The organism is Clostridia bacterium, from assembly GCA_024653205.1.
Classification (GTDB): domain Bacteria; phylum Bacillota; class DSM-521; order Neomoorellales; family SLTJ01; genus JANLFO01.
Genome location: JANLFO010000016.1, coordinates 1 through 56,868, shown reverse-complemented (window position 1 = coordinate 56,868; position 56,868 = coordinate 1). Strand labels below are relative to the sequence as shown.

At 62.9% G+C, this 56,868-nt stretch carries 54 protein-coding genes, 2 rRNA genes, 1 other RNA gene and 1 pseudogene; 7 read left to right on the top strand and 51 right to left on the bottom strand.

Annotated elements, in window-relative coordinates:
- Positions 1–191 precede the first annotated feature (191 nt).
- On the top strand, positions 192–977 hold the full coding sequence (locus NUV99_08820; GenBank protein ID MCR4420206.1) for a response regulator transcription factor: 786 nt from the start codon (positions 192–194) through the stop codon (positions 975–977).
- 38 nt (positions 978–1,015) lie between these two features.
- Positions 1,016–1,849, top strand: a complete 834-nt coding sequence (locus NUV99_08815) for a DUF72 domain-containing protein (GenBank protein MCR4420205.1) — start codon at positions 1,016–1,018, stop codon at positions 1,847–1,849.
- A gap of 93 nt (positions 1,850–1,942) precedes the next feature.
- Here NUV99_08815 and NUV99_08810 read toward each other — a convergent pair whose 3' ends face one another.
- Positions 1,943–2,518 (bottom strand): rubrerythrin family protein, encoded by a 576-nt coding sequence (locus NUV99_08810; GenBank protein MCR4420204.1) that lies wholly within the window; start codon positions 2,516–2,518, stop codon positions 1,943–1,945.
- Positions 2,518–2,921: pseudogene (locus tag NUV99_08805) on the bottom strand (desulfoferrodoxin). Before NUV99_08805 ends, NUV99_08810 begins: the two are co-directional and overlap by 1 nt.
- Before the next feature lie 417 nt (positions 2,922–3,338).
- Between NUV99_08805 and NUV99_08800 the strand changes: the two are divergent.
- Complete coding sequence (locus NUV99_08800) at positions 3,339–4,337, top strand: hypothetical protein (GenBank protein MCR4420203.1); 999 nt, start codon at positions 3,339–3,341, stop codon at positions 4,335–4,337.
- An 80-nt stretch (positions 4,338–4,417) separates the two neighbouring features.
- Entirely contained in the window at positions 4,418–4,603 is a 186-nt protein-coding gene (locus NUV99_08795; protein ID MCR4420202.1) for a hypothetical protein, read from the top strand.
- Between the two features lie 52 nt (positions 4,604–4,655).
- Here NUV99_08795 and NUV99_08790 read toward each other — a convergent pair whose 3' ends face one another.
- The 21 genes from NUV99_08790 to NUV99_08690 all read right to left on the bottom strand — a co-directional run bounded on the left by NUV99_08790 (position 4,656) and on the right by NUV99_08690 (position 28,379).
- The gene (locus NUV99_08790) at positions 4,656–5,246 is read right to left on the bottom strand and encodes a 2Fe-2S iron-sulfur cluster-binding protein (GenBank protein MCR4420201.1); all 591 of its coding nucleotides are present in this window, start codon (positions 5,244–5,246) and stop codon (positions 4,656–4,658) included.
- A gap of 12 nt (positions 5,247–5,258) precedes the next feature.
- Entirely contained in the window at positions 5,259–7,169 is a 1,911-nt protein-coding gene (locus tag NUV99_08785; protein MCR4420200.1) for an NADH-quinone oxidoreductase subunit NuoF, read from the bottom strand.
- A gap of 16 nt (positions 7,170–7,185) precedes the next feature.
- A complete protein-coding gene (locus NUV99_08780; GenBank protein MCR4420199.1) occupies positions 7,186–7,656 on the bottom strand; it encodes an NAD(P)H-dependent oxidoreductase subunit E in 471 nt (156 codons plus the stop codon).
- 94 nt (positions 7,657–7,750) lie between these two features.
- A complete protein-coding gene (locus tag NUV99_08775) occupies positions 7,751–8,518 on the bottom strand; it encodes a hydrogenase iron-sulfur subunit (GenBank protein MCR4420198.1) in 768 nt (255 codons plus the stop codon).
- Entirely contained in the window at positions 8,496–11,627 is a 3,132-nt protein-coding gene (locus tag NUV99_08770) for a CoB--CoM heterodisulfide reductase iron-sulfur subunit A family protein (GenBank protein ID MCR4420197.1), read from the bottom strand. The genes NUV99_08775 and NUV99_08770 overlap by 23 nt, the downstream gene beginning before the upstream one ends.
- Positions 11,628–11,783: 156 nt before the next feature.
- Positions 11,784–12,935, bottom strand: coding sequence for a (Fe-S)-binding protein (locus tag NUV99_08765; GenBank protein MCR4420196.1), 1,152 nt, complete (start codon positions 12,933–12,935; stop codon positions 11,784–11,786).
- 26 nt (positions 12,936–12,961) lie between these two features.
- Complete coding sequence (locus NUV99_08760; protein MCR4420195.1) at positions 12,962–13,510, bottom strand: (4Fe-4S)-binding protein; 549 nt, start codon at positions 13,508–13,510, stop codon at positions 12,962–12,964.
- Between the two features lie 35 nt (positions 13,511–13,545).
- The gene (locus tag NUV99_08755) at positions 13,546–15,528 is read right to left on the bottom strand and encodes an aldehyde dehydrogenase (protein ID MCR4420194.1); all 1,983 of its coding nucleotides are present in this window, start codon (positions 15,526–15,528) and stop codon (positions 13,546–13,548) included.
- Between the two features lie 480 nt (positions 15,529–16,008).
- Complete coding sequence (locus NUV99_08750; GenBank protein ID MCR4420193.1) at positions 16,009–16,422, bottom strand: Hsp20/alpha crystallin family protein; 414 nt, start codon at positions 16,420–16,422, stop codon at positions 16,009–16,011.
- A 73-nt stretch (positions 16,423–16,495) separates the two neighbouring features.
- The gene (locus NUV99_08745) at positions 16,496–17,101 is read right to left on the bottom strand and encodes an Hsp20/alpha crystallin family protein (protein MCR4420192.1); all 606 of its coding nucleotides are present in this window, start codon (positions 17,099–17,101) and stop codon (positions 16,496–16,498) included.
- Between the two features lie 93 nt (positions 17,102–17,194).
- On the bottom strand, positions 17,195–18,277 hold the full coding sequence (mltG, locus tag NUV99_08740) for an endolytic transglycosylase MltG (GenBank protein MCR4420191.1): 1,083 nt from the start codon (positions 18,275–18,277) through the stop codon (positions 17,195–17,197).
- Between the two features lie 234 nt (positions 18,278–18,511).
- Entirely contained in the window at positions 18,512–19,144 is a 633-nt protein-coding gene (locus NUV99_08735) for a VanW family protein (protein ID MCR4420190.1), read from the bottom strand.
- 202 nt (positions 19,145–19,346) lie between these two features.
- Positions 19,347–19,610, bottom strand: a complete 264-nt coding sequence (locus NUV99_08730) for a DUF1292 domain-containing protein (GenBank protein ID MCR4420189.1) — start codon at positions 19,608–19,610, stop codon at positions 19,347–19,349.
- Positions 19,611–19,644: 34 nt separating this feature from the next.
- The gene (ruvX, locus tag NUV99_08725) at positions 19,645–20,148 is read right to left on the bottom strand and encodes a Holliday junction resolvase RuvX (GenBank protein ID MCR4420188.1); all 504 of its coding nucleotides are present in this window, start codon (positions 20,146–20,148) and stop codon (positions 19,645–19,647) included.
- Positions 20,149–20,153: 5 nt separating this feature from the next.
- Positions 20,154–21,101 carry an aldo/keto reductase gene (locus NUV99_08720; protein MCR4420187.1) on the bottom strand — a complete coding sequence of 316 codons (948 nt, stop codon included), beginning with the start codon at positions 21,099–21,101 and terminating at the stop codon, positions 20,154–20,156.
- Positions 21,102–21,107: 6 nt separating this feature from the next.
- Positions 21,108–21,374, bottom strand: a complete 267-nt coding sequence (locus NUV99_08715; protein ID MCR4420186.1) for an IreB family regulatory phosphoprotein — start codon at positions 21,372–21,374, stop codon at positions 21,108–21,110.
- A 4-nt stretch (positions 21,375–21,378) separates the two neighbouring features.
- Positions 21,379–24,069, bottom strand: a complete 2,691-nt coding sequence (gene alaS, locus NUV99_08710; protein ID MCR4420185.1) for an alanine--tRNA ligase — start codon at positions 24,067–24,069, stop codon at positions 21,379–21,381.
- A gap of 405 nt (positions 24,070–24,474) precedes the next feature.
- The gene (locus tag NUV99_08705) at positions 24,475–25,506 is read right to left on the bottom strand and encodes an AI-2E family transporter (GenBank protein ID MCR4420184.1); all 1,032 of its coding nucleotides are present in this window, start codon (positions 25,504–25,506) and stop codon (positions 24,475–24,477) included.
- 12 nt (positions 25,507–25,518) lie between these two features.
- Positions 25,519–25,668, bottom strand: coding sequence for a hypothetical protein (locus NUV99_08700; GenBank protein ID MCR4420183.1), 150 nt, complete (start codon positions 25,666–25,668; stop codon positions 25,519–25,521).
- The gene (locus tag NUV99_08695; protein MCR4420182.1) at positions 25,658–25,855 is read right to left on the bottom strand and encodes a hypothetical protein; all 198 of its coding nucleotides are present in this window, start codon (positions 25,853–25,855) and stop codon (positions 25,658–25,660) included. The genes NUV99_08700 and NUV99_08695 overlap by 11 nt, the downstream gene beginning before the upstream one ends.
- An 88-nt stretch (positions 25,856–25,943) precedes the next feature.
- On the bottom strand, positions 25,944–28,379 hold the full coding sequence (locus NUV99_08690) for an AAA family ATPase (GenBank protein MCR4420181.1): 2,436 nt from the start codon (positions 28,377–28,379) through the stop codon (positions 25,944–25,946).
- Positions 28,380–28,691: 312 nt separating this feature from the next.
- Between NUV99_08690 and NUV99_08685 the strand changes: the two genes are divergently transcribed.
- Positions 28,692–29,645, top strand: coding sequence for a magnesium transporter CorA family protein (locus NUV99_08685; protein ID MCR4420180.1), 954 nt, complete (start codon positions 28,692–28,694; stop codon positions 29,643–29,645).
- Between the two features lie 21 nt (positions 29,646–29,666).
- On the opposite strand, the gene NUV99_08680 is transcribed toward NUV99_08685, so the two are convergent.
- The 3 genes from NUV99_08680 to ssrS form a co-directional block, all read right to left on the bottom strand.
- Positions 29,667–30,845 carry a cysteine desulfurase gene (locus tag NUV99_08680; GenBank protein ID MCR4420179.1) on the bottom strand — a complete coding sequence of 393 codons (1,179 nt, stop codon included), beginning with the start codon at positions 30,843–30,845 and terminating at the stop codon, positions 29,667–29,669.
- A gap of 79 nt (positions 30,846–30,924) precedes the next feature.
- Positions 30,925–32,292: a replication-associated recombination protein A gene (locus tag NUV99_08675; GenBank protein MCR4420178.1), complete on the bottom strand. Its 1,368-nt coding sequence runs from the start codon at positions 32,290–32,292 to the stop codon at positions 30,925–30,927.
- 54 nt (positions 32,293–32,346) lie between these two features.
- A non-coding RNA gene (gene ssrS, locus NUV99_08670) (6S RNA) lies at positions 32,347–32,528 on the bottom strand.
- Positions 32,529–32,881: 353 nt separating this feature from the next.
- On the opposite strand from ssrS, the gene NUV99_08665 reads away from it, so the two are divergent.
- A complete protein-coding gene (locus tag NUV99_08665; protein ID MCR4420177.1) occupies positions 32,882–33,286 on the top strand; it encodes a hypothetical protein in 405 nt (134 codons plus the stop codon).
- A gap of 19 nt (positions 33,287–33,305) precedes the next feature.
- On the opposite strand, the gene aspS is transcribed toward NUV99_08665, so the two are convergent.
- The 23 genes from aspS to NUV99_08550 form a co-directional block, all read right to left on the bottom strand.
- Positions 33,306–35,093 carry an aspartate--tRNA ligase gene (gene aspS / locus NUV99_08660; protein MCR4420176.1) on the bottom strand — a complete coding sequence of 596 codons (1,788 nt, stop codon included), beginning with the start codon at positions 35,091–35,093 and terminating at the stop codon, positions 33,306–33,308.
- An 18-nt stretch (positions 35,094–35,111) separates the two neighbouring features.
- Positions 35,112–36,386: a histidine--tRNA ligase gene (hisS, locus tag NUV99_08655; GenBank protein MCR4420175.1), complete on the bottom strand. Its 1,275-nt coding sequence runs from the start codon at positions 36,384–36,386 to the stop codon at positions 35,112–35,114.
- A 19-nt stretch (positions 36,387–36,405) separates the two neighbouring features.
- Positions 36,406–36,855 (bottom strand): D-aminoacyl-tRNA deacylase, encoded by a 450-nt coding sequence (gene dtd, locus NUV99_08650; GenBank protein MCR4420174.1) that lies wholly within the window; start codon positions 36,853–36,855, stop codon positions 36,406–36,408.
- A gap of 14 nt (positions 36,856–36,869) precedes the next feature.
- Entirely contained in the window at positions 36,870–39,023 is a 2,154-nt protein-coding gene (locus NUV99_08645) for a bifunctional (p)ppGpp synthetase/guanosine-3',5'-bis(diphosphate) 3'-pyrophosphohydrolase (GenBank protein MCR4420173.1), read from the bottom strand.
- A 35-nt stretch (positions 39,024–39,058) separates the two neighbouring features.
- A complete protein-coding gene (recJ, locus tag NUV99_08640) occupies positions 39,059–41,773 on the bottom strand; it encodes a single-stranded-DNA-specific exonuclease RecJ (GenBank protein ID MCR4420172.1) in 2,715 nt (904 codons plus the stop codon).
- Between the two features lie 212 nt (positions 41,774–41,985).
- Positions 41,986–42,339, bottom strand: coding sequence for a LapA family protein (locus NUV99_08635; protein MCR4420171.1), 354 nt, complete (start codon positions 42,337–42,339; stop codon positions 41,986–41,988).
- A gap of 6 nt (positions 42,340–42,345) precedes the next feature.
- Positions 42,346–43,734 carry a CCA tRNA nucleotidyltransferase gene (locus tag NUV99_08630; GenBank protein ID MCR4420170.1) on the bottom strand — a complete coding sequence of 463 codons (1,389 nt, stop codon included), beginning with the start codon at positions 43,732–43,734 and terminating at the stop codon, positions 42,346–42,348.
- Between the two features lie 6 nt (positions 43,735–43,740).
- On the bottom strand, positions 43,741–44,163 hold the full coding sequence (locus NUV99_08625) for a hypothetical protein (GenBank protein MCR4420169.1): 423 nt from the start codon (positions 44,161–44,163) through the stop codon (positions 43,741–43,743).
- A 15-nt stretch (positions 44,164–44,178) separates the two neighbouring features.
- On the bottom strand, positions 44,179–45,087 hold the full coding sequence (gene secF / locus NUV99_08620; protein ID MCR4420168.1) for a protein translocase subunit SecF: 909 nt from the start codon (positions 45,085–45,087) through the stop codon (positions 44,179–44,181).
- Complete coding sequence (gene secD, locus NUV99_08615) at positions 45,084–46,355, bottom strand: protein translocase subunit SecD (protein MCR4420167.1); 1,272 nt, start codon at positions 46,353–46,355, stop codon at positions 45,084–45,086. The genes secF and secD overlap by 4 nt, the downstream gene beginning before the upstream one ends.
- 59 nt (positions 46,356–46,414) lie before the next feature.
- Positions 46,415–47,095 (bottom strand): HD domain-containing protein, encoded by a 681-nt coding sequence (locus tag NUV99_08610; protein MCR4420166.1) that lies wholly within the window; start codon positions 47,093–47,095, stop codon positions 46,415–46,417.
- Entirely contained in the window at positions 47,092–47,364 is a 273-nt protein-coding gene (gene yajC / locus NUV99_08605; protein ID MCR4420165.1) for a preprotein translocase subunit YajC, read from the bottom strand. The genes NUV99_08610 and yajC overlap by 4 nt, the downstream gene beginning before the upstream one ends.
- 53 nt (positions 47,365–47,417) lie before the next feature.
- Positions 47,418–48,551 carry a tRNA guanosine(34) transglycosylase Tgt gene (gene tgt, locus NUV99_08600; GenBank protein MCR4420164.1) on the bottom strand — a complete coding sequence of 378 codons (1,134 nt, stop codon included), beginning with the start codon at positions 48,549–48,551 and terminating at the stop codon, positions 47,418–47,420.
- 12 nt (positions 48,552–48,563) lie between these two features.
- On the bottom strand, positions 48,564–49,580 hold the full coding sequence (gene queA / locus NUV99_08595) for a tRNA preQ1(34) S-adenosylmethionine ribosyltransferase-isomerase QueA (protein MCR4420163.1): 1,017 nt from the start codon (positions 49,578–49,580) through the stop codon (positions 48,564–48,566).
- Positions 49,581–49,619: 39 nt separating this feature from the next.
- Positions 49,620–51,059, bottom strand: coding sequence for a SpoIID/LytB domain-containing protein (locus NUV99_08590; GenBank protein MCR4420162.1), 1,440 nt, complete (start codon positions 51,057–51,059; stop codon positions 49,620–49,622).
- Positions 51,060–51,096: 37 nt separating this feature from the next.
- Positions 51,097–51,321, bottom strand: coding sequence for a DUF2905 domain-containing protein (locus NUV99_08585; protein ID MCR4420161.1), 225 nt, complete (start codon positions 51,319–51,321; stop codon positions 51,097–51,099).
- Positions 51,322–51,482: 161 nt separating this feature from the next.
- On the bottom strand, positions 51,483–52,508 hold the full coding sequence (ruvB, locus tag NUV99_08580) for a Holliday junction branch migration DNA helicase RuvB (protein MCR4420160.1): 1,026 nt from the start codon (positions 52,506–52,508) through the stop codon (positions 51,483–51,485).
- A gap of 40 nt (positions 52,509–52,548) precedes the next feature.
- Complete coding sequence (gene ruvA, locus NUV99_08575) at positions 52,549–53,142, bottom strand: Holliday junction branch migration protein RuvA (protein MCR4420159.1); 594 nt, start codon at positions 53,140–53,142, stop codon at positions 52,549–52,551.
- Complete coding sequence (ruvC, locus tag NUV99_08570; GenBank protein ID MCR4420158.1) at positions 53,139–53,636, bottom strand: crossover junction endodeoxyribonuclease RuvC; 498 nt, start codon at positions 53,634–53,636, stop codon at positions 53,139–53,141. The genes ruvA and ruvC overlap by 4 nt, the downstream gene beginning before the upstream one ends.
- A gap of 18 nt (positions 53,637–53,654) precedes the next feature.
- On the bottom strand, positions 53,655–54,434 hold the full coding sequence (locus NUV99_08565) for a YebC/PmpR family DNA-binding transcriptional regulator (protein ID MCR4420157.1): 780 nt from the start codon (positions 54,432–54,434) through the stop codon (positions 53,655–53,657).
- Positions 54,435–54,465: 31 nt separating this feature from the next.
- Complete coding sequence (locus tag NUV99_08560; protein MCR4420156.1) at positions 54,466–54,660, bottom strand: CooT family nickel-binding protein; 195 nt, start codon at positions 54,658–54,660, stop codon at positions 54,466–54,468.
- 4 nt (positions 54,661–54,664) lie between these two features.
- The gene (locus NUV99_08555; GenBank protein ID MCR4420155.1) at positions 54,665–55,087 is read right to left on the bottom strand and encodes a DUF3842 family protein; all 423 of its coding nucleotides are present in this window, start codon (positions 55,085–55,087) and stop codon (positions 54,665–54,667) included.
- A gap of 53 nt (positions 55,088–55,140) precedes the next feature.
- Positions 55,141–55,659: a cysteine hydrolase gene (locus tag NUV99_08550; protein MCR4420154.1), complete on the bottom strand. Its 519-nt coding sequence runs from the start codon at positions 55,657–55,659 to the stop codon at positions 55,141–55,143.
- A 254-nt stretch (positions 55,660–55,913) separates the two neighbouring features.
- On the opposite strand from NUV99_08550, the gene NUV99_08545 reads away from it, so the two are divergent.
- Complete coding sequence (locus NUV99_08545; protein MCR4420153.1) at positions 55,914–56,519, top strand: DedA family protein; 606 nt, start codon at positions 55,914–55,916, stop codon at positions 56,517–56,519.
- A 42-nt stretch (positions 56,520–56,561) separates the two neighbouring features.
- On the opposite strand, the gene rrf is transcribed toward NUV99_08545, so the two are convergent.
- Together rrf and NUV99_08535 are read right to left on the bottom strand one after the other, a co-directional pair.
- Positions 56,562–56,677 (bottom strand): 5S ribosomal RNA (gene rrf / locus NUV99_08540).
- 30 nt (positions 56,678–56,707) lie between these two features.
- Positions 56,708–56,868: ribosomal RNA gene (locus NUV99_08535) — 23S ribosomal RNA — on the bottom strand; the annotation flags it as partial.

The window sequence follows — 56,868 nt, the reverse complement described above, 5'->3', positions numbered from 1 at the left end:
ACAGTACGAACGGGGAGCACCCGGTACCGCCCGTGGGAAAGTGGGGATAACTCAGGCCCCGGCCCTGACGCATCCCCACCTGCGGTCCTCCCGGGCCAGTGATCCTTCGGCCTTTGGGGCCAGGAGGGCGGGCGGCAGGAGAAGCGAGTGGGGACGGAGAACAGAAGGTTAGGCCGCGGGAGGTGGTCCTTTTGACCGGGGGCTCAAAGCGTATTTTGGTAGTGCAGGATACTGCCGTGACCCGTTCGTGGGTGCGCCAATCTCTTGGGGCGCACGGCTATGAGGCCGAAGAGGCGACCAGCGGCGAGGAGGCTCTGGCCAGGGTCGCCGCCCAGCCGCGGCCCTTCGACCTCATCCTGCTGGATACCCTGCTTCCTGGCATAGACGGGCTGACAGTGCTACGGGAGCTGAAAGCCAGGCCGAGGTCAAAGTACACCCCGGTCATGGTATTTACTCCCTGTGGTTGCTCTACCGTGGTAAGGCAGGCGCTAGACCTCGGTGCTGCGGAGTATCTGATCAAGCCCTTTGCCCCCCGGCAGTTGGTGCGGCGGGTGGAAAAGCTGATCGGCCCCGGTCAAGGGAGAACCGGTCCCGAAGAGAGCCTCCTGGGAATCCTGCGCCTGGAAATCAACCGTGCCTCCCGCTCCGGCGGAGAAGTCTCCCTGCTGGTGGGTCGGCGCTCCGGTCCGGGAGCCCGCGCCCTTTCCGATCTGGAAGGCTACCTGGGGCGCCGCCTGCGCGACATAGACAGCGTGATCTCCCTGGAGTGCGGCCGCCTGGCGGTGGTCCTCCCGGTGACCGGGGCACAGGGGGCCCAAACGGTCATGGCCAAACTGAAGGACTGGCTGGCGATCCTGGACCCGGAGATCACCTGGCAATTCGGATCGGCCGTGTATCCTGAACACGGTGTCGACCCCGTTTCCCTCTTGAACCGGGCCCAATGCGTCCTCGACCGCCAAGGAGACCTTGGCTCCTGAGCCTTTCGCCCGGCAATCACTCCGAGGGGGGTAAGCGCGTGTCTGACGGCTCGGGCACCCGGTACCGCAAGACCCGCGGTGAGGGCGAAATCCGTGTGGGCACCTCCGGATACAGCTACCGGGATTGGGTCGGCCCTTTCTACCCGGCTTCCCTGCGCCCGGCAGACATGCTGGCCCATTACGCCCGTGAGTTCAATTTTGTGGAGGTCAATTTTTCTTACTACCGGTTGCCCTCGGCCCGCACCCTGGCCGGCATGTTGCGCAAGGTGCCCGAGGGATTCCTGTTTACGGTTAAGGCCTACCGGGGTCTGACCCATGAACGCGGTCCCGCGGTGGCCGAGGAGGCACGGGAGTTCCGGACCGGTCTCGTCCCGCTCCTGGAATCCGGGAGACTCGGAGCGGTGCTCTTGCAGTTCCCCTACTCCTTTCATTTTCAATCCGAGAACCTATCCTACCTGGACCGGGTGCGGGAACTGCTGGCCGGCCTGCCTTTGGTGGTAGAGTTCAGAAGCCGGGAGTGGTCCCGGAACGAAGTCTGGCAGTGGTTGGCACAACATAACCTCGGTTACGTCTGCGTGGACGGGCCGCGGCTGCGCGGCCTGCCGGGTGGGGTAGTGCAATGCACGGCTCCGACAGCCTACGTGCGCTTCCACGGTCGCAATGCCGGCAAGTGGTGGGACCACGAGCAGGCTTACGAGCGCTACGACTACCTCTACTCGAAAGAAGAACTCAAGGAGTGGATCCCCGGCATCGCCTCCCTGGCGCGCGAGGCGAGGGCAGTCTTCGTAGCCTTCAACAACCACTACCAGGGCCAGGCCGTGACCAATGCTCGCATGCTGCGCCGGCTGCTGGAAGAAGCCGGCCTACTCTAGTCGGGTCCTGTTATCGCCCCCCTCCCGGTAGCCCCCGTCGCTGCGCCGGAACGGGCCCCGCCTGCCGGGCAGGCCACAGACGGGGCCTTCTGATTAGTAGTTCTCCGCTTTCAGCTCGAAATAGGCCTGGGGATGGGCGCAGGCCGGGCACACCTCAGGTGCGGTAGGGCCTTCGTGCAGGTAGCCGCAATTGCGGCAGCGCCACACCGCCCTGCCCTCCCGCGAGAAAACGCGTTCGCCTTGCAGATTGGCCAAAAGGGCCCGGAATCTCTGTTCGTGTCCCTGCTCGGACACAGCCACCGCCCGGAAGACTGCGGCTATTCCCGGAAAACCTTCGGTTTCGGCCACCCGGGCGAACTCCGGATAAAGCTCGGAGTGTTCGTGGCGCTCGCCGTCTGCCGACGCGGCCAGGTTCTCGGCGGTACTGCCGATCACGCCGGCGGGAAAGCTCCCGGTTATCTCCACTTCTCCTCCCTCGAGAAAGCGGAAGAACCGCTTGGCGTGCTCTCTCTCGTTGTCCGCAGTGTCCGAGAATACGGCCGCTATTTGCTCGTACCCTTCCTTCTTGGCCTGGCTGGCAAAGAAGGTGTAGCGATTCCGGGCCTGCGATTCGCCGGCAAATGCCAACAGAAGGTTTCTCTCGGTTTGTGTTCCCCTTAGACTGGGCATTATGATCCCCCTTTCCCGAACGACCCGGCTGGAGAAACCCAAAGCCCGTGCAGATTGCAGTAGGCGCGGGCGATCGCAGACCTCGGCTCCAAGGCAAACTCGGCCTGCGGGGCGTCCCCGGGTCGCAGATATGCGCGGCACAGACGTTCCCCGCTGAAGAGCTCAATCCACTCTATGTAGTGCGCCTGTTCCATAGGATGGGGTGCACTACCAACGGTTACCCTGGTTCGGCCGCGCTCTTCCTCAACAACCGGCACGTGCTTCTCCTGCTGGCGTCCACCGAATTCTCCGCCAGCAGCTCCATCGGGTTTTCGCAACAGACCAAGGCTCCCTTTCCCGAATGCACCACCTCCACCACGTTGCCGCAGACCAGGCACCGGTAAACCTCGCGTGCGGCGGTCACATGAATACCCCCCCTCGAAGCAGAATGCCTTACTATCACTATACCCTGCCATTTGCCGTTAGTCGATACCGCGCATCCAGTCCCAGGCTTCCGGCGCATTCTCTTCCGACGACCCGGGAGGCAACCTGCCCAGACGCGGAACCCTTTGCTCCTGCCCCACATAAACTAGCTCCAGAAAAAGTCAATCTGGTAAGAAGGAGGAACCAGAATGACCGGCTACCTGCGCGACCGTAAAGCGTTCATTGTGTTCCTAATTCTAATCCTGCTCCTGCTGGGCGACGAATAGTCGTCCCCAGGGCCCCTTCCCTTTGGGGAGGCACCTGGTTTGAATTCGGCCCCGCTTCCTCGGCGGGGCCGCAGCTTTCTCCGGAGTTAGGAACCCGGCGCCGGGGAATGCTAAGAAGGGTGAATACGAGCTTGCGGGAGAAACGGGCGGAAATCATCAGCCGCATCGAGAAGAGACGGGAATCCAGGCTCATCGCCTACTTTACCGGCGACCGGGAAAACGTCAGCACCCGGGTGGCGCCGGACGTTCTCCGCGTGTTCTACCGCCACCTGGAGGCCATAGGTCCAACCTCCCGGCTGGACCTCTTCCTTTATACCCGCGGCGGCGACGTCCTAACGCCCTGGCGGCTCGTCAACCTGCTTCGCGAATACGCCAACCGGCTGGCCGTACTGGTGCCATTCCGCGCCTACAGTGCCGGGACCCTACTCTGCCTGGGGGCAGACGAAGTAGTAATGGGCAGGATGGGGGAGCTGGGCCCCATCGATCCCAGCGTGGCCAACGCCTTCAACCCTCAGGACCCGGCCAATCCCGCAGCCCGCATCCCGGTGAGCGTAGAAGACGTTTCCTCCTACATTTCCCTGGCTCAGGAGATGGCCGGTTTGCGAAGCGAGGAACAATTGGGCCTGGTATTCCGCTTCCTCTCGGAGAAGGTGCACCCGCTGGCCCTGGGTAACGTGCACCGGAACTACGCCCTGATCCGCTCCCTGGCCAAGAAACTCTTGCGCCTGCACCTGGGCTCGGAGGAGGAGCCGCGTATAGAGAGCATAGTGGCCAATCTAACCGCGCGGCTCTATTCCCACAATCACATGATCTCGCGCCGCGAGGCCCGCGAGGAAATAGGGCTGCCGGTGGTATATGCCGACCCGGAGTTAGACAGCCTGATGTGGGAGCTTTACGAGTGCTACGAGACCGACCTTCGGCTCAACGAACCGTTTAACCCGGCGGATCTGCTGACCGACCAGGAGCGGGGACCGGTAAGCTTCGAGGCCGTGGGGGGGCTGGTAGAGAGCCTAGCCTGCCTGGACGCCTTCGTTTTTCAGGGCACCGTTACCCGCCTGGGTACCACCCCCGAAGGCAGTCCCCGCCTGCATGTGAGCATGACCGGGCAACGCTGGACGCGGGTCATCTGAGAAAGACAATCGGCGAAAGGCAATCGGCCGCCTGACGGCGGCCGAGGGATCTGTTAGCCGTTACCGAGGAGGGAAGGAGCGTGCTTCGTCGCCGGTTAGGACGCGGAATCGTCATCGCCTACCCTCATCTGGGTCCCAAATACCGGCTGTTAACGCCAAGCTCCGCCTACGCCAGGGCGGAGCTAACCGAGCCGCGCAGCCCCCGAGATCTGGTGCTGCTCGACACGGACGACGTTAACAGCGGTTCGCCCTGGCCCGGAACCTAACCTGCGCAGAGCAGAGTGCGACTGCCGAGCCGGCAGCAGGCCTACAGGCCCCCTATCTGCCCGCACCCGCCAGAGCCTCGGTCAGAACGTACACCGCCTGGAGGTAGGAGGTCGGGCAGAGGGAGAAGCACTCCTTGCAGTTCCAGCACTCCCTGGCGGCGACCTCGGGGACAAAGCTGATTTCTCGCCTTATGCCCCTATCCACGAAGCCGATGGCGTACTTCTTCTTGACCTCGGCGCAGTACCTCACGCACAGGCCGCAGAGCAGGCAGAAGGAGGATTGTTTCGCAAAGCGGTCCCGTTCCGCACCGTATTCGGCGGCCAACTCCTGCAATACCGGCGAATCCGGTGCGTGGGCCATCAGCAGCTCTATGATCGTCTTACGAATCTTGCTCAGCCTCTCCGACTTGGTCCTTACAATGAGGCCGTCCTCTACGGGGTAGACACAGGACACCACCAGTCTGGTCCTGCCGCCCGATTCTACTTCCACCATGCAGAGCCGGCAGGCGCCGTAGGGCTCCAATTTCTCGTGGTAGCAAAGGGTGGGAATCGATATTCCCGCGTTCTTGGCTGCCTCCAGGACGGTCATATCCTCGGTGGCCCTGACCTGGATTCCGTCAATCTGCAGAGTGACTTCACTCATCACGTTCACTCCTTACGCTCTGGCTAGAGTTGCGGCCGCTTCCGCGGAGGGTACGGGCTCACCCGAGAGTTTGCTAACCGCTCCGTACTCGGGCGGACATACTTCCAGGCAAGCCCCGCACTTCCTGCACTTCGCCTGGTCTACCGCATGCGGCTGCTTCTCACTACCCACGATGGCGCCCGTGGGGCAGACCGCAAGGCACTTGCCGCAACCCGAACATTTCTGCGGGTCGATGCAGTAGGCCACCAGATCCTTGCAGAAAAGTGCCGGGCACCTCTTGTCTCTTATGTGCGCCACGTACTCGTCTCGGAAGTAGCGCAAAGTGGAGAGCAGCGAGGTAGGCGCCGCCCGCCCGAGGGCGCAGAGCGCGGCATCCATCATAACCTCCGATAATTCCTCCAGGGTCTCGATGTCGCCCTCTTTCCCCCGACCCTTGGTGATGTCCGTCAGTATTCCCAGCATCTGCCGCAGTCCCTCGCGGCAGGGCACGCACTTTCCGCAGGACTCGTCGCTGAGGAACTCGATGAAATACCTGGCCAGATCCACCATGCAGGTCTCATCGTCCATCACAATCATTCCGCCGGAGCCCATGATGGAACCGGCCTTGGTCAATTCGTCGAAGTCCACCCGGAGGTCCAGGAGATCCTCAGGAATGCACCCGCCGGAGGGCCCGCCGGTCTGAACGGCCTTGCACCGGCCGCCGCCGCGCATCCCCCCGCCGATCTTGTAGATTATGTCCCTCAGGGTCATTCCCATGGGAACCTCAACCAGGCCGGGGTTGTTGACCTTCCCTACCAGAGAGAACACTTTGGTGCCCTTGCTTCTCTCCGTGCCGTACCCGGCAAGCCAGTCCCCGCCTTTGTTGACTATCTGCGGTACGTTCGCCCAGGTCTCCACGTTGTTCAGCACGCTCGGCCGACCCCAGACCCCTTTGACGACGGTGTGAATGTATTTCGGCCGGGGTTCGCCTACCCGCCCTTCTATGGCCGTCATCAGGGCACTGGACTCGCCCACCACGTAGGCGCCCGCTCCCTGGTGCACCGTGACGGTGAAGTCAAAGCCCGATCCCAGGATGTTCTTTCCCAGGAAGCCGTATTCTTCGGCCTGCTTAATGGCCAGTCTCACGTGTTCCAGGGCGAGGGGGTACTCTTCGCGAACGTAGAAGAACCCTTCCCGGGCGCCCACGGCATATCCGCCGATAATCAGCCCCTCCAGCACCGAATGCGGGTTCCCCTCCAGCACGCTGCGGTCCATGAAGGCCCCGGGGTCTCCCTCGTCGGCGTTCACGATCACGTACTTGAGGTCGCCGGGTGCGTGCCTGGCCTCCTCCCACTTGCGGCCGGTGGGAAAGCCCGCACCCCCCCGACCCCTCAGCCCCGATTTCTTGACCTCCGTAATCACCTGCTCCGGGGTCATCTCAAAGAGCGCCTTGGCCAGGGCCGAATAGCCGCCTACCGCCAGATAGTCCTCGATGCTGGCGGGATCTACCTCAGGTGTAACCCCGAGTAGGAGCCGTACCTGGTGTTTATAGAAGGGAATGTCGTTGATGCAGGCTATCCTCTCGTTGCTTGCCGGGTCCACGTAGAGCAGGCGCTCAACGAGCTTCCCTCCCTTTATGGTTTGGCCCACGATCTCGGGTACGTCTTCAGGTCGTACGTCGAGGTAGCAGATCCCCTCCGGGTAGATGACCAGCATGGGCTCCCGCTCGCAAAGCCCGAGGCAGCCGGTCCGCTTGACCGCGATTTCCCGGTCCAGTCCCTGCTTGCGCAGTTCTTCCTCCAGCCTTGCCGCTACCTCCCCGCTGCCCGCCGCGCGACAGTCCGATCCAAAGGGAACGCAAACGTAGCGCCGGTCCGCGCCCCGCCTCGCCAGGATATCATTCCGCAGTTTCTCTAACTCCGCCGGAGAACTAACTCGGGGCATGACCCATTTCCTCCTCCTACTCCCGCTCGTACTTCCTCAGGAGCTCTACCAACTCCGATGCGCTTATCTTACCGAAGGTCTTCCCGTCGATTTCCACCACGGGACCCGAGGCGCAACACCCGGGGCAGTTCACGGCCCTCACGGTGAACCTGGAGTCGACGTCGGTTTCTCCGGGCTTCACGCCGGTCACAGCCTCTACCGTTTCCAGGATGCGAGAGGCTCCAAGCGCGTGGCAGGCCGTACCGGTACAGACCCGAACCTCGTGGCGTCCCTTCGGGGCGGTTTGAAAGGCCTTGTAAAAAGTTACCACGTTCCTTACCCGACCGAGGGGTACCCCGAGCTTCTCACTAACCCTTTCCAGTACCTCCTGCGGCAGCCACTCGATCTCGCTCTGTATGTCCAGCAGAACCTGGATCAGCGCGCTGGGCTCGCCCCGGTGCTTCTCGACTACCCTATCGACGACTTCGTTTACCTTATCCTTGTTCATACCCATCTGCCGCCTCTCCCTTTCTCGTTTCGTGGGCCCGACCACTATCTTGCGCCTGCCGGCACGGCTCCGCAGTCTGCCTCCCGGCCCGTACCTAGGCAAGCGCGAATCGGTTGTGCTCCACGTCGTACCTGACCAGCCCGTCTCTCACCAACGGGTTCACGTAACCCAGGGCTTCCGATATGGTTAGACCCAGGGCGCCGCAGATGTCTCCCGCCGACCGCGGACCCTTGCGCAGGAGCAGCATTACCTCGTTTTCCACCAGCCTGCTGACGACCAACTCCTTAAAGATCCGATCTGCCTCTTCGCCGGTGAAGAACTCGTTGTAAGCTTCTTCGGTGCGCACGGGGGGTCTCAGTCTTTCTCTTTCCACCAGCCTTATATAGGGAACGAGCTTGGCTGCGGCTTCCAGCCTGACCGCCAGGGTCTGCGGGTCCAGACCTTCGCCTTTGCCGAGCGGGCCCAGTTCCCTCACCTTGGCGCTGAACTCGTTCATGATCTCGGCAAAGCGCACGCCCTCCGAGGCCGACACCCAGGCCAGCCTCATTCTCTCGGGATTGATGCCGATCTCGCGCAGCAGTTTCTTGGTCAGGTGCATCATGGCCAGAGCATCGTAGTTACCCTCGGTAATGTAGTGACACTCACCGGGCCAGCACCCGCCCACGAATACTCCGTCCATGCCGTTCTGGAAAGCCCGCAGGACGAACCCCATGTCGACCCGTCCGGAACACATTACCCGAACCACTCTCAGGTAGGGAGGGTACTGGTAGCGCGAGACTCCGCAGAGGTCGGCGCCGCCGTAAGCACACCAGTTGCAGAGGAAACCCAATATCTTCGGTCTAAACTGCGACCCTCTTTCCATAGTCGCCCACGCCTCCTTGCTCGGTAAGCATCCACGCTTCCGATCCAGCCGCCGCGTCGATCTGGCTCAGGATTTGCTCGTTGGTGAAGTGCTTTAGCGAGATGGCCCCGGTCGGGCACTTGGTGTTGCAGAGACCGTCGCCCTTGCACAGCACCGGATTAACCGTGGCCTTCTTCCCTTGCGGCGTTTGCCGGAACTCGATGGCCCCGTAAGCGCAGACCGAGATGCACGCTCCGCAGGCCACGCACCTGTCCTCATCTACCTCGCACACCGAACCCGAGGCCACCACCGTGTCGTGCGACAGCAGGGTGAGGACCCGGCCGGCCGCTCCGTAAGCCTGCCCCACCGCTTCCTGAAGGTGCTTGGGATAGTGGGCCGTGCCGCAGAGGTATACGCCTTCGGCCCCGAAGTCCACGGGCCGCAACTTCACGTGCGCCTCCTGGAAAAAGCCGTCCGGGTTTACCGGCACCTTGAAGAGCTGCGATAGTTCCTTGGTTTGCGGGGAGGGAACCACGGCTGCGGACAGGATCAGGAGGTCCGCGTCGATGGCGATCCTCTTGCCCAGAACCTGGTCGGTTACCGTCACCCTGAGTACCTCCCGGCCCTCTTCCACCGCCGGCTCCACCTGCGGCTTGTCGGTCTCTTCGTAACGGAGGAACCGCACGCCCTTATCCGCCGCCTCGCGGTAGTAATCCTCTTTCAGGCCGTAGGTTCTCATGTCCCGGAAGAGGACGTACACGTCCAGGTTAGGATTGATCTCTTTCAGCTTCAGGGCGTTCTTGACCGCCTGGCTGCAGCATACGCGGGAGCAGTAGTTGCGGTCTTCCTGCCGGCTTCCCACGCACTGGATCATGACCACGGTTTCGCACCCGGCCAGGCTTTCCGGGGCACGCACGATCTTTTCCTCCAGATCCAGCTGGGTGAGTACCCGCTCGTCCTGGCCGTACAGGTATTCCGTGGGCCGGTACTCCTCCGCTCCGGTTGCCACTACCGTCGCTCCGTGCCTTATTTCGATAACCTTCTCTCCCGAGGCCACCCTGGTCACGAAGCTTCCTACGTACCCGGTGCTGTCGAGCAGGTAAGCATTGGTGTAGACGTGGATCCGGGGATGCTGGTACACCCTCTGGATGAGTTCCCGGAGATAGGCCTGAACGTCCTGACCCTCAAGGGTGTAGAAGATCCGCCTGGCCGTACCGCCGAGTTCTTTTTCCTTCTCTATCAGGTAAACGTCGTGTCCCTGGCTGGCGATACTGAGGGCGCAGTTCATGCCGGCCACGCCGCCGCCCACCACCAGGGCGTTCTTGTTGACGGGGAGGTTGAACTCCTGCAACGGCTGCAGGCGCAGCGCCTTGGCCACCGCGACCCGGACCGCGTCCTTAGCCTTGCGCGTAGCCTCTTCCTTTTCCCGGGAGTGAACCCAGGAGCAGTGCTCCCGGATGTTCGCCATCTCGAAGTAGTAGGGGTTGATGCCCGCCTCGCGGAGGGTATCCCGGAACAGCGGCTCGTGGGTTCTGGGAGTGCAGGCCGCCACTACCACGCGGTTTATCCCCTTCTCCCGGATGGTGTTGGCTATCTGCTGCGCGGAGTCCGCCGAACAGGAGAAGAGCTGATCCTGGGCGTGGACCACATAGGGCAGCGTCCGGGCGTATTCCACCACCGAGGGAACATTGACCACTCCGCCGATGTTCGCACCGCAATGACAGATGAAAACGCCGACTCGGGGCTCTTCCCCGGCCACATCCCTTTCCGGCGGGTATACCCTTTCTCTGGCCAGCTTGCCCCGACGGTAAGACAGAAGCTCTCCGCACATCGAGGCCGCTCCGCTGGCCGTCATTACCGACTCGGGAATATCCACCGGTCCCATGAAGGCTCCACTTACGAAGATGCCCGGCCGATTGGTCTCGATCGGGTTGAATGGATTGTTTTGACAGAAGCCGTGCGGGCTGAGTTCGATCCCCAATTTCCGGGCCAGCTCCCTGGCGTCGGCAGGCGGGGCCAGTCCGACGGAGAGCACCACCAGGTCGAACTCTTCTTCCTTCACTCCGTCCGCGGGCGTGGAGTAGCGGATAACGATGTTCTTGGTTTCCGGCACTTCCCCCACCACGGTTACGTAGCTTCGGATGAAGCGCACCCCCGGCAGATTGGCCGCCCGCTGGTAGAAGCGCTCGAAATCCTTGCCGTAGGACCGGATGTCGTTATGGAATACCGTGCACTCTATATCGGCCACGTGGTCCTTGGTCAGGATTACCTGCTTCTGGGTGTAGGTGCAGCATACCGCCGAGCAGTAGCTGTTGGCGCCCTCGATGACCTGCCGGGAACCCACGCATTGGATCCAGGCGATCCGGTGCGGCTCTTTGAGGTCCGACGGCCGCCTGATTATCCCTTCATAAGGCCCGGTGGCGCACAGGATCCGCTCGTAGTCGAGGCTGGTTACCATGTTGGCCAGCTTGCCGTAATTGAACTCGTCAAGCACGGCCGGATCAAAGGGTTCGTAACCGGGCGCCAGAACGATCGCGCCCACCCTTATTTCCGTCTTCTCCGGGGTCTGCGCAAAGTTGATGGCGTCGTTCTTGCAGACCCCCTCGCATATCCGGCACTTCCCCTCGCGCAGGAAGAGGCAGTTCTCGTTCACGTAGGAAACCAGGGGAATGGCCTGGGCGAAGTGGATGTGGATGGCCTTGTTATTGGATAGCTTCTGGTTGAAGGGATCGGGAACCAGCAGCGGGCAGTATTCCCGGCAGGTGGTACACCCGGTACACTTGCTCTCGGCAACGTATCTCGGCTTCTTGGTTACCGTGACCTTGAAGTTCCCCGGCTCGCCCTCCACCGCATCCACTTCGGCGTAGGTAATGATCTCGATGTTCGGGTGGCGGTGGCACTCGATAAACTTGGGCGACTCGATGCACATGGAGCAATCGTTGGTAGGAAAGGTTTTGTCCAGCTGAGCCATGTGGCCGCCAATGGAGGGCGACTTTTCTACCAGATACACCCTGAACCCCGCCGAGGCGAGATCGAGGGCGGCCTGGATACCGCTTATTCCCCCTCCGACCACCATTACGTCCCCAAAGTTGCGGTATTTAAGGAGATCCACAATTGCTGCCCTCTCCATTTGCTCTCCACCTCGATCGTACTTTCGTACTTTATTGGCCCGGAGCCTTCGTCCGGTATCTCCCCGGGGCGGCGAGGGCCGTCAGGCCGCCCGGGGGAGCGCCGCCCGGACGGTACCGAACCCGGTGGGCGAGGGGCGCCCGCCCCGTCGGCCCCCCTAGATAACCTCCGCCAGCACCTCGGTGAGGTCCTTGACTTCCAGCACGTCGGTGTACTCAAGGATGAGCCGGCTGTCCTCAAAGCTGGTGATGCAGTAGGGACAACAGGTGATCAGCACCTCTGCCCCTACCTCCCGGGCCTGCTCCAGTCGCAGGTTGGAAAACCGCTCGTTCTTGGGAGTCTCCATCCATATCCGGCCCCCGCCCATACCGCAGCAGAGGCTGTTCTTCCCGGACTCGGGCATCTCTACCAGTTCCAGACCCGGTATGCGTTTGAGAACCTCTCGAGGCTCGTCGAATACGCCGTTGTGCCGGCCCAGATAGCAGGGGTCATGATACGTTACCCGCTTCGGATACCCCTTGGTGATCTGGAGCTTTCCGTCCCTGATTAGCTCCCAAAGGAGCTGGGAAACGTGCATTACCTCGAAGTTCACGCTGAACTGCGGGTATTCGTTCTTGAAAGTGTGGAAGCAATGCGGCGAGGAAACGACGATCTTCTTCACCCCGTTGTCGATGAAGGTCTTGATGTTCTCCTTGGCCAGGCGTTTGAAGAGTTCTTCGTTACCCGTCCGCCGGATGCTCTCCCCGCAGCAGTTTTCCTTGGTGCCCAGGATGCCGTAGTCCACCCCGGCCTTGCTGAGAATGGTGGCCGTGGCCCGAGCCACCTTCTTCAGCCGGGGATCGTAACTGGGATAACACCCGGGGAAGTACAGGACCTCGGTTCCCTCGCTGAAGGCTTTGACCGGAAGCCCGTCGGTCCACTGCGTCCTCTTTGCCCGTTCCTCGCCGAAGGGGTTCCCTTCCGCCGTGAGGCCGGCCATGGCCGTCCGGACGGGGTACACCGGAGCAGGGTAAACGCCGTACTTGGTTGCGATCCGCCGCAGGGCCACCATGGCGTCCGGCTGCTTTACCCCTCGCGGACACCGCAACGTACAGCGCGCGCAGGTGGTGCAGCGCCAAATCTCTTCCCGCTCGATTTCCGCCAGGCCAAAGTTGGATTCTCGCATTAGCCGCCGCACGCTGAAATTCGTGACCTTGTTCCACGGACAAATGGTGTCGCACTTACCGCACTCGTAGCAGTACTTGACAACGTCGCCGCCGCTTTCCTTTATCTCCTGTATTGCCTCTTTGAAAGGGGCTACGGTTTCCATAGGACTTCTCCTCTTTCGGTTAAGGTTTAGCCCTTAGAGGCCATGCGGGCAATGCCTTCCACTATCTTCTCCAGACCGTACCTGTCTACCAGCGACTCCAGAGCAACCTCCATCTGGTCCAGCTTCACTTCCTCGGTTACCTCTTCTTCCCTCTCTTCGTAGGTCAAGGCCTCGTGATAGCACCACTGGACGCACAGGGGCTTTTCCAGAGTGGGGTCGCTCTCGCACAGGTCACACTTCAGAGGTAAGCCGGAATCGGGTTCTTTGAAGAGGTCCCTCGAAGGACAGGAAGCCCGACAGAACGCGCACTCGCCGTACTCCTGGCCGTCAATGATGATAGAATAGCGGCCCGGGCACTCGGCCGGGGTGTACTCGCCGGCCATAACCGGAAGATATATGTTTTCAAGCGGCTTGAACATCACGCGAATGCGCGCCTTGGCCGGGTTGGTGCTCCCGTACTTGGGCGTAGCGTGGGAGGCGCTGCAAATCAACTCGCAGGAGCGACAGCCCGTGCACTTGCTCGGGTCGATCTTTATGACCTTGACTTTTTTCTTCTTGATTTGCTCTCCACTCATGGCTCAATCCTCCATAGCCGGTTATTCCCGAGTGTCTACTTGGCCTCCGCAGCGGCTTCGGTAAGGATGCCCCTGCGGATGAACTCTTCGGCAACGAAGCCCATTTGCAGCCGCTCCAGAGTCTCCTTGGTGGGAATACCGTCCTGATTCCAGCCTCGGTGCTGGTAGAAGGCGTCGATGAGCTTGGCCTCGTACTCGGGGAAGCGGTGCTTCCAGTGGTCCTCGGGCGGCTTGTCGTCTTTCCTTCTCAGCCCGCGGCTGTTGTTAATGGCCCGTACCAGGGTCCTTACTCTCACCGCCGCGTCCCACAAGGACTCCTCGTCCAGCTCCAAACCGGCGGTTATCTTCAACAGGTGGGGCATATTGTGCACATGGTAGGGAGGCTTGTAGGCAAAGGCATCCAGGCCGGAACAGAGCCCCAGGCAGTCGTCCAGATAGTGCATGACCTCCTGCCAGTCTACCAGGGCGCAGACCGTATCCAGGGAAGGCCAGAAGGGATAAGAGCGCTCTCCCCGCGGCTGCCAATCCCGGAGCCAGGCCTTTATCTTGTCCGCGTACTTGGTGGGAAGCTGGACCCAGTCCTTGATGAAGTTTTCCTTCTGCTCCGGGGTAAGGTGCACTTGCGGCACCTGGCCCTCGACCTGGGTGATGTTTCCTTTCTCGTTGGTGGACCACATGAGGAAGTAGATCGGGTTGAGCATCCCCAGCTTGATCGGTACCTGCTCCAGCTTCTTGATGGTGTTGTGGTCGAAGGCTTCGGCGCCGCGACCGATCTGCCGGGCCGCCCGGTAGACGCCGTCGGCCAGGATATCGCCGATGCCCTCGCGGTGGGCGATCTTATCCAGCAGCCAGAAGAAGCGCTCCTCGTTGTTGGAGGGGAAACCCGGCATGTCCTTGTCGGTCAGAATGCCGTTCTCGTAGAGCTCGACGGCAAAGGCGCACACCTGCGCGGCCGAGTACCCGTCGAATCCGTACTGCACGGAATAGGAATTGATCTTGAAGCCGAAGTCCAAATCTCCATAGGCCGCCAGCACGTAGGTCAGCTTGGTGAAGCATTTGAGGTGGTAGGGATAGTATCCGGGAACGGAAATAAGAGCGGTGCAGTAGAGCGGGCAGTTGTAGCAGCCGATCAGCCGCTTTCTGACCTGGTTGGTAATCTCGGCCCACCTTTGCTCGACTTCCTTGTTCCAGAAGTCACGTCTCCTCTGGCGGGCGTGTCCCCAGGCGAAGTTGTTGCAGTGCCACTCTTCGTCGTCGATTACCATTTCCTGAGGGGCACCGATGGTCTCGTGAATGGGCTGCACGCCCTTGAGCGGGTTCTCCTTGCGGTGCCGTATGAACCTCAGCACCTCGTTGCTGAACTCGTAGACTTCGCGCGGCTGGAGCACGTTGACCTCTCGGGTTCCCCGGACCATCACCGCCTTGAGACCTTTGTCCCCCATCACCGCGCCCACGCCCGCGCGGCTGAAACTGCCCCGCGTGGTCTCAATGGAGGCGAAGTACACGCGGTTTTCGCCCGCCGGACCGATGGCTATTCCCTGGGCCCGCGGGTCTTTGAGCTCCTGCCGCAAGAGCTCGATCGTTTCCAGGCTGCCTTTGCCCCGCAGGTGGCTGGCGTCCCGGATCTCGACGTGATCGTTATGAATCCAAAGATATACTGGTTTGGGCGATTTTCCTTTAATGATTATTTTGTCGTATCCGGCGTGCTTGAGTTCCGGGCCGAAGAAGCCTCCGGCCATGGAAAACACGAAGAGTCCGGTCGTTGGAGAGATGCTGCTCACGATCGCCCGGTTCGCCCCGATCACCGGCGTACCTACGAGCAGCCCGGCGCTAATAACCAGTATGTTCTCCTCGGAAAACGCGTCTGCCTCCGGCGGAACTCTATCCCAGATTAGCCGGGCGTTGGTCCCTAGCCCCCCAAGAAACAATTCCGTCCAGCGGGGGTCGGTCTCTACTTTTTCCACCTTGCCGGTAGAAAGATCCACTTCCAGGTTATATCCGGTTTCCGCATACCTCACTTCCGGTCACTCCTCTCTTTCCCTCCGATGTCCGCTGATTAGTTCTGCCTTAACCGCCTAGACCGCTTTTCGGTTCCTTACAGGCGTAGAGCCGTCATACCCCCCTTACTTCCAAGCCTCCGCCTAATCCCTAAGACCCGGCTAGACCTCCGGCCAACACCCTGCCGAAAAACAAGAACTTGCAAGACCCGTGCCAGCATCTCTTGCTGCCTTACACTTTTGGTATAATTGTAAACCGCCGTGGGATGAGCAACGGTAAGGTTTATTACACCAGAAATGTAAATTTGGCTACATAAAGGCGGGAACGATGAAGGCAGCCTCCGTAACCCGGCCCGCCAGGCGGATACCGGCACACTCCAAGAAACCATTTCGACAGGGTCTGCGGAACCCCTGCCGAAACCGTATACCACACCGAAACAGTTGCGGTGGGAGAAGCAGAAAGGGACGGACGATTCGTCCACCCGGAGACCCGGGCCGGACCTAGCCTATGCTCACCTTCCTGGGTTGAGACGGGGAGCGGTCTGCCTTGGGGAGGCGCACCATCAAGAGCCCTTCCCGAAGGGTGGCCGTGGCCAGAGCAGAATCCACCCGCGCAGGCAGACTCAGCAGGCGGCGAAAATCCCCTTGGGCCCGCTCCCGGTAGCGGTAAACCAGACCGGGCTGGGCCTCGGACAGGCCGGAGCCTACGCTTCCGCTGACCTCCAGCTGCTGATCGTGCACCTCCACGGCCAGTTGGTCGGCCTTGCTGCCGGGAACCTCCATGATCACCACTACCTCCCGGTCGGATTCCAGGAGATCCACACGGGGGGCCGGGGCCGCAGGAGTAGCCGTCGGCAGCTCCGTCGGGGGGAGGGCGGTGGAAAAATAGGGCCACGCTACCTGTATGTGGTACACGCTCTCACCTCTTCACCGGAGGCCAAAAGAACCCCCGGCGGGGCGGCAATGCGGCCGCCCCGCCGCGGAAGCTCTAGCCCATAGGATTTACCCGAATGCGCCTGCGGGCCGCAAGGTCCGACTTGGGCAGGCGGCACTCCAGGATCCCGTTGCTGTAATTGGCGGTGACCTGCTCGGCCTTTACCGAAGTAGGCAAGGCGATGGTACGGTGGACGCTGGTGGGAATACCGCCGGCAAACGCGGTGCAGGAAATGCTCAACGAATCGTCGGTCACCGTCAGGTTAAGGTCGCTGGGGTTAATGTTGGGAAGCTCGGCGGTAACCACAATGTCGCTGTTGGTCTCCGAAATCTCTACCCGCGGCTCTACCAGCCCTGCCCCGGTATGCAGGTAGCGGAACTCGGGGCCGAGGGCCGACGAGGCGATGCCCGTACCCATGGCCGGCACGAAGCTGTACGTAATGGCGTGACCCATCGGCAAGCCGAAGGCTCCGGCGCTAATGGCCGGCACCCAGGCACTGCTTGCCGGCAGCATGTACCCTATACCCGGATAAGCGGGGGGCATCATCCCTGCCGTGGCAATCGGCTGGGCAGTCCAGGTAAGGGCCGGAGGCAGAGCCGAGGCCATCTGTCCGCCTTGGGCGAAAGCCATGGCCTGAGGATTGAAGGCGCTTACGTACATCAGGTTTTACCTACCTCCTCTTTGGCATTGGGGGCTTGCGCCCGAACCTTAATATGCCACCGGAGAACTGGGTTTATACCCCAGCTCCACTGGTCAGGGCGAAGAGGAGGTGGCGGAACGACTGCGGATCGACCGGCTGGCGGCAAGGTGGGCGGAGTAAGTGCGGCTAAAAGTATGACTGCCGTCGGGATTGGCCACAAAGTAAAGATAAGGCGCCGAGGCAGGATAAAGTGCCGCCCGCAGCGAAGCCAAGCCGGGTGAGGCTATCGGACCCGGGGGTAGGCCGACGTGAAGGTAGGTATTGTAGGGGGAAGGAATCTTGAGGTCCTCGGCGCGAAGAACCGGTCGGGGCTCATCGAGAAGGTACTGCACCGTAGCACAGGACTCTAGTTTTAATCCCAGGCGGAGCCGGTTGTGAAAAACCGCCGACACCAGGGGTCTTTCCGCGTCCAGCTTGGCCTCCCGCTCCACCAGTGAGGCCAGCGTGACCGCCTCCCGCACGGTGAGCGACAACTCCCGACACCGGGCCTCCATTTCCGGAGTGAAGGCCTCCCGGAAACGCCGCAGCATGGCCGCTATTATTTCTTCCTCGGTCATGTCTTTGGAAAAATAATACGTATCGGGAAAGAGAAAGCCCTCCAGCCGCTGAGTTCCCGGCGGCCCGTCCCGCAGGAAGTCGTAATCGAAGGGGGCTTCGGCAGCCACCTGCCAAAAACGCTCCGGGTCTATGAGGCCGGCCTCGGCGAGACGGGCAGCTATCTGCTTGAGGGTGAACCCCTCGGGAATGGTGACCCGGTGGCGTACCACGTTTCCGCTGGCCAGAGTATCGGCTATCTCGGGAACGGAAAGACTTGGCGACAACCGGTACTCCCCGGCCTTGAGGCTTTCCTCCAGCCCCTGCAGCCGCAAGTATATGCGGAAAACCACCGCGCTGCGAATGAGCCCCTCCTGCCGCAGTCGCTCGGCAATTTGGCCGGGAGAACTGCCCCGAGGGATCTTCACTACCACTTCCTCTTCGCCCGGAGGAGTTGCCGGCCCTAGAGCTCGTTCAAACCAGAAACCCAGACTGCATATAGCCAGGACCAGTATCAACAGGCCTGCCAGTACGCCCAGCCGGTAGGAAGGCCAAGGAAGCCGGGGTGGAAGCGTTGCCGTCGGCATTTCCGAATTACTCACCCTCCCCCAAGACGCCCCGCGGTAACCATCATACTATGCCGTCAGGTTGGGCACAACCCTGACGTTCCCGACGGTCACCCAGCCGACCCCAGAGGCCCCGATTCCCCTCCTCCCGATCGGCCGCCGAACGGGTTGGCGCTTTGCCCTCCGGAACCTTGTGGCTGCCGCACGGTCCTTGTCTTCCTCGGTTAGAGCGTTCGCAGACCACTGTCCGCCTGACCCAGCCCTCGAGGGTTAGGGTTGGGACCCGCCCCTCAGTACCACTCTGGGCCGCGCGCGATAAGAATCCCGCGAGACCAGCTCTTCCCTGCCCGAGCCCAGGAACCGCCGCCTGACTTCTACTTGCATTCCTTCCCTGCCCGGATAGAGCTCCACTTGGGCTCCGGGGGGCAGCCCGGGTTCAATGCGGAAAACCTCACCGGGAGGAATGGTGGCCAGCACTCTTACCCCTACCCGTATCGGCCCGGTTACCGGCTGCCGCCCCCAGAGGGAAACGCGCAGGTAGCCCCGGTCGAGCTTTGCCCGGATAAGCAGCGCCTGGGATGAAGGATTGGCAAAGCACAAGTCCAGACGACCGTAGACCACCGCGGCGTCCAGCCCCGGATCGATGTAGCCTACGGCGGCGGAATGAGGGTGACGTTCCAGGATCGGCAGCCCGGCCCGGAGGGCAGCGTTGTACAGGGTGGTGGCAACCTGGCACACCCCGCCCCCCGCCGCGCTCTGCTCGCCCAGGGGGGTCAGAACCGGTCCCGGCCGGTAGCCGGCCTCCAGGGTGCGCGGCCCCACCACTTGATTAAAGGAAAAGACTCGTCCGGGAAGAACCCGGTATCCGTCAATAGCTTGTGCCGCCAGGGCCAGATTCTGCAACCGCTCCTGCTGGCAGCCGGCGACCGGAGTGGCGCACTCGGCAAGCAGACAAGCTCCTCCCCCTGCTGCGGCCGGCCGGCAAAGCGGCATCGCTAATGCGAGCGCTGCCAGCGCCACCACCCGCCAGATCGGCAGGAGGCTTCGGCTCGGCAAGCTCGCATGGACAAGCAGGGCCGCGCTATCGCGGCCCCGGGTATTCCCTTTACTCTTCGGCCATGGCCTTCTCCCAGGCCTTCTCCACAGCCTCCCACTCGGCATCGTCCTCGATCTCGTGAAGGACCTCCTCGCCCTGCTCGTCGAGCTCGAGACGGAAGACCACTGCTTCCCCTTCCTCGCCTTCTTCCTCTTCGTCCAGGGGCAATAAGACCACGTACTCTTTCTCGCCCACCTCGAGGAAGTCCACCACCATAAACTCGTGCTCCTGGCCTTCATCGTCCAGCAGGACGATGGTATCGGATTCGTTCACCTGCTCACCCCGTTTCGGTTTGGTTATGCCTATTCTACGTCTGGTGGTTATACCTGTCAACATCGCCGGCGCTTGCACTCTCCCCCTCGGGGTCGGGCCTTGCGCCATGCTCGTTGTGCGCGCCCTGGACCTGGCGCCTGTCCAGGTAACCCTGGAGTATAAGGCAGGCGGCAGTGCGGTCCACGACTCGACGCCGCCTTCGACGGGAAAGATCGGCCGCCAACAGCGCCCGTTCGGCCGCGGCGGTAGTAAGCCGCTCGTCCCAATACCGAACCGGCAGCCCCAGGCCCGCCTCTAAGCGCCGCGCCCACCGGACCACGCGTTCCGCCTCCGGCCCCGGGCTGCCGTCAAGCCGGAGCGGCAGGCCCACCACCACTTCCTCTACCCCGTACTCCCGGGCCAGGGCGGCCAGAGCCGCCAGATCGGCTTCCCGGGACCGGCGGCGCAGGGTCATCAAGGGTTGGGCAGTGAGACCTGAGGGATCGCTAACGGCCACGCCGATATTCTTCTCCCCCACATCTAGACCCAGTATACGCATCCCGGCTAGACCACCTTCAGGCAGAAACTGCGACAGGCCAGGGCACAGTAGCCGCACAGCACGCAACGTTCCGGGTCGACCCTGGCCCTGCCCCTGTTTAGGCTCAGGGCCTGCTGGGGACAGCGGGAAACGCATTCTCCGCACCCCTGGCACCACTCCTCCACCACCAGCCGCCGGGTTCGCGTGCCCAACCTCGCCTTGAGTTCCCCCGGCACCTCGCGGCCGTCAGCCACCGCCAGGTTGGCCTCAAGCTCCTCCCGGCAGGACATGCCTACTACCACCGAGTCCACGAAGGGCAGGCCGAAAGCCCAGCGCAAGGCGGCATCGGCCTCGCCGATGAGGTGCCCGCCGGCAAGGGCTTTCATGGCATATATGCCCTTGCCCTGCCGGTGGGCGCGCTCGATCGCCGCCAGCATGGCCTCCCGGTCGCCGTCGATAATCCCCAGCCCCCGGCGGTTGACCAAGGGATGAATCACGTCTATCTCCACCAGGTCGGCGGCCGCCTCAACCGCGGCCACCGCGTGCGTGGAAATCCCGACTGCCCGTACCAGTCCTTTATCCCGGGCCTCTACCAGGTAGGCCAGAGCCTCGTAATGACCCCGCAGGGTAAGGGCACTTTCCTGTTCATGCAGTAGGAAGATGTCTATGTAAGGCCGGTTGAGTTCTCGTAGCGCCCGGACCAGGCTGTGCTCCATATCCGTTCGGGTGTAGGCGTAGGATTTGGTGGCAACCACTACCCCGTCCCTGCGGCGGGCCAACGCCCGGCGCAGGAGGTAGTAGTTCTCATAGATCTCGGCGGTGTCAATAAGATTAACACCCCGATCCAGGGCCTCCTCGAGCAGGGCGATGCCGGATGACGGGTCCGCAAGCCCGTGCGGAGGCGTAAGGGACAGCGAACCAAACCCCAGACGCGATACCACGAGACCGGTACGGCCCAGCGGGCGATAGTCCATGCGCGGTTATTCCGTCTCCTCCAGGTAACGGCGAAGAAGCTCTTCCAGGAGTTCGTCCCTTTCCAGGCGGCGAATGAGGTTACGGGCGTTGTTGTGACTGGTAATGTAGGCCGGGTCGCCGGAAAGGAGATAACCTACCAACTGATTGATGGGATTGTATCCTTTCTCCCTCAGCGCCTCATATACAGCGCGCAGGATCTGCCGGGCATCCGCCGGCTCCTCCTTGGCACGCCTGAAGGTTACGGTTTCTTCCAGGTGGGTTCTTTCTGCCATGGCTTCACCCCCGGCACTCCGCTGCTACCAGCTCTGCCGCCTTGGCCAAGGCTTCTCCCAACTTCTCCGGCCGCCGGCCACCCGCCTGGGCCATATCCGGCCGCCCGCCTCCTCCGCCTCCGGTCACGGCGGCTACTTCCCGAAGGATCCTGCCGGCGTGAAAGCCCTTGCTCACCAGGTCGCGGCTCACCGTGGCCACCAGGTTGACCTTGTCTTCGCCGACCGTGGCCAAGACGATTACGCCCGAGCCCAAGCGCTCCCGCAGGCGATCGGCCAATTCCCGCAACCCGCCCGCATCGGTTTCCGGCACCTGAGCCGCCAGCAGCTTCACCCCGTCGATCTCCTGCACCTGATCCAGCAGTTCCAGGAGACGATAGCGGTTGAGCTGCCCCTGCAGGGCCGCCGCTTCCTTTTCCTTTGCCTTTAGCTCGGCCAACAATGCTTCTACCCGCCGCGCCACCTGTTCCGGCCCGACCTTCAACGCGGCGGCCACCCGCTCCCATTCTGCGTCCCGCGCCACCACGTAATCGAGGGCGGCCAACCCGGCTACCGCTTCCACCCTTCTCAGCCCGGCCCCGATACCGCTTTCCCCGATGATCCTGAATAGACCTATCTCGCCCGTGTTGGCCACGTGAGTGCCGCCGCAGAGCTCCAGGCTGAAGTCGCCGATGCGTACCACCCGCACCCGGTCGCCGTATTTTTCCTGGAACAGGGCCATGGCGCCCATGGCCCTCGCCGCCTCCAGAGTAGTCTCCAAGACCTCTACCGGGATGCCTTCCAGCACCTTCTCGTTGACCAGCCGCTCCACGGCCCTCAGCTGCTCTTGCGTAAGAGGTTCAAAATGGGAGAAATCGAACCGCAAACGCTCCGGCGCCACCAGGGACCCCGACTGCCGCGCGTGGGCTCCGAGAACCCGGCGCAAGGCGGCATGCAGCAAGTGCGTGGCCGAATGGTGCCGCGCCACCGCCCGGCGCCGCTCGCGGTCCACACGGGCTTCAACTTCTCCGCCTCGTTCCAATCTGCCCTCTTCTATCCTTACCTGGTGCCAAATCTTGCCGGCCAGCCACCGGGCATCTTCCACTCGGGCCCTGCCCGAAGGCCAAACCAGGAGCCCGGTGTCCCCTACCTGTCCCCCGGTTTCGGCATAGAAGGGGCTCCTGTCCAGGACCACCCCGCCCTCTTCTCCCGCCGCCAGTTCGTCTGCCGGTTCCTCGCCTCGAAACAGGGCCAGAACCCGCGTTCCGGCCTCAAGCTGCCCGTATCCGATAAACTCCGTGGCCGGCAGGGCCTGCCAGAAGGAACCCGTTTCTCCTACGGGAGGCCCCGACCAGAAGCGGTCCGCGCGAGAGGCGCGGGCGCGCCGCCGCTGCTCTTCCAGACAGCGGGCGAATCCCTCTTCGTCCACACTCATCCCCCGCTCTCGGGCCAGATCGCGGGCCAAATCCAGCGGAAAGCCGTAGGTGTCGTAGAGCAGGAATACTTCTTCTCCGCCCAAGACGGTACGACCCGCAGCCAGCGCCCGGGTGACCGTATCCTCCGCCACCCGCATCCCTTCCTCCAGGGTTTCCAGGAACCGCTCCTCTTCCCTGGCGATTACCGCCCGGATACGCTCCTCGCCCTCGACCAACTCGGGGTAGGCCGTACCCATTAACGCGACCACTTCCGGAACCAGCCGGTGGAGGAAGGCCTCCTCTATACCCAGGGTCCGACCCAGGCGCACCGCCCGCCGGAGAATGCGCCGCAGCACGTAGCCCCGGCCTTCATTGGTAGGCACCACTCCGTCGGCCACCAAGAAGGTGCAGGCGCGAAGGTGATCGGCAATAACCCGGAAGGGGAAACCCGTCTCGCCCGGGCCGTAGCTGCGGCCGCATAATCTCTCAATCGCTTCCAACAGAGGGCGGAAGAGATCGGTTTCGAAGTTGCTGTCCACACCCTGGAGTACCGAAGCCATCCTTTCCAGACCCAGACCGGTATCGATGCTGGGCCGCGGAAGAGGGATAAGCTCGCCGCCTGCCTGCCGGTTAAACTGCATGAATACCAGGTTCCACACTTCCAGCCAGCGGTCACAGTCGCAGACGCCCAGGGCACACGGATGGGAATTGCAGGCGTGTTCCTTGCCCCGGTCGAAAATAATCTCGCTGCACGGTCCGCAGGGGCCGGTATCTCCCATGGACCAGAAGTTGTCCTTTTCGCCCAGGCGGACGATCCGCTCGGAGGGAACGGCCGCTACCGAGCGCCAGAGGCGAAAGGCCTCCTCGTCATCCCGGTAGATGGTAACCCAGAGCCTGTCCGCCGGGAGACCCAGTTCGCGGGTCAGAAACTCCCAGGCAAAGGCGATGGCTTCGGCCTTGAAGTAGTCGCCGAAAGAGAAATTTCCCAGCATCTCGAAAAAGGTATGGTGCCGGGCGGTCCGGCCGACGGTTTCCAGGTCGTTGTGCTTGCCTCCCGCCCGCACGCACTTCTGTGCCGTGGCGGCGCGGCGATAAGGCCGCTTTTCCAGCCCCAGGAAGACGTTCTTAAACTGGACCATTCCGGCGTTGGTGAACAGAAGGGTTAGGTCGTTTTCGGGCACCAGCGAGGAACTGGGTAATACGGTATGACCCTGGCGTCGGAAATAGGCCAGGAAGCAACTGCGCAGCTCGTTACCGGTCAACGGCCTCACCACCCGCCCGACCAATGCCTTTGCTTGGCTCATTATAACCCCGCCGTTTTCCAGTGTCAATTTCCTGCGCGCCTGACGTATCCTCACTTTCGAGTTAACTTGAGTTGACTGGCGGTACCGGGTACTCGCCTGAGTACATTGGCAACTCGCCGGGCACCGAACTTGGCGAGGACGAGCGCGGAGGCGGGCCGGAGGCCACGGACGGCCGAAGCCGAGGAGCGCCATGGACGGCGCTTCCGAGGGGAGCCCGCCGTAGCGCGAAGGCTGAGCCCTAGTTTGGTCGGCGAGGTGACAGTACGAACGGGGAGCACCCGGTACCGCCCGTGGGAAAGAGGGAATAACTCAGCCTGCGCGCACCTGCGCGCAAGTGGCCGCAGCTCTGTCCCCGGCTGCGGCCCGGGTTCCCCCCGAGCGGGCGTACCCGGCCTCCCGTTGGGGCTACTGCTCCACCAGGTAGAGATAAAGACGCCGCAGGAGCAGGCGCAGAACGGCCGCCACGGGCACCGCCAAGAGTACCCCCCACAGGCCGTAGAGGTGCCCCCCGGCAAGCAGGGCGAAAATGACTGCCACCGGGTGCAGACCCACGGTTTCGCTGAGGATGAGCGGGGCCAGGACTTGCGCCTCGATCTGCTGAACGATCACAAAAAGGATGACTACCAGAAGCAAGGCAGTGGTCGATTTTAGCCCCGCCAGGATCACCGCCGGCACCGCACCGATAAAGGGGCCGAAGAAGGGAATCAGATCGCATATGCCGGCGATGGCTCCCAGGACCAGGGCGTACTCTACGCCGATCAGGGCCAGGCCGGCGGCGCTCAGCAACCCTACCAGCAAGGCCACCACCAGCCGTCCGAAGACGAAGTTGCGAAGTACCGCGTCGATTTCTGCCAGCAGGCCGAGCACCTGCCCCTGGTAGGGAGCCGGGACGTACGCTTCGACGCGCCTGGTAAGACCGCCGGCATCGCGCAGGAAGAAGAAGGCGAGGATGGGAGCCAAGATCAAGTTGGCGGCCTGGGAAACTACATCTATGACCGCTCCGGCGGCCGACCGCAGGGTGCTTATCAGGAACTGTTCTGCCCGCCGAAGATGCTCGTCGATTATCAGGCGCACCCCCTCGGGTAGGGGAGTGCGCTGGTACCGCCGGGATAAGTCCTCCAGGAACTGCTCTATGCCCGCCGTATGCCGGGGCAGGCCCTCCACGAAGGCGGCCGTCTCCCTGACCAGCGCCGGCCAGGCAAACGTCCCTGCCAGGGCCAACATGGCCGCGCCCACCAAGTACACCAGAAGGATGGCGGCGGTCCGGTTGAGCCCGCGCCGGGTAAGCCCGTTAACCGGGGGGCCAAGGATGTAGGTGAAGGCGAGGGCAAAGATGAAAGGAGGTAGTACCGCCCGCACCCGATAGACAAAGTAAAGGCCCACTGCCGTCAGTAGGCCCCCGATTATCAACTTCTTGGGGTTGCGGAGCCACCTCAAGCGCCGCCACCCCTACTTTTTTAACCAGCCAGTAATCCGACGCACCGCGGCCTCCCGACCGCCTCCCTTTGCCGCACCTCGAGGCCAAAACACGGCCCCGGCAATCAATCCCAGCATACCGCCGGTGATCAGGCCGCTCAGGAAGCGTCGTTCAAACCACACCGTCCTCACCTCCTGCGCCTTGCAGCGCTATCAGCGTCCCGTCCTCGGCTACCGAAAAGACCTCCCGACGGTGATTGTACTCCAGGAGACAATTCCAGCAAAAGAACTGTCTCGTGCCTACCTGCCCCACCTGCCGGCTACTCCCGCAGACCGGACAGGGGGGCCGGTAATGTTTGGCAACCAACAACCATCTCGCCTCCGGCACAACCGAACCGCTAGCATCGGCCCGCGCTAAATAGTCTTACCCCGCCAGGCAGGAAAAATACCGGGCCCTCTCAGTCCCGCGCTGCGGCAACCTCACTTTCGGTTTCCGAAACCTCCTCCTTCTCTTCCCGGCGTTGCAGGCGACGGTGGTAAGTCTTCAGCTTCTCCAACACGCAATGGTGAACGGTCCCCGGCGGGTAGGTACCGTCGGGACGGCGTTCACCCGCGGGCAAACCGGTGAGTATGGCCAGTCCCTCGTCCACGTAGCGTATGGCCCAGACGTGAAACTCCCCCCGCCGGCAGGCTTCCACCACCTCGTCTGAAAGCATGAGGTGGCGGACGTTCTGGTACGGAATGATCACCCCCTGGCGCCCGGTCAGACCCTTCACCTTGCAGACCCGGTAAAACCCCTCGATCTTGGCCGTTACCCCGCCCACCGGCTGGATTTCTCCCTTCTGGTTGATGGAACCGGTGACGGCTATACCCTGGTCCAAGGGCAAGTCGGCGAGACTGGAAAGCAGGGCGTAAAGCTCGGCGCTCGAGGCGCTGTCCCCGTCAACTCCCGTATACAGCTGCTCAAAGCACAGGCTGGCGGAGAGGGCCAGGGGCACGTCCTGCGCGTACTTCGCGAAGAGGTAACCGGTCAGAATGAGTACTCCCTTGCTGTGGATGTTTCCGCTCATCTTGGTCTCTCGCTCGATATTGACCACCCCCCGCTGCCCCAGGCCGGCGGTGGCGGTGATGCGCGAGGGCCGACCGAATACGTAGTCGCCCAGGTCTATTACCGAAAGCCCGTTTACCTGGCCGACTACCCGGCCGTCGGTATCGACCAGAAGCTCTCCCCGGGCGAACATCTCCCGGATCTTCTCCTCAAGCCGATTCGACCGGTAATGCTTCTCTTCGATCGCCCTGCTCACGTGCCGGGCTCCCACGTAAGGCGCTCCCTCCACCGCCGCCCAGGCATCGGCCTCATAGAGGATTTCCACCAGTTCGTTGAACCGGGTACTGAGCTTCTCCTGGTCTTCCGCCAGCCGGGAGCTGTACTCTACCACCTTGGCCACCGCTCCGCGCTCGAAGTGCCGCAAACCCTCCTGGCGGCAGTGAAAGCTTATGAACTGCGCCAGCTTGGTCTCGTTCTCGGGAGTGCGCGCCATTTCGGTGTCAAAATCCACGCGGATCTTGAACAGCTTGCGGAAGTCCTCGTCGTACTGGTAGAGAAGGTGGTAGAGCAGCGGATTCCCGATCAGGATGACTTTCAGCCGCACGGGAATGGGTTCCGGCTTGAGGCTAGCCACGGGTATGAGGCCGAACTGCTCCCCCATGTTTTCGATGGAGAGCTGGCCGGTCTTCAACACGCGCTTCAACGCTTCCCAGCTGAAGAGGTTTGCCAGTACGTCCCGGGCTTGAAGGATCAAGAAGCCGCCGTTGGCCCGGTGCAGCGCCCCGGGCCTGATCATGGTGAAGTTGGTGCTGAGGATCCCCCATTCGTTCTCGTGCTCCACCCGGCCCACCAGATTGTAATAGGTGGGGTTGTTCTCCGCTACCACCGGCGCGCCGCAGCAGCTGCGACGGTCGATCAGGAGATTCACCTTGTACTTCAGTAAGGCGGAACTGCGGCTGGGCCGGGCCCAGGGCGGGACGTTATGCTCTTCTTCCTCCGCCCGGAAGAGTTCCAGGTTATTAAGGATGTCCTGCTTCAGTGCCTCCAGGTATTCCACCACCTGCGGGTGTTCCTGGTACTTCTCCTTAAGCGCGTCGATGCGGTGGCCGGCGCAGAACAAACCCACCTGAGCGTCGAGTTTCCTGATTTTCTCCCTGGCTTCCCTTTCCGCCTGCTGCACCCGCCGGATGGTATCCCGGATGTCAAACTGTAAGGCGTTGGAGCGGCGCTCGATGTCCTCTTTGGTCTCCGCCGGCAGGGCTTCGTACTCCTCGCCGCTCAGGGGCTTGCCGTCGACCAAAGGCACGGTCACAAAGCCGGTGCTGGAGCGGCGCAGGCTGAAGCCCTGGACCGACGCCCTTTGGGTTAATTCCTCTACCAACTGACCGCTGCGTTCCTGAAACTCCCGGATTATGTCGTTCTTCTGGTTCTCGTAGTCGTCACTACCGAAGGCCCGTGGTATCTCCACCTGCAGTTCCTCGATCAGCTCTTCCAGATCCCGGCTTAAGCTGGCTCCCTTCCCGCACGGCAGGCACAGTACTCGGGGCTGGGAAGGATCGCGGAAGTTATATACGTAACACCAGTCTTCCGGCGTAGGCAGGCTCGCAGCCACCTGGCTGACCACCGAACGGGCGTAACTAAGCTTACCCGTGCCGGTAATACCGGTAAGAAAGAGGTTGTAGCCGGGCTTTTGCACCCTGAGGCCGAATTCCATGGCCCGGACTGCCCGCTCTTGCCCGATAATACCCTCCAGGGGCTCCACTTCCTCGGTAGTGGAAAAACCAAACTGTTCAGAATCACATTCCCGGCGCAGCGCCGATACCGGAACCTCCGGCCATTCCACCATTTCTTTCCCGGTCTCTCCTTTCCTGATCTCGCATGGCAGAAGCGTAACCCATGCCGCTCCCACCTGTCAATAAGCCGCATGGTCAGCATCTTACCGCTTTCTGCAACGGTCCCGCTGGCTTCGAAGGCCAAATCCTCGCCGGACACCCAACTCGCCGGAAGCACGCAGGTCGGCAGAGTTGAGGATGTGGGTGATTGAGCGCACGTGCAAATTGTTATTGCACCTTCCGTCTGCTATAATGATCGCGTCTACAGGTTACGGGCCCATCATCTAACCTGGGCGATCCCCGGGGAGGACAGCGAGGTGAATCTGGTGCTGAAGGTATACGTGTCTACCGAAGCCGGGCTGGCAGAGCAGAGTACTGTAACTCTAAGAAAAGGAAGCTGGATTAACCTCGTTGCCCCTACCCAGGAGGAAAAGGAGCAGATCAGCCGGGATGTGGGCATACCGCTTGACTTCTTGGAGTACCCTCTGGACGAAGAAGAAATACCCCGCATCGAATTTGACGACCACGGGGTTCTGGTGATTATAAGGGTTCCTGTGGTGCGGGGGGCCGCTTACGACACCCTTTCTCTGGGCGTTATCATTACCGAGGATGTAGTGATCACGGTGTGCCTTGAGGATAACCCCGTAATTACAGAGCTCCTCTCGGGCAAGGTACGGGGATTCTACACCTTCAAACGAACGCGCTTCCTGTTACAGATTCTCTTTAACGCCTCCACTCTTTATCTGCGCTACCTCAGACAGATCGATAGGAAAAGCGAAAATATCCGGGCAAGGCTGGAGTACTCTACGCGTAACCGGGAACTGATAGACCTGCTCGACCTGGGCAAGAGCCTGGTTTATTTTACTACCTCTTTACGCTCAAACCAAATTGTAATGGAAAAACTTATGAGGTCCTACCTAATTGTGAGCGATGATCAGGGTAAACTAATAAAGATGTACGAAGAAGATAGAGAACTCCTGGAAGATGTAATTACCGAAAACAAGCAGGCCATAGAAATGGGAGAGATCTACACCAGCATCCTGAACAGCACTATGGACGCGTTTGCCTCAGTTATTTCCAACAACCTAAACATTGTGATGAAGTTCCTCACGGTAGTGACCATTGTCTTAATGGTCCCGACCACAGTGGCCAGCTTTTACGGCATGAACGTGCCCTTGCCGGGACAGCACTCCCCGCATGCCTTCGTTATTGCCTTGATCGTATCCGCGCTCATCTCCTTAACGGTAGTGGTGACCTTCCGCTGGCGCCGCATGATCTAACCGTGGCTTTTGGCGCCCCCGTCACGACACCCTGCCCGACCAGGGCGGAGGAGAACGACGTACTCGCTCCACGATGGACGGCAGGATTTCCAGTACGTAGGCCACGTCGTCCTCGGTGTTTCCCCATCCCAGGCTCAGACGCAAGGCTCCCTGGGCCCACTCGGGCTCCAACCCCAAGGCCACCAAAACGTGCGATGGGTCAGGAGCCAGAGCGGTGCAAGCCGAGCCGCCGGAAGCGGCCACCTCCGCCCGGTCGAGCTCCGCCAGCAGTGCCGCCGACGTTGCCCCTCGCAGGCAAAAACTGGCATGGTTGGGCAAACGCCGTTGCCGGTGACCGGTGAGCATCGTTTCCGGGACATTTCCCAACAGCCCCTCTATCAGCCGATCCCGCAAGGCACCAAGCCTGGCGGCCTCTGCCGGCAGTTCCCTTTGGGCCAACTCCGCCGCCGCACCCATCCCCACGATCCCGGGGAGATTCTCCGTTCCCGGGCGGCGGCGGCGCTCCTGATCTCCGCCGTGAAGAAGCGGTTCCAGGCGAACGCCCTTGCGCACGTAGAGGGCGCCCGTGCCTTTGGGGCCGCCGAACTTGTGGGCCGACAGGGCCAGAAGGTCAACCCCCAGCTCGTCCACCACGATCGGTATCTTGCCGGCACTCTGCACGGCGTCGGTGTGAAAAAGGATGCCCCTCTGCCGGGCCAAACGGCCGATTTCGGCGATGGGCTGGATGGTGCCAATCTCGTTGTTGGCGTGCATGATGCTGATAAGAACCGTTTGCTCGGTAACCGCCGCGGCCACGTCCTCTACCCGCACCAATCCGTCGGCCGTAACCGGGAGAAAGGTGACCTCAAACCCGTTCTCCCGCAGGTAGCCGGCCGTGTCGAGAACCGCGTGGTGTTCTATGGCCGAGGTTATGATGTGTCTTCCCCGGCGCGAATAGGCCCGAACCGCTCCCAGCAGGGCGAGATTGTTGGCCTCCGTACCCCCGCTGGTAAAGACGATTTCCTCCGGTCGGGCTCCTATGAGGGCGGCCACCCGCGCCCGTGCCTCTTCCAGGCCCTGCTTGGCCTGCCGCCCCCGGGAATGAACGCTGGACGGGTTGCCGTAACGCTCGGACAGGTAGGGCAGCATGGCCTCGAGGACCTCGGGGCGCAGCGGCGTGGTGGCACTGTGGTCCATGTATACCGACCGACGGGTGTTCAACGCTCGAATCCCTCCTCGCGTGACCTCTCCGGCAAGCACCGATTTTAATATCTCCCTGCCGGGCCGCGGCCAACCGCGATCACGATCGCTTCGTCCTGCCCGGTCTGCCGCCCTCACCTTTTTCGAGCGGCCTTGCCCCTCCTGAGCGTCGGGACTTGAGACCGGCCTCCCAGCCGCTTTCCGAAGGCTCGTAATACCTGGCCCCCACCAGGGGGTCGGGCAGGTACTGCTGCTCCACCCAATGCCCGGGATAGTCGTGCGGGTACTTGTATCCGGCACCGTGTCCCAGGCGGGCGGCACCGGCGTAACTCGCGTCGCGCAGGTGCGGGGGCACGTGGCCGATGTCTCCTTCGGCTACGTCCCTCTTGGCCCGGGCCAAAGCCCGGTAGACGCTGTTACTCTTGGGGGCCAGCGCCAGATAAACGGCGGCTTCGGCCAGCGCCAGCTCCGCCTCGGGCATTCCCACGTACTCCACCGCCTGGGCGGCGGCAGTGGCGATCACCAGCGCCTGGGGGTCGGCCAGGCCGACGTCTTCCGACGCCAGGATTACCATACGGCGGGCGACAAATCGGGGGTCTTCCCCGCCGGCCAGCATGCGCGCCAGGTAGTGGAGGGCGGCGTCGGCGTCTGAACCCCGCAGGCTCTTGATGAAGGCGGAGACCACGTCGTAATGCTGATCTCCCTCACGGTCGTAAAGCAGGGCCCGCTCCTGAAGGGCCTCCTCCACGGCAGAAAGGGGCACCCGGCGTCTGCCCTCGGAGTCGGCCGGGGTGCTGAGGACGGCCAGCTCCAGGGCGTTAAGCGCCACGCGGGCATCACCCCGGGAGGCCCGGGCCAGGTGCTCAACGGCCTGAGGCTCCAGTTCGGCCTCATATTCTCCCAGTCCCCGCTCCCTATCTGCCAGGGCGCGGAGAACGAGCACCTTGATCTCGTCCTCGGTAAGCGGGCGGAGTCTGACCACGCGCGACCGAGAAAGCAGGGCGGAGTTGACGCTGAAGTACGGGTTCTCCGTGGTGGCACCGATTAGAACCACGGTGCCGCGCTCCACCGCAGGCAGGAGGGCATCTTGCTGGGCCTTGTTGAAGCGATGGATCTCATCTATGAGCAAGATGGTTCGCTGTTGGTAACGCCCAAGGCATTCCTCGGCCTCGTGAATTATCCGCCTCAGGTCCGATACTCCGGCCGTGACCGCGCTGAGACGTTCGAAACGCGCTCGGGTGGTACGCGCGATAACCTCGGCTATGGTAGTCTTTCCCGAGCCCGGGGGACCATACAGGATGAGGGAACTGATCCGGTCCTGCTCTATTGCCCGCCGCAACACTCGGCCGGGCCCGAGAACCTCCTCCTGACCTACCACCTCCTCCAGCCGGAGGGGCCGCATTCGCCAGGCCAACGGCGCTCCCTTCTTCTCCCATTCGGTTCGGGCCAGGGAAAAGAGATCCGGCACGGCAAGCCTCCCGCCTAAGAAAAAGCCGGGGCGGCAACTGCCCCGAAACTAGAGTAGCACCCCACTGGTGCCGTTGACCGCCGTAGTTTCTAGACCCGCTCTCGCAGGTGGGTGCCCTCCTGGATGCTTTATGTTTCCCCGCCGAGGGGGCCTGCACGCCACACCCAGAGGCCGGGCTCCCTTTTTCTTGCTGTTGGCCCAAAACTGGCCGACGGCCTCGCACACCGCAGGGTGCTCCGCTGAGTTATCTCGTTTGTTTTTATGTTACCACAGCTTGCGTTCCTTTGCAAGCCGGCCACCCGCAAGATTCAAGCTCTCCATCCGGATACCTTAGGCGGAGTATTGTCTGCCGGTCGAACAAGGGGGCAGCCCCGCTTTCACCGGCCGTGCGGAGCATCCAAGGCGTGCCGTTGCCTACCGCAAGCCCGGCCAAACGGCGACGCCGGTGGGGAGACTTGTGCTAACAAGTCCGCCGCCGGTCATTATGAAGGTTGCGCATTCAATACTATGTTGAAAGGATGGTTTATCATCGTGGCTAATTGACAGCGCGGAGATGCGTACCATATACTTCCCATGGAGGTGGTCTGTGATGGCAATAGAATGGTTCAATCCCCGGGCCAGGCTGCCAATGGTGTCGATAACCCAGTACGGCCTTGTGTTTAATCAGGCGGCCGTAGCGGCGCTGTCTAAACCCGAACTGGTGATGCTCGGCTTTGACCCGGAAAGAGAGATAATCGTGGTTAAGCCTGCGGACGAAGGTGGCGACCCGACTCTGGCCGTTCCCTTCGCTCCCAAGGAGCGCAACGGTTCGGTGCGGCTGGCCACCCGGGAGTTCTTGCGCTTCCTCTTCTCGCGCAAACCCGAGCTCTCTTCCGGGCTCGGAACGCGCTATTCGGCCTACTGGGACGAAAATGAAAGGGCGCTGATGGTAGACCTCCGCCAGCGCCACCAGGCAATTTCGCGCCGCCGGCGCCGGGCGGGCCAAGAACGCTAACGCCACTTAAGCGCCCGGGCTAACCGAGACGGAGGTGCAACTCCTTCAACTGGCGGGGACTTACGGCATCCGGTGCGCCGGTAAGGGGGCAGGTGGCGCTCTGGGTCTTGGGGAAAGCGATGACCTCCCGGATGCTTTCCTCCCCCGCCAAGAACATCACCCAGCGATCCAACCCCAGGGCCAGGCCGCCGTGAGGCGGAGCCCCGTACTCCAAGGCCTCCAGCAGAAAACCGAACTGGGCCTGGGCCTCTTCAGGAGAAAGGCGAATGAGGGAGAACAGCTTCTCCTGTACGTCGCGCCGGTGGTTGCGGATGCTACCCCCGCCCAGTTCCAAACCGTTGAGCACCAGGTCGAAGGACAAGGCCCGCACCCTGCCGGGGTCGGTGTCCAATAGTTCAAGGTCTTCCGGCCGAGGCGCGGTAAACGGGTGGTGCACCGCCTCCCAGCGCTGCTCCTCGGCGTTGAATTCCAGGAGGGGAAAATCGGTTACCCACACCGGAGCCCAGCGGTCGGGTTCCACCAGGTTCAGCCACTGGCCCAAATGGACCCGGAGGAGCCCCATGACCTTGCAGGCCTCTTCCTTGGGGCCGGCCACCAGGAGCACAAGGTCGCCGGAACCGGCTTCCAGGACGGTGAAAAGTCCGTCGAGTTCTTCGGGCTTCAAGAACTTGGCCGCCGGGGAACGCACGCCTTCGCCGGTTAGGGCCAGCCATACCAGCCCCCGGGCACCGAAGGCCTGCGCCTGACCGGCGAGTTCGTCCAGTTCGCGGCGGCTGAGGCCGGCCTTTCCGGGCACCCGCAGACCGATCACCTTCCCGCCCCCGGCCAGCACCTCGCGAAATACCCGGAACTCGCAGGTCCCGAGTACCGGTGATACATCCTTCAGCTCCAACCCGAACCGCAGGTCCGGCCGGTCGGACCCGTAGCGCTCCATGGCCTCCTGAAAGGTAAGGCGGGGAAACGGCCGCGGCAAACGGATGCCCGCGACCTCCTCCGACACCGCCGCCACCAACTCTTCCACCAGCTCCAGAATCTCTTCACGGCTCACAAAGGACATTTCCAGATCCAGCTGGGTGAACTCCGGCTGGCGATCGGCGCGCAGGTCCTCGTCGCGAAAGCACCGGGCGATCTGGAAGTAGCGGTCGATACCCGCCACCATCAAGAGCTGCTTGAAGAGCTGGGGAGACTGGGGCAGGGCGTAGAACGCGCCGGGATGAAGCCGGCTGGGCACCAGGAAGTCCCGTGCCCCTTCGGGGGTGCTCTTGGTAAGCACCGGCGTTTCTATTTCCCAAAAGCCCCGGCGATCCAGGAAGGTACGTATGGAACGGGTCGCCTGGTAGCGCAGCCGAAGATTGGCCAGGCGGTCGGGACGGCGCAGGTCCAGGTAGCGATAACGCAACCGCACGATCTCGTCCACTTCCTGAGGCTCGTTGACGGGCAGGGGCGGAGTGCGCGAGGGATTGAGCAGGGCCAGTTCCTCGGCTTCCAGCTCCACCTCGCCGGTGGCCAGATTGGGGTTGGCCGTTCCCGGAGGCCGCATCCGCACTCTTCCCCGCACGGCTAGCACGTACTCCGGCCGCAGCCGCTCCGCCGTCCGGAAGGTCTCCGGATTCTGATCCGGACTGAACACCACCTGCAACACGCCCGTCCGATCGCGCAAGTCGACAAAAATGAGACCGCCGTGGTCCCGGGTGCGGTTTACCCAACCCATGACCGTGACCGTTGTACCCGCGTGCTCCGACCGCAGCTCGCCGCAGTAGCAGGTGCGTCGCCAATGTTCGTCCAAACCCAACAATGTCAGAGGCACGGGAACCATACTACCTCCTCAAGGTGTACTCCGGAATTGCTCCAGCGCCGTTTCCAGGTCGACCAGGGCTACTTTTTCCTGAAGGCCACCGTCCATGACCCTGAGGGTGACCTTGCCCTCACGCAACTCTTCCGGGCCCAGGATAAGGGTCACGGCGGCGCGCCAGCGGGCGGCGTGCTTCATCTGGGCCTTGAGGCTGCGCTCGAGATAGTCCTGCTCGGTGGTGTACCCCGCCCGGCGGAGTCTCAATACTACTTCCGCCGCCTCGGCCCGGTCCACTCCTTCGGTCACGGCTACGAAGACCCTGAATTCCATCCCTTCACCGGGTTTCCGGCCCTGGGCCTCCAGTGCCAGCAGTACCCGCTCCATGCCCAGGGCGAACCCCACTGCCGGAACCGCAGGCCCTCCGCAGGCTTCTACCAGTCCGTCGTAGCGGCCCCCGCCGCCGATGGAGTTCTGGGCCCCTATTCCCGCGGCGGTAAGCTCAAAGGCAGTACGCGTATAGTAATCCAGCCCGCGCACCAGGTAGGCATCTTCCCGGTACGCGAAACCCAGGCGCTCGAGGTAGGTCTTCACCGTTGCCCAATGCCGGGCACAGTCCGCACAGAGGTAGGAAGTAATCAGGGGGGCTTCCCGCAGTACCTCCCGGCAGCCGGGCTGCTTGCAGTCAAACACCCGGAGGGGATTACGAACGTAACGATCAAGGCAGTCCCCGCACAATTCCTCCTGCCGGGGGCCCAAGTAAGCCAGAAGGGCCTCCCGATAGGGCGGCCGGCACCGGGGACAGCCAACGGAATTGAGGTGCAGTTCTACCCCCTCTAACCCCAGCTCCCGGCAGAACTCCAGGGAGAGGGCGATGACCTCGGCGTCCGCCGCCGGCTCCCCGGAACCCAGGAACTCCACCCCGAATTGGTGAAACTGCCGCAGCCTGCCCGCCTGGGGCCGACCGTACCGGAACATGGGCCCCAGGTAGTAGAGCTTCACCGGAAGAGAACCGGCGTAAAGCCGGTTCTCTAAGAAGGCCCTTACCACCGGCGCGGTACCCTCCGGACGCAGGGTAAGGCTGCGGCCGCCCCGATCGTTAAAGGTATACATTTCCTTGCTCACGATGTCGCTGGTATCGCCCGCGCTGCGTACGAACAGCTCCGTGTGTTCGAAGACCGGGGTGCGGATCTCTTCGTATCCGTAGCGGCCCGCCAACCGGCGGGCGGTTTGCTCGAGGTACTGCCACGCTTGGGCCACCGGACCCAGGACGTCTTCGGTGCCGCGCGGCCGGGTGGTCAGCGGTTCCATATAGGCTCTCCATCCCGTCCTAGAAAAGCCGGCGACTGTCCAGCAGGAGGGTCACCGGCCCCTGGTTGTGGATCTCCACCAGCATGTCGGCGGCAAAACGGCCTGTGGCCACCTTCAGGCCGAAGCCACGCAGATATTCTACCATAAGTTCGTAGAGGGGATAAGCCTTCTCAGGAGGAGCAGCCGAGGTAAAATTAGGCCGCCGTCCCTTGCGGCAGTCACCGTAGAGGGTAAACTGGGAAACGACCAGGGCTTCCCCGCCTATTTCAATAAGAGATCGATTCATCTTGCCTTCGGCGTCGGGAAATATCCGGAGGTGGGCCACCTTCTCGGCCAAATACCGCGCGTCTTCGGCCTTGTCCTCCTGCCCCACTCCCAGCAAGACTACCAGGCCCGGCCCGATACTCCCCACTTCGGCTCCGTCCACCAGCACCCGGGCGCTGTTCACCCGCTGAACTACCGCCCGCACAGGATCACCTCGTCTTAAGAAGTAGGGGTGACCCGCCTTACCTCCAGTACATCCCGAATGCGCCGCACCTTATCCATGATGGACTGAAGCTGGTCCAGATTGGAGATTTCTATCTTGAGGTCCACCGTGGCCAGGTTGTTCTTCGTGGCCCGGGCGTGCACCGCATTGACTATGGTCTTGGTATCGGCAATGGCGGTCATGATGTCCGCGGTGAGCCGCGGCCTGTCCACAGCCAGAGCGGCGATCTGCACCTCGTAGACGGACTCGGCATTGTCCTCCCAGGTTACGTCGATTATGCGCTCCGGCTCCGAGCCCTGGTGGTACTGGAGATTGGGGCAGTCGGCCCGGTGTACGGAAACCCCCCGCCCGCGGGTCACGTACCCGCGGATGGCATCCCCCGGAAGCGGATGACAGCAATGGGCCAGACGGACCTCCACGCTGCCCACGTTGGGCACCCTCACTCCCGAGGTGGAACGGCGCCGCCGGGGAAGAGGAACGATGAGCGGTACGGGCTCCGTCTCGGCGGGGAGATCGAGTTCGTCCTTGAGCCGGCCCAAAACCTGGACGGAGCTCACCGCTCCGTCCCCCACCGCCGCGTAGAGGTCCTCCACGCTGAGGAAATTGAAGCGGCCCAGAACCTTCTCCAGATTGTCCGCCTTGAGCACTTCCAGCGGCAGGTTCTGCTTGCGGGCTTCCTTCTCCAAAAGCTCCCGGCCCCGGAGGCTGTTCTGCTCTCGCTCTTCCTTCTTGAACCACTGCCGGATGCGATTGCGGGCCTGGGAGGTCTTGACTATGGCCAGCCAGTCCCGGCTGGGCTTGCCGCCCTTGGCGGTAAGGATCTCCACGATGTCGCCGGTCTGAAGCTGATAGTCCAGGGGTACGATCCGGCCGTTGACCTTGGCGCCCACGCACTGGTGTCCCACCGCAGTGTGCACGTGATAGGCAAAATCTATCGGCACCGACCCGGCCGGCAGCTCCACCACATCCCCCTTGGGAGTGAAGACGTAGACCCGGTCGGCGAAAAGGTCTATCTTGAGGGTCTCCATGAACTCCCGCGGGTCACGCATTTCCCGCTGCCACTCTAGAAGCTCACGCAGCCAGGACAGCTTCTCCTCAAACTCCCGGTCCGTAGTGCTGCGGCCTTCCTTGTAGCGCCAGTGGGCGGCGATGCCGTATTCCGCCGTGCGGTGCATATCCCAGGTCCGGATTTGGATCTCGAACGGCCGGCCGTCGGGCCCCAGTACGGTGGTATGCAGAGACTGGTACATGTTCGGTTTGGGCATGGCGATATAGTCCTTGAAACGGCCGGGTATGGGCTTCCACAGGCTGTGGACCACTCCCAGCACGGCGTAGCAGTCCCGAACCGTTTCCACCAGTACCCGGACGGCAATCAGGTCGTAGATCTCGTTCAGGCTGCAGTTCTTCTTGCGCATCTTGCTGTAGATGCTGTAAAAATGCTTGGGCCGGCCGCTGATGTCGGCCTTAATACTGCTGGCCTCAAGCCTTTCTTTCAGGGTAGCTATGAGGTCCTTAAGGTAGGCGTCCCTTTCCTGCCGCTTGACCGCTATCTGTTCCACCAGATCGTAGTAGATCTCGGGGTGCAGGTAGCGTAGCGAGAGGTCCTCCATCTCCCACTTGAGGCGAAAAATCCCCAGGCGGTGCGCCAGGGGAGCAAAGATTTCCACCGTCTCTTGCGCGACCTCCCGCTGTTTCTCCGGAGGCTGATACCCCAGGGTACGCAGGTTGTGCAGGCGGTCCGCCAGCTTGATCAGGATTACCCGGATGTCCTTGGCCATGGCCAGGAACATCTTCCGCAGGTTCTCCGCCTGCTGCTCTTCCTTGCTCCGGTATTCCAGGCGCGTGAGTTTGGTAACACCGTCTACCAGGGAGGCGATCTCGGTTCCGAACTCTTCCCGTACCGCCTCGAGGGTCACCGGCGTATCCTCCACCACGTCGTGAAGTATCCCGGCGGCGATGGTCACCACGTCGAGCTGGAGCTCGGCCAGAATACCGGCCACCGCCAACGGGTGGACGATGAACTCTTCTCCGGACCGTCGCTTCTGACCGTTGTGGGCCCGGGCGGCAAAAGAGTGGGCATGGCGCAGCAGCTCCGTGTCCGCCTCGGGATGATAGGCACGTATCTTCTTGATCAGCTCTTCGATCCGCATGGGTTTCACCGCCGCCGAAGCCCTTCTAGATTAAATTATATTCCAGAGCGCGCCAACGGCAAGCGGCGCGCGAAATTCAGGAACTCTCGCCAGGATTTCCAGGCCGCCCTGGCCTCTGCGTAGCGCCAGGAGTCGGTCAGTACCGCCCTCTGTCCCTGGAGTTCCTCGACCACGGCGGCGGCTACCCGGAGCAGCGAAGGGGGCCAGGACCGCAGGTCCGGGGGCCCTCCCTGCCCGCCCAGAGTTTTCCACATCCCGGCCGGAGGCCACAGCGAACTCAGGAAGCGTTGATTAACCGCTTCTTCTTTCCGCGGCCAGCCCAGGTAGGCGCCTGCGGCGCCCAGGGCGCACAGTCCGAACTCCACCCGGGAAAAAGGAGGGTAGAGGAAGAGTACCGCCTTTCCCGGCCGCAGGCCTCCGATCACCGCCGCCGCCGGAGTGCCCACCAGAACTTGCCACCGGCCCTCCTGCCAGGCTTCCCGGGCCCGACGTTTGGCCGCCTCCGGCAGGCGCTGGTGGTAGATCCCTATTTCCCCCGCATCGCCCCACTCCCGGCTCAGGCGCGCGGCCAGCGCCTCCGCCCGTTCCCATCCCCGAACGTAAATCAGCAAGGGTCGCTCCGGGGAAAGCAAGGACCGGAAGTCGCCGTCAGGCAACCGGTAGGCCGGAATACCCGGCCAATCCGGGGATCCGACCACCCGGACTACCGCCGAGCCCGACCACGCCGCCGTCCGTCCACCGTCGTTCTCCCCGCGGCCCACCCGCAAAATCAAAGTAGATTCGGACGCCGAACCCAGGAGACCGGCGTGCTGGCACAGCAATCCCGCCGAGGCCACCAAAACCCAACCCGCCTTCCCTTCAAGCCGGTGCAGCAGCCTCTCTACTTCCGCTCGACGCAGGTAGGCCGGAGCCGGTACCGCCTCCACCCCGATCTCCCGGAGCCACCGCACCAGATAGGCGGCCAGAACCGGCGCCGTCACCGCAACCACGTGCCCGCCACCCTCTGCCCGCAACCGGCGGGCGAACTCGGACCAGAAGGTGAAGAACTCCTCCGGCTCCAAACCAGACGGCCGCGGCTCCGTGGTGCCGCCGAGCCTGGTTGCTGCCCGCCGCCAGGCGACCAGCTGCAGCACTACCTCGGGTTCACCGTTGTAGGTATCCACTATAGGGGTAAAGGCCAGATCTACGCACCGTCCCAATACCTCGCCTACCGCTCCGCCCATGCCGAAACCGATGGCCGGACGGCGTTCCCCTTCCTGCTCCACGACCAGACGCAGGTGCTCACCCTCGCGGCCCACCGCCCTGGCCTTGGGTACGGTCACTCCGTGAACCACAAGAAGCGGCCGGGGATTGCCTTCGCCGAAGGGCTCTAGCCGCGCGAGTTCCTCCGCCAGATCGCCATCTACCTCCCGCAGTCCCACCACCGCCTCCACCAGGAGCGCCGGTTTCTCGGCCGGCCCTCCCGGGGCTACCTTTATGCCCGCCAACCTTCTGCGCAACTCTTCCAGGTGGGCAACCGGGAGGGATACCCCCACGGCCCGATCGTGTCCGCCGTAGCGCGTAAAGAGATCGCGGCAAGACGCCAGCAAATCAAATAGAGGGAGGCCCGGTAGACTGCGACCCGATCCCCGAGCCTCCTCCCCTTCCACCGCCAGTAATACGGCGGGTCGCCGGCATTCCTCCGCCAGGCGGGCGGCCACGATCCCCAGCACCCCGGGATGCCAATCCTCGGAGGCCAGGATGAGGACCCCCTGCCCACGGGCGAGTTGCTCCTTGGCCTGCTCTCGAGCCTCGACCAGGACCCGCAACTCCAGGCCCTGACGCTCCTGGTTTAGGCGCTCCAGAGCCTGCACCAATTCTTCGGCCTCCAGGGCACCCGTGGCCAGCAGCAGCCGCAGCGCCAGATCGGCCCTGCCCATGCGCCCCGGGGCGTTGAGCCGGGGCACCAGCGTGAAACTCAGCGCCCGGGGATCAAGCCGGCGTCCGGCCACCCCGCTTGCCGCGGACAGGGCCCGGAGCCCCGGCCGCACCGTTTCTTCCAGCCTGGGTAATCCCAGGCGCGTAAAGATGCGGTTATCCCCGATCAGGGGGACGGCGTCGGCCACGGTACCCAGGGCCACCAAATCCAGGTACTGCTCCTCAAGGCCACGGCAACCGAATTCGCGCGCCAACGCCCTCGCCAGGTGAAAGGCTACGCCCACCCCGGACAGGCTCTGCCCCTCCCCCGGATACACCACCGCCTCGGCCGGGGGAAGTACCGGAGGGAGCCGGTGGTGATCGGTGACGATCATCTTCAGGCCGTTGTCCCTGGCCCAGGCCACCTCTTCCCAGCCTGCCAGGCCGCAGTCCACGGTCACTATCAACTCGTAACCTTCGGCCTTGGCCCGGGCCAGTGCCTCCTTATGCAAACCGTAACCCTCGCTCAGGCGGTCGGGCAGGTAATACCCGGCACTGATGCCTAATTCCCGCAGAAAGGAGAGTAGCAGGGCGGTGGCGGTAACGCCGTCTACGTCGTAATCCCCGTAGACCAATACCCGGCAACCGGAGGCTATCGCCCGCGCCATTGCGGCTACCGCCCGGTGCATGCCCGGAAGTTCCCGGGAATCGCTCAGGTCACCCAGGCTTCCCTCCAGAAACACGCGGGCCGCCTCCGGATCTCTTTGCCCCCGATTGATAAGAAGCTGGGCCAGCAGGGGGGAAATACCCAGGCAACGGGCCAGCTCTTCCCGTAATTCGGGACATGCCGGCATCAACTGCCACTCTTGGCGGTCCAACTACCCTCTTCCCCCCGTTCCCCGCCCGAATCAGCGCCGGGCCCGGCGGCTTCGGTCTTGACCCGGCTACCTCGCCTTGGCCTGCACGTCCCGGCCGTCCGGCGAAAACGAACACACGGAAAACCTGAGCCCCGGGAGCCGGGCTGCCGAGGCCAAGCACGCAGGTCCGGGCCGCGCAGGTGCAAGGCCTATTCCGGAGAAGTGCCGCGACCGCCCAGAGGTTGGGTATCCTCCAGTGCCGCCTGACGAATACGGTTGATCTCCTCGGTCAGTTGCCGGTTCTGGTTTTGGTAGTAGCGCAGTTGACGCCGTAACGAGGCCTGCCTTATCAGGCCCAGGACCAGGGTGAGCAGGGCTCCCAGGATAAACGAGCCCAGGATGAGCAATGCCAGGGAAAGGCTGGGAGAATACCAGCCCAGGAAACGTACGGCTACGGGGCCGGCGTTCTGCACGGCGAAAACCGCCACCAGAAGGGCGAAAGCCAGCACTACCACCAGGTAATACTGCATGTCCCGTTCGTTGCCCCGACGGGCAACCCTCACCTCCTGCTAGTCCCTGCTGGGATATTCGCCCGGAGGCAAGGAATTCCTTCCGGCAAGGTCGGCAATGCGGGGTTCCAGGTAGGCACGCGAGTTGCGGCTGGGATCGGCCACGACCTCCTGGTGGAGGGCACGCAGAATCCGGCCCACTTCCGGGCCCGGAGACAGGCCGGCAATGCGCATTACGTCGTGCCCGTCTACGGCCAGATCCCCGATACCGAGGACTTCTCCTCTCTCCATAATGCCCTTCAGGCGGGTTCGAAAGGAAGCAAGTGCCGCCTCGGCCTGCAGCGCGGCTTGGGCGCCGGTAGCCAGAACGTCCGCCTGGCGCAAGGCCAAAAGCTCCTCCATCCTGTCCGAACCCACCCTCAGTACCAGGCGCCGAATACCCCTATCGCCCATGGCCAAAGGAAACATGTGGTGACGTATCAGTACTGCGACCGTTTCGCAGGTGCGGCGATCCCAGCGCAGGCGCTGCAAGATCTCTGAGGCCAGCCTGGCACCCAGGCGATCGTGCCCGAAGAAGTGCGCCGAACCGTCGGGGCCCAAAGCAAAGCAGCGAGGCTTGGCCACGTCGTGCAACAGGGCGGCCAGGCGCAGGGGGGCAAGGGGCGGAGTATAGCGAACGGTCTCCAGCAGGTGGTCCAACACGCTCCGCGTGTGCGCCCGGTGAGGCTGAGGAAAGGCCCAGCTTTCCCATAGTTCCGGGATCAATACAAAAAGCAGGCCGGTGGCGGCCAGGTCCTCCAGGGCCGCCGCCGCCCAGTGCCCGGTCAGCAGTCGCGCCAATTCCTCTCTAATCCGCTCGCGCGCCACCCGGAGCAACAGCTCGGCGTGGACGGCGGCCGAGAGCCGCGTGGCTCCCTCCAGGACCAGCCCGCGTTCTGCCGCCAACCGGAAGCCCCGGAGCATACGCAGGGGGTCTTCCCGGAAGCGCTCGGACGGCCGTCCCACCGTACGTATCAACCCCGCCCGGAGGTCCTTCCGGCCGCCGAAAGGGTCCACCACGCGTCCGGCAGCCAGGTCCAGAGCCAGGGCATTGACCGTAAAGTCGCGCCGGGCCAGGTCCTGTATGATATCGGAGCCGAAACGCACGTAGTCCGGCCGGCGGTAGTCGCTGTACCGCCCTTCGGCCCGAAAGGTGGTAACCTCCAGAGAGAATTGCCCCACCACCACGGTCACGGTCCCGAAGCGCCAGCCGGTGGGCACCACCCGGTAGCCCCGCCCGGCAAAAAGCGCGCTAACCTCGCTTGGTGGGGCGTCCGTGGCCAGATCCCAGTCCTTGGGAGAAAGACCCAGCAGCCCGTCCCGCAGGGCTCCGCCGACCAGGTACGCCTGGCGGCCGGCGACGCGGAGAATCCCCGCCGCCGATCTTACTTCCGGGGGAATCCAAAGCATGAGACCTCAAACCTGCCAGAGGGCGAGCAAAAGCCAAAGCCCGAAAGCCAGGGCGGCCAGCACCCGCACCAGGGGGGCCGAGAAGGCAAGCAACAGCACGCGGCGCGGGTGCCGCGAAAGTTCCAGGTAGGGCAGTACCCCGCCTCCCAGCAGGCCCACAATGGGCCGGGTAACCAGGCCCAAGGCCAAGCCCATGCCGACCGCGGCGAGCAGTTCTCGCAAGGGATACCTCCGCCCCAAGGCCCAGGAGGCGGCAGTGGCGCCGGCGCCGGTACCGGCCATGACCAGCAGTTCTCCGGCCCCCATGTCTCCCTGCCACCCGAGCACCAGGTCAACGGTGATCACGGCGGCCAGTCCCGGCCACCCGGCGGCCAGGGCCAGGAGAGGTGCGATCCAGAACCAGAATACCAGAAAGGCCCTGAGCAGCACCTCGCGCGGTTCCCCCTACCGATAGGCGGGACGGGCCGCGGACCGGCCCTGCCCCCACCGTTGCTGAAACTCGTAATAAAGGGGGCTGGCGATGCAATCCGAAGAATAAGTCCCGGTGATGGTGCCCACCAACAAGGCCAGGGCGAAAGTCTTGGTGGTCTGTCCTCCGAGCAACAGAAGGCAAAGCAGCACGATTATTACCGTGGCCGCAGTGGTTATGGTCCGTACCAGGCTCACGTTGATGCTGAAGTTGATGACTTCGGAGAGGGGTGACTTGCGCATTATCCGCAGACTCTCCCGGATACGGTCGAAAATCACGATGGTATCGTTGATGGAATAACCGATCAGGGTGAGGATCGCGGCCACGAAGGCGCTGTCTACCTCGATCTGAAAGAGCGAGAAGAAACCCAGGGTTATCAGCACGTCGTGAACCAAGGCCAGCAGGGCGGCCACGCCGAAGTAGAACTGGAAGCGGACAGAAATGTAGGCCAGCATGAGTGCCCAGCCGATTACCAGCGCCCAAAGAGCATTTAGAGTGAGTTCACGCCCGATTACTGCCCCCACCTTCTCGTTCCGCAGTACCTCGAGATCACCCAGCTTCTGTCGTAGCGTGTTAACCAAGGCTTCTCCCTCTGCCTCACTCAGCTCCGGAGTACGCAGCAAGAACTGATTGGCTTCTGCCTGCTGTACCCGGCAGGAACGGAGGCTGGTCTCTCCTAATACCTGCCGAACCTGCTCTATGGACACCGGCTGTTTAAACTCTACCTGAAGTAAGTTTCCGCCGGTGAAATCAATACCCAGATTGAGGGCGCTACCCTGAGTAAAGTCACGCACCGCCATTGAAATAAGACCGACTATGATCAAAGCCAGGGAGACCGCGTAATACACGCGACGATACTTCATGAAGTCAAGCTGGAACTTCACGCCTTACCCCCTCCAACCGCCGGCGTGCGCGCCGCTACTCCGTAGAAGCCCGGCCTGCGTAGGAACTCCACCCGCACCAGCTGCCGCAGCAGCCACCGGGTGAGCACTACCGCCGTGAAGAAACTGGCAGCAATACCCAGAATAAGGGTTACGGCGAAACCCCTAATAGAACCCGTGCCGAGATAGTAAAGCACCACCGCGGCCAGGATGGTGGTTAAATTGGCGTCAAAGATAGTCCAAAAGGCCCGACGGAAGCCGGCCTCCACCGCCGCCCGCAGGGTCTTGCCCGCCCGCAACTCGTCCTTGATGCGCTCGTAGATAATGATGTTGGCGTCCACCGCCATACCCATGGACAGCAGTACCCCGGCGATCCCGGGAAGGGTGAGTACGGCGCCGATGCCGACCAGAGCCGCCAGAAGCAAGAGCGCGTACACCACCAGGGAGAGGTCGGCCACCACTCCCGGCAGGCGGTACACCAGGATCATGAAAATCAGCACGGCTATCACCGCTACCGTTACCGCTACCCGGCTGCGGGCCAGGGAGTCCTCCCCCAGCGTGGGCCCTACCAGCCGCTTCTCCAGTATCTCCACGTTCACCGGCAGGGCACCGCCCCGCAGCAGGGCGGCCAGTTCGGCAGCCTCGTCGAAGGTGGCAAACCCGCCCTCTATTACCGCCTTGCCTTCCGTAATGGCGGTTCTGACCACCGGATTGGTCAGAAGCTCCTCGTCCAGATATACCGCAATGCAGCGCCGCGGGTCGGTTTCGCCATACTGTTCCACCAGTTGTTTGGTAACCTCACCGAACTTCCGGGCCCCTTCGGAGTTGAACTCGAGTTCCACGACCGGCTCGTTGGTGGCCGGATCCCGGTTGGGCCGGGCATCTTTCAACTCGCTACCGGTCACCACTACCTTTCCGTCGTACGTCTTAAACTGTAGCATGGCGGTCTTGCCGATAAGCCGCACGGCATCGTCCGGGTCCTTCACGCCCGCCAGCTCGATTATCAGCCGGTCGGCTCCCTGCCGCTGGATAACCGGCTCACTGACCCCCAGTTCGTCCACCCTTTGACGCATTACCGACTGTAACTGCCGCATGTCCTCATCGGTTACCGCTTTACCTTCCCTGCCCTGGGCCTGGGCCACCACGTGCACCCCACCCTGGAGGTCTAGGCCGTAGGTAACCATTCCCAATAGAGGCCTGAGCAGCAATACTCCCGCGACTACTATGGCTACCGCCGAGAACAAAAAAATGATAAAACTGCGCTGACCCACGTTCTATCGCTCCTCCGGTCGGCACTTTGGCACCATTATAATCTCGGTCAACCGTACTGTCAAAGGAACCTGGCCCCATTTATCTCCATGCCGAAGGCACAGCCCAGGAAGGCTGCCGCCCGGCGGCACATGAGCATTCGGGTGAGAAAGATCTCAAAGTAGTCCATGACCGGACTGATGTCCGTGTCGATGGTCAGCTCCATGGTCAATCGCTTGCGTTCGGCGTCTACCCGGAGGAAGGAACGCTCCACCGCATAATTCACGCGGTCGTGCAGATCAAAGGTTGCCGGATCCCGGTTGCGAACCCGGGAACGGTGTACGTCCGACTTGTCGGCCAGGATGAGAGCGGCCGCTACCGGGTTGACCGCCTGACCGTACTCCTCTTCGTGGTTGCCGACGGCGCCGACCACCTGGGCCACTTCTTCCGGAGGCATGCCCAGCCGGCCGAGGATCTGGTAGGCAATGAGGGCCCCGGCCTGGCCGTGGTTGTGGCGGCCGACCACGTTGCCGATGTCGTGGAGGTAGCCGGCAATGGCCGCCAGTTCGGCAGTACGCCTGGGATGTCCGAGGTGGGTGAGGATGTTGTACGCCACCTGCGCCACCAGGTTAACGTGGCGCTGCCCGTGCTCGGTATAGCCTATGGCCCCCAGGTACTCGTTGCTCCGGGCGATATAGACTGCCACCTCGGGATCCCGCTTAACGTCTTCCAGCCGTACTACGGTTTGCGTAGATCCGTTCACTCCTCGCGGGTGGGAACATACGCCACCGCCGACTTGTCTACCTCCACCTCAACCTTGTCGGCGATGCGTACCAGAAGGCTGTCCTCCTTGATCCTGGTAATCCGCCCGTGGAGGCCGCCCACGGTGACGATGTGGTCGTTGACCTTAAGACGGGAAAGCATCTCCTGCCGTTTTTTCTGCTGCGCTTGCTGGGGCCGGATTATGAACAGGTACATGATCACAAAGAAGATCACCAGATAGAGGACGGCCACGTTCCAACTACTGTTCATGAACTAGCCTGCACCACCTTTCCAGTTGCTTACTACCTAGTTTGCTTTCGCCACTATCCCTTCAAACCCTCTTCCGGGGCATGCATTTGCCGAAACTCCTTCAGGAATCGGGAAAAGGTTCCCTCGGCGATTGCCCGCCGGGCCCGCTCCATGAGGGTAAGCGTAAAGTAAAGGTTGTGAATGGTGGTCAGCCTGACCCCCAGGATCTCCCCCGCCTTCAGGAGGTGGCGGATGTAGGCGCGGGAAAAATGCCGGCAGGCGTAGCAGCCGCACCCTTCTTCCAGAGGCCGATAGTCGCGGGCATAGGCTGCGTTTCGCAGCACCAGCTTGCCCGTCCGGGTCAGCACCGAACCGTTGCGGGCCATGCGGGTGGGCAGTACACAGTCGAAGAGGTCCACGCCCAAGGCGACGCCTTCCACCAGGCAATCCGGGCTCCCTACACCCATGAGATAGCGCGGTCGATCCGCCGGCAACAGGGGTACGGTAAGATCCAGGATCTCGTACATGAGGGGTTTAGGCTCGCCCACGCTCAGGCCGCCGACGGCGTACCCGGGAAAATCCAGGCCCACGATTTCCTCGGCGCTCCGGCGCCTGAGATCCGGGTAGGTGGCCCCCTGGACGATGCCGAACAAGGCCTGATCCCGGCGGCGATGCGCCCGCAGACAGCGGGCCGCCCAGGCGGTGGTCCGTTCAACTGCCTCCTGGGCCTCGGCGTGCTCCACCGGATAGGGAACGCACTGGTCGAAGGCCATGGCTATGTCCGCCCCCAGAAGCATCTGGACTTCCACCGCTTTTTCCGGGGTGAAGAAGTGGCTGGAGCCGTCGAGGTGGGAGCGGAAGACCACGCCTTCGTCGGTTACCCGGCGCAGGCCCGACAGGCTGAAGACCTGGAAGCCCCCACTGTCGGTCAGCAGGGCCCGGGACCAACCCATGAAACGGTGCAGCCCCCCGGCGTCGGCCACCACTTCGGGCCCCGGCCGCAGGTAAAGGTGATAGGTGTTGCTCAAGAGCAGCCGCGCCCCCAGGGCCTCCAGCTCCGCCGGGGTCATGGCCTTGACCGTGGCCTGCGTCCCCACCGGCATGAAAGCCGGGGTATCGACCACGCCGTGCGGGGTATGAAGCCTTCCCAGACGGGCGCGGGTCTCGCTGCAGGTAGCAAGTATTTCAAAACGTACCGGCGCGTTCATGAGCCATATTCTTCACAATATGAGCATGGCATCGCCGAAGGAATAGAAGCGGTATCGGTGCTCTACGGCCAACCGGTAGGCCGCCAGCACCCGCTCCCGGCCGGCGAAAGCGCAGACCAACATGAGCAGGCTGGACCGAGGGAGGTGGAAGTTGGTGATCAGGGCGTCAACCCGGCGAAAGCAGTGTCCGGGATAGATAAAGAGGTCCGCCCAGCCCTCGCCCGCGACCACGCGGCCGTGGCGCGCCGCCACCGTCTCCAGTGCCCGCACCACGGTGGTACCTACCGCCACCACCCGTCCTCCCTGCCGGGAAGCCCGCTCGATCCTCGCCGCGGCCTCCGGCGACACCCGGTAGTACTCCGGCTCCAGCCGGTGCTCTTCCACCTTTTCCGTGCGTACCGGCCGGAAGGTGGCCGGGCCCACATGGAGCACTACCGGCACCACCTCTACCCCCAGCCGACGAAGCGCCTCCAACAGCTCGGGCGTGAAGTGCAGTCCGGCGGTAGGAGCGGCTACAGAACCTTCTTCCCGGGCGTAAACCGTTTGGTAGCGTTCCAGCGGAGAGGAACGGCGAATGTAAGGGGGCAGTGGGGTCTGGCCCAGACGCTTCAAGACCGCCTCCGCCTGCTCCCCTCCCGGGAACTCCACCACCCGGCGGCCTTCCGCGCCCTCCTCTACGACCCGTGCCTCCAGGTCCTCGCCGAAGATCAACCGCTCCCCGCTCCGGACCCGGCGGGCCGGTCTGGCCAGCACCTCCCAGCACCCCGCCCGTCGGCGCCTGAGCAGCAGGAGTTCTACCCTGCCGCCGGCTTCCCGCCGGCCGACCAGGCGTGCGGGGATGACCTTGGTCTCGTTTACCACCAGCACGTCCCCGGAGCGCAGGTACTCCGGAAGCTCGCGAAAGCGCCGGTGCTCGATCCGGCCGGAGGAACGGTGCAGGACCAGCAGGCGCGAGGCATCGCGGGGTTCGACCGGCTCCTGGGCGATGAGTTCGGGCGGTAGGGCGTAATCAAAGAGAGTGGTTTCCAACGCCGTGGCTGCCTCCGCACTTGCGACCTGCGAAAGGTTCTACCCTCCAAGGGGGCGATAGGGGCCGACGACCAGGCTGCCGTCCTTCCGGTTTTGGTTAAAGTAGTATTCCAGTATATCCCGGTAATCATGCCCCTCGGCCGCCATACCCTGGGCTCCCCACTGACTCATGCCCACCCCGTGTCCGTGCCCCCGTCCGGTGAATTCCAGGCGGGTGAAGATCTTGGGCAGTTCCCGGCTGGTTCCACCTGCGCCCATTACCCAGTAGGTGCTGCTTCCGGGGTTGACGGGGCTTGTCCCCAGAGCATGGGCTGCCCGCAGGCCCTCTGCCTCCTGGCGTTCGGCGGCGCCCCCGGCGGCCAAGAGACATACCCGGGAGTCCGGCCGCAGGTCAAAAAGGGTACTGCGCAGATCGAACAGGCTGCGGGCCGTTTCTCCCCGCACTTCCCGCTCGCCTTCCCGACCTCTTATGAGTACTTGAGTAACGCGCCCGGATTTAGTGGGTTCGCCGTTGCTGCCCAGGCGAGAAAGCCGGATCTCCGTCACTTCCCCCACCGGAATCTGCTCCTGGGGCCGATCCGTCCGGGCGGCATTCCAGCCTGCCAGCCGGGCGGCAAGCTCCTCCCGGGTGAGCACCTTCTGCCACTGGTAGGTGTACGCCGGCCAACTGGAGGGGTCCGGTGCCCGCTCCAGGGCGTAGCTATCCCACGGCGAAGGCACCCCGCGCAAGTAGGGAAAGGCTCCTTGCCACACGTTTTCGCTGTCTTCGGTATGACCTCCGGCGTTGGCGTGGAAGTACGCCTGTACCAATTGGCCCCGGTAGTACATGACCTCCCCCCGGGTGGCGTCCACCGCGGCCTTCACCCGCGCAAAGCCGGACTTGACCTCTGCCTCGTAGCCCACGTACCTTTGGGTGAGTTGGTCCGTGCCCACGTCGTAGGCCCGGGCCGCCTGGGTGGCCTTGCGGAACAGGGCGTAGCTCCGCGAAGCCACCGCCTGGGCCTTCAGGGCCTCCAACGGAGCACCGTAGGTCATTTCCTCGCCTACAACGCCGTACAGGTACTCCTCCAGATCCACCAGATTTACCGCCAGAATACCGGCCGCCGTTCTCTCCAGACGCAGGGCACCCCGGTACCGGCAACCGTTCAGGGAAAAAAGCGGTGCTTCCGAAGCCGAAGCAACGGGACGGAAAAGCAAGGGTCCGGCGACCGGCCCCAGCTGCCGCCCGGCGCCGGTACTCAGGCCTAACCCGACGGGGTCGGTGCCCACCGTCCAGGTGGTACCGGCCGCGGCCACCACCAGGACGGCTCCGGTGGCAATATCCACCACCTCGAAGCTGCCCCGGTAAATCCCGACCTCCCTTTGGGCGGGTGCGACTCCCAAACCCACGCGCAGGGTTTCCCCGGCCCAGGCCGGAACGGTGACCAGGAAAAAGCAGGAAAAAAACAATAAGACCAGTACCGGCTTGATCCTCCCCATGGCACCCTCCCCCACAGATTCACCGCTAGCCGGAGCTTCAACGCCGCAGCAGCAGGTTGAGCAAGAAAGTAAGCACCACGCTGAGCAATAGACAGGTTACCAGGGGGAAGTAAAAGGTGAAAGTGCCCCGCTGATAGACGATGTCTCCCGGCAGGCGCCCCAGAGGCCCCAGCCGGGGGCCCACCCACAGCACCACTCCCACCAGTATCAACAGGGCCCCCATGATCACCAGACTTCGTCCCAGCCAGCTCCACTCTCCCACCGAACTCACCTCGCCGTCTTCACTCGTCGCCCCATTCTCACGCGGGGCTTGGCGCGGCAGCGACGCACCGAGTCCGGTACCCGGCACCCACCAGTTACTCGGAGAAACCCGGGCTGCCGGCAAACCGGTGATGACTCGGGACGGCACCCGGCGACCGACGGCTAATCGTCGGCCAGCTCGATTACCTCCTGGACCAAGACCGGGCGACCCAGGTGGGCGAAGGCCAGAGGCGTGGCTACCCGCCCGCGAGGCGTCCGCTTGAGGTACCCGATCTGCATGAGGTAAGGCTCCAAGACGTCTTCGACCGTCTCCGGTTCCTCGTTGAGGCTTGCCGCCAGGGTTTCCAGCCCTACCGGACCGCCGGCGAACTTGTCGATCAGGGTAAGCAGCATCTGCCGGTCGGCCGCGTCCAGGCCCTGCTCGTCCACCTGCAGCAGCTCCAGCGCCGCCCGGGCCACCCGCGCATCGATGCGGCCGTCGCCTCTCACCTGGGCGTAATCCCGCACCCGCCTCAGGAGCCGGTTGGCCACTCGCGGCGTCCCCCGGGAGCGGCGGGCAATTTCCTCTGCCCCTTCGGCGTCGATCTCGATACCCAGCACTTGGGCAGAACGCCGCACGATCTCTGCCAACTCCTCCTGCCGGTAGAAGTTGAGGCGCAGGGTGACGCCGAAACGGTTGCGCAGGGGCGAGCTCACCAGCCCGGCCCGCGTGGTGGCCCCGATCAGGGTAAAGGGGGCGAGCTTCAACCGCAGCGAGCGGGCACCCGGCCCCTTGCCCAAGACGATGTCCAGGGCATAGTCTTCCATGGCCGGATACAGGATCTCCTCCACAACCCGGCTCAGCCGGTGGATTTCGTCCAGGAAGAGCACGTCGCCCGGCTGAAGATTGGTGAGGATGGCCGCCAGGTCTCCCGGCCGCTCGATGGCCGGTCCGGAACTGATGCGGATCTGCACGCCCAGTTCGTTGGCGATCACCATGGCCAGCGTAGTCTTGCCCAGGCCCGGCGGGCCGTAGAGCAGGACGTGGTCAAGGGGCTCACGGCGGCTCCGGGCCGCCTGGATGAAAATACCGAGGCTCTCCTTGACCTCCTCCTGACCTACGTACTCTGCCAGGGTGCGAGGTCTCAACGTCAGCTCGAACTGCTGCTCCTCTTCTCCTGCGGCCCGGCCGCTCAGCCACCTCTGCACTGCTCTTGCCCCCTTCGCCCTCCTCGCCCCGGCTCCGCGCCTACGGCGCCCGACTGGGATCAAGACGTTTCAGACAATAGGCCAGCAACTCCTCGACCGCACTTTCCTCGCCCAGGGTCCTTCGGGCCTCCCTCACCAGGGGCTCAACTTCCGCAGCCACGTAGCCAAGGACGGTCAGGGCGTTCAGCACTTCGTCGGCTTCCCCCGACGGAACTGTCTGGGCCGCCGGGCACCTGCGCGTCAGGCGATCCTTCAGCTCCAGTACTACGCGCTGGGCCAGCTTAGGCCCTATGCCGGGAACCCGGGTCAGGGCGGCAGTATCTCCCCGGCCTATGATTTCCACCAGCCGCTTCCCTCCGTAGACAGAGAGAAGGCCCAGTGCGCCTTTGGGCCCCAGGCCGTTTACACCCACCAGACGGACGAAAAGATCGCGCTCCTCAGCCTCGGAGAACCCGTACAGGTTCACACCGTCCTCCCGCACCTGCAGCCAGGTATACAGCATTACCGGCGAGCCCGGGGGCGGAAGCATTTCCGCGGTTCTGGCCGGAACTTGCACCAGGAAACCTATGCCGCCGACCTCCAGGACCACCGCCGGTCCGGCGCTCACCAGGGTTCCCCGCAGGAAGGCAATCACGGCGGCGCTACCGTCCTCCTTTCCAGGTACCACCTCTCCAGACAGCAGATGGCCACCGCCAGGGCGTCGGCAACGTCGTCCGGCTCGGGCCGGACCGGCAGCTCCAGCAACATGTGGACCATTTTCTGAACCTGCTGCTTCTCCGCCCCGCCGTAACCGGTGACCGCCTGTTTCACCGTAAGGGGATTGTACTCCTCCACCGGTACGGCCGCCTCGGCGGCAGCCAGGAGCACCACGCCCCGCGCCTGGCCGACTTCTATGGCCGTGCGCGCGTTGCGGTTGAAAAATATCTGCTCCAGGGCCAGGCAGTCGGGGTGATGACGGCCGAACAATTCGCCTAGCTGCCGGTGCAGCATGAGCAGCCGGCCGGGTAGCGGTTCTCCCGCCGGTGTTTCGATACATCCCCACGCCACGGGCACCAGGTCCCGCCCGACCCGCCGGATCAGCCCGTACCCGGTCCGGGCCAGCCCCGGATCCACGCCCATCACCAGCACCCGGCTTTCACCCCGCCCTCAACTGGCGGCCGCTCCCTCTTCCAACTCCCGCATCAGGCTGGCCGGGATATCGAAGTTGGCGTAGACCGCCTGCACGTCATCGTGGTCTTCCAAAACGTCCACCAGGCGCAACACTCGACGCGCCAGTTCCGGATCGGAGATGCTCACCGTGGTCTTGGGCAACATGGTTACTTCCGCCGAAGCCACGGCAACCCTTCTGCCCTCCAGCGCCTTCCTGACCTGCTCCAGCTGGCCCGGCTCGGTGACGATTTCGATGAAGTTGTCCTCCTCGCGCAGGTTAACGTCCTCTGCGCCGGCCTCAATGGCCCAGAGCATGATGTCGTCCGCCGTCTGGGAAACATCTTCCAGTTCCACGGTGATAAGTCCCCGGCTCTCGAACATCCAGGCCACGCAGCCGGATTCGCCCAGGTTGCCCCCGTACCTGGAGAAAAGGTGGCGGATCTCCGAAGCCGTGCGGTTGCGGTTGTCGGTGGCCAGGCTGAGCATTATGGCCACACCGCCGGGCCCGTAACCCTCGTAAACCACTTCCTCGTAGGTTTCGCCGGCGATCTCTCCCGTACCCTTCTGTATGGCCCGCTGGATGTTTTCCATGGGCATATTGGCCTCTCGGGCCCGCTGAATGGCCAGCTTGAGGCGGGGATTGGCCTCGGGGTCACCTCCGCCGAGGCGGGCGGCAACGATCAACTCCCGGCCCAGCCTGGTAAACAATTTGCCCTTTTGGGCGTCTACCCGGGCTTTGCGGTGCTTTATGTTGGCCCACTTGGAATGACCGGACACTCTACACCACCCGCTTTCCTGCGGATCCTGACTAGTCCTCCAGGGGCTCCAAGAAGATCTTGTGGTCCACCAGAGCCATTTCCTTGATCCGCGCCTTGATCAGCTTCCGCCGACCGAAAATATCCTCCAGCAGGATGCCCTCTTCCTGCGGAATAACCCGGTCCACACTCTCCAGCAACAATTCTTCTTTGCCGCCCCGAAGCAAGTAAGCATTGGCCTCACACATCCGACTAACCCTCCTTCTCCAGCTGTATAGCCTTCAGCCTCTGCACCAGTCGCTCCACCTGGTGGGGCAGGGGCTCCGCCACCGCCCCTACCACCTCCACCCCGGCACGGTTAAGAGGCAGGAGCAGTTTGCGCGCCGGGCTGGAGGCTACCGCCGCGGCCATGGCCGGCGTGAGTTCGCCCAGCATCGAATTGGCCAGAACCACGGCCAGCGAGCCTACGATTACATCTACCCGGCAGGCGTTTTGTACTACCGCGTTTTCTCCGGTGGCGCCTTCGTTGGCGCCGGCCTTTAACATGGCGGAGGTGGCCAGAGAATTGGTGCCCAGGGCCAGGATTTCCACCTCTTCCCCCAGCTCCTTACGGATCCGCTCGGTGAGGTGTCGGCCTATACCCCCGCCCTGCCCGTCGATTACCGCAATCCGCATTTGCTCCCCCCACCGCCGAGTATTCGCCCCAATCGCTTTCTTCTCCTGCCCCTCTAGCGGACCTCGCAGCCCAAGGTCCTCTCCATTTCTTCCAGCGCAAAACGATGGGCTGCCTCGGAAAAGGAGGCCACCGCCTCCCGCAGGATTACTACCCGGTAACCGCGCATGCGGGCATCGGCGGCCGTGTAGAGCACGCAGATGTTGGTACACACTCCGCACAGCCACAGCTCGCCCACGCCCTTCTCCCGCAGGGTAGCGTCCAGGTCGGTGCCGAAGAAACCGCTGTAGCGCCGCTTGGGGATTATTATCTCTCCGGCAGATGGGGCCAGCTCCGGTACCACCTCCGCCCCCGGGGTCCCTTCCAGACAGTGCGGAGAAAACATGACAAACTCGGAGTCGTTCGGCCGGTGCCGGTCGCAAAGGTAGATCACCGGTCTACCCTGGTCGCGGGCTGCCTTCAGTGCCGCCTTCACCTGCGGCTTGACCTTCTCCGCCGCCGCCCCGATGTACAGGGCGCCTCCGGGCTCTACGAAATCGCGCAGCATATCCACCACTATTAGGACCGACGCCACCTGGTACCCCCTCCGCGCAGGTCTACCAGTTACCTCTTGCATTAATTATAACACAGCCACTCCCCGTGGCTCACTTCGCCTTGCGGAGAGGAAGGGTAAGGGATAACGGCCCGTATCAGCAGGTATGCTCCTTAAAAAGGCGAAAGAGATGGAGGAGAGGCAAGATAAGGTACCGGACCATCGGGACGACCGTGCCCGGAAACGGGCCCGGCACGGCGTCAATCAGGAACTGAGAAGGAGGGCTCTGCGGGATTTTGATCGAATGGGCGCTTCGGGTAATCCAGCAGCTCGGTTATCCGGGCATAATCTTTGCCATGTTCCTGGAAAATGTGTTTCCCCCTATTCCCTCCGAAGTGGTTCTTTCCTTCGCCGGTTTCTTAACTACCGAAGGCACCTTCAGCCTGCAGGGAGCCGTGGCCTCCGCCACCCTGGGTTCGGTACTCGGTGCCCTGGCACTCTACGGCCTCGGTTCCGTTTGGGGTCGCGAGCGCCTTTACCGCTTTGTCGGGCGTTACGGGCCCTATCTCCGGGTAAAGCAAACGGATATTCTTAAGGCCGAGGAATGGTTCTCACGCTATGGTTCCGGGGCCGTCTTTTTCGGGCGCATGTTCCCCATAGTACGGAGCCTTATCTCCATTCCCGCCGGGCTATCCCGAATGAGAATGCCCGTCTTCGTGATCTACACCGCGGCAGGTACGGTGCTGTGGAACCTCCTCCTGGTTACCCTGGGCGCCGCCCTGGGAACGGCCTGGGCGAAAGTAGCCACCTGGGCCGACTATTATCAGCTGGTGATGATCATCGTCCTGGCCTTGCTCCTGGTGGGCTTTTTCTGCACGCGAAGGCGCCGGCGACCGCATTAAAAAGTTAAGCCCCGGTAATACACCGGGGTTTGAGGCTTAGCTTTCTGGCGGCGACCTGCTCTCCCGGGGGCTAGATCCCCAGTACCATCGGCGCTGGAGGGCTTAACTTCCGTGTTCGGAATGGGAACGGGTGTTTCCCCTCCGCTATGACCACCAGAAAGCCGGTTCCCTCAAAACTGCACAAGCGCACGTCGCAAGCCCTCGACCCATTAGTACCGGTCCGCTCAAGAGGTTGCCCCCCTTGCACTCCCGGCCTATCTACCTGGTCTTCTCCCAGGGGTCTTACCCGGTTTTCCCGGCGGGAAACCTCATCTTGGGGTGGGCTTCGCGCTTAGATGCCTTCAGCGCT

Bases quoted from the DNA above. Each gene is read 5' to 3' on its own strand.
- NUV99_08810 (MCR4420204.1), bottom strand. From the start codon at position 2,518: ATGCCCAGTCTAAGGGGAACACAAACCGAGAGAAACCTTCTGTTGGCA.
- NUV99_08790 (MCR4420201.1), bottom strand. From the start codon at position 5,246: ATGAGTGAAGTCACTCTGCAGATTGACGGAATCCAGGTCAGGGCCACC.
- NUV99_08785 (MCR4420200.1), bottom strand. From the start codon at position 7,169: ATGCCCCGAGTTAGTTCTCCGGCGGAGTTAGAGAAACTGCGGAATGAT.
- NUV99_08780 (MCR4420199.1), bottom strand. From the start codon at position 7,656: ATGAACAAGGATAAGGTAAACGAAGTCGTCGATAGGGTAGTCGAGAAG.
- NUV99_08775 (MCR4420198.1), bottom strand. From the start codon at position 8,518: ATGGAAAGAGGGTCGCAGTTTAGACCGAAGATATTGGGTTTCCTCTGC.
- NUV99_08770 (MCR4420197.1), bottom strand. From the start codon at position 11,627: ATGGAGAGGGCAGCAATTGTGGATCTCCTTAAATACCGCAACTTTGGG.
- NUV99_08765 (MCR4420196.1), bottom strand. From the start codon at position 12,935: ATGGAAACCGTAGCCCCTTTCAAAGAGGCAATACAGGAGATAAAGGAA.
- NUV99_08760 (MCR4420195.1), bottom strand. From the start codon at position 13,510: ATGAGTGGAGAGCAAATCAAGAAGAAAAAAGTCAAGGTCATAAAGATC.
- NUV99_08745 (MCR4420192.1), bottom strand. From the start codon at position 17,101: ATGTACGTAAGCGCCTTCAATCCTCAGGCCATGGCTTTCGCCCAAGGC.
- ruvX (MCR4420188.1), bottom strand. From the start codon at position 20,148: ATGCGTATACTGGGTCTAGATGTGGGGGAGAAGAATATCGGCGTGGCC.
- NUV99_08720 (MCR4420187.1), bottom strand. From the start codon at position 21,101: ATGGACTATCGCCCGCTGGGCCGTACCGGTCTCGTGGTATCGCGTCTG.
- NUV99_08715 (MCR4420186.1), bottom strand. From the start codon at position 21,374: ATGGCAGAAAGAACCCACCTGGAAGAAACCGTAACCTTCAGGCGTGCC.
- alaS (MCR4420185.1), bottom strand. From the start codon at position 24,069: ATGAGCCAAGCAAAGGCATTGGTCGGGCGGGTGGTGAGGCCGTTGACC.
- NUV99_08690 (MCR4420181.1), bottom strand. From the start codon at position 28,379: ATGGTGGAATGGCCGGAGGTTCCGGTATCGGCGCTGCGCCGGGAATGT.
- NUV99_08665 (MCR4420177.1), top strand. From the start codon at position 32,882: ATGGCAATAGAATGGTTCAATCCCCGGGCCAGGCTGCCAATGGTGTCG.
- hisS (MCR4420175.1), bottom strand. From the start codon at position 36,386: ATGGAACCGCTGACCACCCGGCCGCGCGGCACCGAAGACGTCCTGGGT.
- NUV99_08645 (MCR4420173.1), bottom strand. From the start codon at position 39,023: ATGCGGATCGAAGAGCTGATCAAGAAGATACGTGCCTATCATCCCGAG.
- recJ (MCR4420172.1), bottom strand. From the start codon at position 41,773: ATGCCGGCATGTCCCGAATTACGGGAAGAGCTGGCCCGTTGCCTGGGT.
- NUV99_08630 (MCR4420170.1), bottom strand. From the start codon at position 43,734: ATGCTTTGGATTCCCCCGGAAGTAAGATCGGCGGCGGGGATTCTCCGC.
- yajC (MCR4420165.1), bottom strand. From the start codon at position 47,364: ATGAACAGTAGTTGGAACGTGGCCGTCCTCTATCTGGTGATCTTCTTT.
- tgt (MCR4420164.1), bottom strand. From the start codon at position 48,551: ATGAACGCGCCGGTACGTTTTGAAATACTTGCTACCTGCAGCGAGACC.
- NUV99_08590 (MCR4420162.1), bottom strand. From the start codon at position 51,059: ATGGGGAGGATCAAGCCGGTACTGGTCTTATTGTTTTTTTCCTGCTTT.
- NUV99_08560 (MCR4420156.1), bottom strand. From the start codon at position 54,660: ATGTGTGAGGCCAATGCTTACTTGCTTCGGGGCGGCAAAGAAGAATTG.
- NUV99_08555 (MCR4420155.1), bottom strand. From the start codon at position 55,087: ATGCGGATTGCGGTAATCGACGGGCAGGGCGGGGGTATAGGCCGACAC.